This is a genomic window from Cellulomonas denverensis (assembly GCF_012396125.1).
Taxonomy (GTDB): Bacteria; Actinomycetota; Actinomycetes; order Actinomycetales; family Cellulomonadaceae; genus Cellulomonas; species Cellulomonas denverensis.
Genome location: NZ_JAAXOX010000001.1, coordinates 1 through 56873, shown reverse-complemented (window position 1 = coordinate 56873; position 56873 = coordinate 1). Strand labels below are relative to the sequence as shown.

General features: G+C 73.3%; 51 protein-coding genes (1 of these 51 running past the window's edge). 18 read left to right on the top strand and 33 right to left on the bottom strand.

Annotation, left to right across the window (positions count from 1 at the left end):
- The 5 genes in view from HGA03_RS00255 to pdxA are tightly spaced (at most 10 nt apart) and all read left to right on the top strand, a layout consistent with a single transcriptional unit that may run on beyond the window.
- On the top strand, window positions 1-464 hold the 3' portion of the coding sequence (locus HGA03_RS00255) for an RpiB/LacA/LacB family sugar-phosphate isomerase (RefSeq protein ID WP_168628226.1). It extends 4 nt beyond the left edge of the window; the window shows 464 of its 468 coding nt (coding positions 5-468); its start codon lies beyond the left edge, outside the window; the stop codon is at window positions 462-464.
- A complete protein-coding gene (locus HGA03_RS00250) occupies window positions 461-1222 on the top strand; it encodes a triose-phosphate isomerase family protein (protein WP_168628225.1) in 762 nt (253 codons plus the stop codon). Before HGA03_RS00255 ends, HGA03_RS00250 begins: the two co-directional genes overlap by 4 nt.
- Window positions 1223-1232: 10 nt before the next feature.
- Window positions 1233-2585, top strand: coding sequence for an MFS transporter (locus HGA03_RS00245; RefSeq protein ID WP_168628224.1), 1353 nt, complete (start codon window positions 1233-1235; stop codon window positions 2583-2585).
- A 2-nt stretch (window positions 2586-2587) separates the two neighbouring features.
- Window positions 2588-3961, top strand: a complete 1374-nt coding sequence (locus tag HGA03_RS19495) for a four-carbon acid sugar kinase family protein (RefSeq protein WP_168628223.1) — start codon at window positions 2588-2590, stop codon at window positions 3959-3961.
- The gene (gene pdxA, locus HGA03_RS00235; RefSeq protein ID WP_168628222.1) at window positions 3942-5045 is read left to right on the top strand and encodes a 4-hydroxythreonine-4-phosphate dehydrogenase PdxA; all 1104 of its coding nucleotides are present in this window, start codon (window positions 3942-3944) and stop codon (window positions 5043-5045) included. The genes HGA03_RS19495 and pdxA overlap by 20 nt, the downstream gene beginning before the upstream one ends.
- Here the strand turns inward: pdxA and HGA03_RS00230 are convergent.
- From HGA03_RS00230 to HGA03_RS00215, 4 genes are all read right to left on the bottom strand, one after another.
- Entirely contained in the window at window positions 5009-6943 is a 1935-nt protein-coding gene (locus tag HGA03_RS00230; protein ID WP_168628221.1) for an endonuclease/exonuclease/phosphatase family protein, read from the bottom strand. The genes pdxA and HGA03_RS00230 overlap by 37 nt on opposite strands.
- 21 nt (window positions 6944-6964) lie before the next feature.
- Window positions 6965-7444, bottom strand: coding sequence for an NUDIX domain-containing protein (locus HGA03_RS00225; RefSeq protein ID WP_168628220.1), 480 nt, complete (start codon window positions 7442-7444; stop codon window positions 6965-6967).
- Window positions 7441-9231 carry an acetyl/propionyl/methylcrotonyl-CoA carboxylase subunit alpha gene (locus tag HGA03_RS00220; protein ID WP_168628219.1) on the bottom strand — a complete coding sequence of 597 codons (1791 nt, stop codon included), beginning with the start codon at window positions 9229-9231 and terminating at the stop codon, window positions 7441-7443. Before HGA03_RS00220 ends, HGA03_RS00225 begins: the two co-directional genes overlap by 4 nt.
- Window positions 9232-9338: 107 nt before the next feature.
- Window positions 9339-9938: a Maf family protein gene (locus tag HGA03_RS00215; RefSeq protein ID WP_168628218.1), complete on the bottom strand. Its 600-nt coding sequence runs from the start codon at window positions 9936-9938 to the stop codon at window positions 9339-9341.
- A gap of 64 nt (window positions 9939-10002) precedes the next feature.
- On the opposite strand from HGA03_RS00215, the gene HGA03_RS00210 reads away from it, so the two are divergent.
- Window positions 10003-10653, top strand: coding sequence for a vitamin K epoxide reductase family protein (locus HGA03_RS00210; protein ID WP_239073633.1), 651 nt, complete (start codon window positions 10003-10005; stop codon window positions 10651-10653).
- A gap of 101 nt (window positions 10654-10754) precedes the next feature.
- Here the strand turns inward: HGA03_RS00210 and HGA03_RS00205 are convergent, their stop codons facing one another.
- From HGA03_RS00205 to HGA03_RS00190, 4 genes are read right to left on the bottom strand one after another with little or no spacing between them, the layout of a single operon-like run.
- The gene (locus tag HGA03_RS00205; protein WP_168628216.1) at window positions 10755-12437 is read right to left on the bottom strand and encodes a DUF885 domain-containing protein; all 1683 of its coding nucleotides are present in this window, start codon (window positions 12435-12437) and stop codon (window positions 10755-10757) included.
- Window positions 12438-12447: 10 nt separating this feature from the next.
- The gene (locus tag HGA03_RS00200) at window positions 12448-12663 is read right to left on the bottom strand and encodes an acyl-CoA carboxylase epsilon subunit (RefSeq protein WP_308439767.1); all 216 of its coding nucleotides are present in this window, start codon (window positions 12661-12663) and stop codon (window positions 12448-12450) included.
- Entirely contained in the window at window positions 12660-13196 is a 537-nt protein-coding gene (locus HGA03_RS00195; protein WP_239073632.1) for a hypothetical protein, read from the bottom strand. Before HGA03_RS00195 ends, HGA03_RS00200 begins: the two co-directional genes overlap by 4 nt.
- Window positions 13193-14851 (bottom strand): acyl-CoA carboxylase subunit beta, encoded by a 1659-nt coding sequence (locus tag HGA03_RS00190; protein ID WP_373307699.1) that lies wholly within the window; start codon window positions 14849-14851, stop codon window positions 13193-13195. Before HGA03_RS00190 ends, HGA03_RS00195 begins: the two co-directional genes overlap by 4 nt.
- Before the next feature lie 101 nt (window positions 14852-14952).
- Here HGA03_RS00190 and HGA03_RS00185 point away from each other — a divergent pair, with 101 nt between their 5' ends.
- From HGA03_RS00185 to HGA03_RS00175, 3 genes are all read left to right on the top strand, one after another.
- Entirely contained in the window at window positions 14953-15774 is an 822-nt protein-coding gene (locus HGA03_RS00185; RefSeq protein WP_168628215.1) for a biotin--[acetyl-CoA-carboxylase] ligase, read from the top strand.
- On the top strand, window positions 15771-16847 hold the full coding sequence (locus HGA03_RS00180) for an adenylate/guanylate cyclase domain-containing protein (RefSeq protein WP_168628214.1): 1077 nt from the start codon (window positions 15771-15773) through the stop codon (window positions 16845-16847). Before HGA03_RS00185 ends, HGA03_RS00180 begins: the two co-directional genes overlap by 4 nt.
- A gap of 96 nt (window positions 16848-16943) precedes the next feature.
- Window positions 16944-18179, top strand: a complete 1236-nt coding sequence (locus tag HGA03_RS00175) for a multidrug effflux MFS transporter (protein ID WP_239073631.1) — start codon at window positions 16944-16946, stop codon at window positions 18177-18179.
- 21 nt (window positions 18180-18200) lie between these two features.
- On the opposite strand, the gene HGA03_RS00170 is transcribed toward HGA03_RS00175, so the two are convergent.
- The 5 genes from HGA03_RS00170 to adhE all read right to left on the bottom strand — a co-directional run bounded on the left by HGA03_RS00170 (window position 18201) and on the right by adhE (window position 23315).
- Window positions 18201-18629, bottom strand: a complete 429-nt coding sequence (locus HGA03_RS00170; RefSeq protein WP_168628212.1) for a GNAT family N-acetyltransferase — start codon at window positions 18627-18629, stop codon at window positions 18201-18203.
- Window positions 18626-19867: a pyridoxal phosphate-dependent aminotransferase gene (locus HGA03_RS00165; RefSeq protein ID WP_168628211.1), complete on the bottom strand. Its 1242-nt coding sequence runs from the start codon at window positions 19865-19867 to the stop codon at window positions 18626-18628. Before HGA03_RS00165 ends, HGA03_RS00170 begins: the two co-directional genes overlap by 4 nt.
- Before the next feature lie 19 nt (window positions 19868-19886).
- Window positions 19887-20006 (bottom strand): molybdopterin oxidoreductase, encoded by a 120-nt coding sequence (locus tag HGA03_RS00160; RefSeq protein WP_168628210.1) that lies wholly within the window; start codon window positions 20004-20006, stop codon window positions 19887-19889.
- Window positions 20007-20060: 54 nt separating this feature from the next.
- A complete protein-coding gene (locus tag HGA03_RS00155; protein ID WP_168628209.1) occupies window positions 20061-20543 on the bottom strand; it encodes an HlyD family secretion protein in 483 nt (160 codons plus the stop codon).
- Between the two features lie 87 nt (window positions 20544-20630).
- Window positions 20631-23315, bottom strand: coding sequence for a bifunctional acetaldehyde-CoA/alcohol dehydrogenase (gene adhE / locus HGA03_RS00150; protein ID WP_168628208.1), 2685 nt, complete (start codon window positions 23313-23315; stop codon window positions 20631-20633).
- A gap of 328 nt (window positions 23316-23643) precedes the next feature.
- On the opposite strand from adhE, the gene HGA03_RS00145 reads away from it, so the two are divergent.
- From HGA03_RS00145 to HGA03_RS00130, 4 genes are all read left to right on the top strand, one after another.
- Complete coding sequence (locus HGA03_RS00145; RefSeq protein ID WP_168628207.1) at window positions 23644-23937, top strand: hypothetical protein; 294 nt, start codon at window positions 23644-23646, stop codon at window positions 23935-23937.
- Window positions 23934-25925: an alpha/beta hydrolase gene (locus HGA03_RS00140; RefSeq protein WP_168628206.1), complete on the top strand. Its 1992-nt coding sequence runs from the start codon at window positions 23934-23936 to the stop codon at window positions 25923-25925. The genes HGA03_RS00145 and HGA03_RS00140 overlap by 4 nt, the downstream gene beginning before the upstream one ends.
- Window positions 25926-26017: 92 nt before the next feature.
- Window positions 26018-26512, top strand: a complete 495-nt coding sequence (locus tag HGA03_RS00135; RefSeq protein ID WP_168628205.1) for a hypothetical protein — start codon at window positions 26018-26020, stop codon at window positions 26510-26512.
- A 90-nt stretch (window positions 26513-26602) separates the two neighbouring features.
- Window positions 26603-27187, top strand: a complete 585-nt coding sequence (locus HGA03_RS00130) for a hypothetical protein (RefSeq protein ID WP_168628204.1) — start codon at window positions 26603-26605, stop codon at window positions 27185-27187.
- 4 nt (window positions 27188-27191) lie between these two features.
- Here the strand turns inward: HGA03_RS00130 and HGA03_RS00125 are convergent, their stop codons facing one another.
- The 3 genes from HGA03_RS00125 to HGA03_RS00115 all read right to left on the bottom strand — a co-directional run bounded on the left by HGA03_RS00125 (window position 27192) and on the right by HGA03_RS00115 (window position 32161).
- Window positions 27192-28835 (bottom strand): Na+/H+ antiporter, encoded by a 1644-nt coding sequence (locus tag HGA03_RS00125; RefSeq protein WP_203767522.1) that lies wholly within the window; start codon window positions 28833-28835, stop codon window positions 27192-27194.
- 84 nt (window positions 28836-28919) lie between these two features.
- On the bottom strand, window positions 28920-31427 hold the full coding sequence (locus tag HGA03_RS00120) for a glycoside hydrolase family 65 protein (protein WP_168628203.1): 2508 nt from the start codon (window positions 31425-31427) through the stop codon (window positions 28920-28922).
- On the bottom strand, window positions 31424-32161 hold the full coding sequence (locus HGA03_RS00115) for an HAD family hydrolase (RefSeq protein ID WP_168628202.1): 738 nt from the start codon (window positions 32159-32161) through the stop codon (window positions 31424-31426). The genes HGA03_RS00120 and HGA03_RS00115 overlap by 4 nt, the downstream gene beginning before the upstream one ends.
- Before the next feature lie 277 nt (window positions 32162-32438).
- Here HGA03_RS00115 and HGA03_RS00110 point away from each other — a divergent pair, with 277 nt between their 5' ends.
- Together HGA03_RS00110 and HGA03_RS00105 are read left to right on the top strand one after the other, a co-directional pair.
- Window positions 32439-33668: an AGE family epimerase/isomerase gene (locus HGA03_RS00110; RefSeq protein WP_168628201.1), complete on the top strand. Its 1230-nt coding sequence runs from the start codon at window positions 32439-32441 to the stop codon at window positions 33666-33668.
- 43 nt (window positions 33669-33711) lie between these two features.
- On the top strand, window positions 33712-34887 hold the full coding sequence (locus tag HGA03_RS00105) for an SLC13 family permease (protein ID WP_239073630.1): 1176 nt from the start codon (window positions 33712-33714) through the stop codon (window positions 34885-34887).
- Window positions 34888-34890: 3 nt separating this feature from the next.
- Here HGA03_RS00105 and HGA03_RS00100 read toward each other — a convergent pair whose 3' ends face one another.
- Entirely contained in the window at window positions 34891-35523 is a 633-nt protein-coding gene (locus tag HGA03_RS00100) for a helix-turn-helix domain-containing protein (RefSeq protein WP_168628200.1), read from the bottom strand.
- A gap of 103 nt (window positions 35524-35626) precedes the next feature.
- Between HGA03_RS00100 and HGA03_RS00095 the strand changes: the two genes are divergently transcribed.
- Complete coding sequence (locus HGA03_RS00095) at window positions 35627-37267, top strand: methyltransferase domain-containing protein (RefSeq protein WP_168628199.1); 1641 nt, start codon at window positions 35627-35629, stop codon at window positions 37265-37267.
- 38 nt (window positions 37268-37305) lie between these two features.
- Here HGA03_RS00095 and HGA03_RS00090 read toward each other — a convergent pair whose 3' ends face one another.
- On the bottom strand, window positions 37306-39903 hold the full coding sequence (locus tag HGA03_RS00090; protein WP_239073629.1) for a sodium-translocating pyrophosphatase: 2598 nt from the start codon (window positions 39901-39903) through the stop codon (window positions 37306-37308).
- A gap of 144 nt (window positions 39904-40047) precedes the next feature.
- Here HGA03_RS00090 and HGA03_RS00085 point away from each other — a divergent pair, with 144 nt between their 5' ends.
- Together HGA03_RS00085 and HGA03_RS00080 are read left to right on the top strand one after the other, a co-directional pair.
- Complete coding sequence (locus HGA03_RS00085; RefSeq protein ID WP_168628198.1) at window positions 40048-40521, top strand: heme-degrading domain-containing protein; 474 nt, start codon at window positions 40048-40050, stop codon at window positions 40519-40521.
- A 92-nt stretch (window positions 40522-40613) separates the two neighbouring features.
- Window positions 40614-40883, top strand: coding sequence for a DUF7218 family protein (locus tag HGA03_RS00080; RefSeq protein WP_168628197.1), 270 nt, complete (start codon window positions 40614-40616; stop codon window positions 40881-40883).
- A gap of 64 nt (window positions 40884-40947) precedes the next feature.
- Here the strand turns inward: HGA03_RS00080 and aztD are convergent, their stop codons facing one another.
- The 15 genes from aztD to HGA03_RS00005 all read right to left on the bottom strand — a co-directional run bounded on the left by aztD (window position 40948) and on the right by HGA03_RS00005 (window position 56447).
- Window positions 40948-42288, bottom strand: coding sequence for a zinc metallochaperone AztD (gene aztD / locus HGA03_RS00075; protein ID WP_168628196.1), 1341 nt, complete (start codon window positions 42286-42288; stop codon window positions 40948-40950).
- Between the two features lie 189 nt (window positions 42289-42477).
- Window positions 42478-43029, bottom strand: a complete 552-nt coding sequence (locus tag HGA03_RS00070; protein WP_168628195.1) for a flavin reductase family protein — start codon at window positions 43027-43029, stop codon at window positions 42478-42480.
- Window positions 43026-43568, bottom strand: coding sequence for an NADPH-dependent FMN reductase (locus tag HGA03_RS00065; RefSeq protein WP_168628194.1), 543 nt, complete (start codon window positions 43566-43568; stop codon window positions 43026-43028). Before HGA03_RS00065 ends, HGA03_RS00070 begins: the two co-directional genes overlap by 4 nt.
- Before the next feature lie 13 nt (window positions 43569-43581).
- Window positions 43582-44922: an FAD-binding oxidoreductase gene (locus HGA03_RS00060; RefSeq protein WP_168628193.1), complete on the bottom strand. Its 1341-nt coding sequence runs from the start codon at window positions 44920-44922 to the stop codon at window positions 43582-43584.
- A complete protein-coding gene (locus tag HGA03_RS00055; RefSeq protein ID WP_168628192.1) occupies window positions 44919-45593 on the bottom strand; it encodes an alpha/beta fold hydrolase in 675 nt (224 codons plus the stop codon). Before HGA03_RS00055 ends, HGA03_RS00060 begins: the two co-directional genes overlap by 4 nt.
- Window positions 45590-46450 (bottom strand): sulfurtransferase, encoded by an 861-nt coding sequence (locus HGA03_RS00050; protein WP_168628191.1) that lies wholly within the window; start codon window positions 46448-46450, stop codon window positions 45590-45592. Before HGA03_RS00050 ends, HGA03_RS00055 begins: the two co-directional genes overlap by 4 nt.
- Window positions 46437-47309 carry a LysR family transcriptional regulator gene (locus tag HGA03_RS00045; protein ID WP_168628190.1) on the bottom strand — a complete coding sequence of 291 codons (873 nt, stop codon included), beginning with the start codon at window positions 47307-47309 and terminating at the stop codon, window positions 46437-46439. The genes HGA03_RS00050 and HGA03_RS00045 overlap by 14 nt, the downstream gene beginning before the upstream one ends.
- Window positions 47306-48892: a dipeptide ABC transporter ATP-binding protein gene (locus HGA03_RS00040; RefSeq protein ID WP_168628189.1), complete on the bottom strand. Its 1587-nt coding sequence runs from the start codon at window positions 48890-48892 to the stop codon at window positions 47306-47308. The genes HGA03_RS00045 and HGA03_RS00040 overlap by 4 nt, the downstream gene beginning before the upstream one ends.
- Complete coding sequence (locus tag HGA03_RS00035) at window positions 48889-49788, bottom strand: ABC transporter permease (protein ID WP_168628188.1); 900 nt, start codon at window positions 49786-49788, stop codon at window positions 48889-48891. The genes HGA03_RS00040 and HGA03_RS00035 overlap by 4 nt, the downstream gene beginning before the upstream one ends.
- Window positions 49785-50780 carry an ABC transporter permease gene (locus tag HGA03_RS00030; protein ID WP_239073628.1) on the bottom strand — a complete coding sequence of 332 codons (996 nt, stop codon included), beginning with the start codon at window positions 50778-50780 and terminating at the stop codon, window positions 49785-49787. The genes HGA03_RS00035 and HGA03_RS00030 overlap by 4 nt, the downstream gene beginning before the upstream one ends.
- Complete coding sequence (locus HGA03_RS00025; RefSeq protein WP_168628187.1) at window positions 50777-52426, bottom strand: ABC transporter substrate-binding protein; 1650 nt, start codon at window positions 52424-52426, stop codon at window positions 50777-50779. The genes HGA03_RS00030 and HGA03_RS00025 overlap by 4 nt, the downstream gene beginning before the upstream one ends.
- A 10-nt stretch (window positions 52427-52436) precedes the next feature.
- Window positions 52437-53603, bottom strand: coding sequence for an acyl-CoA dehydrogenase family protein (locus tag HGA03_RS00020; protein WP_168628186.1), 1167 nt, complete (start codon window positions 53601-53603; stop codon window positions 52437-52439).
- A complete protein-coding gene (locus HGA03_RS00015) occupies window positions 53600-54781 on the bottom strand; it encodes an LLM class flavin-dependent oxidoreductase (RefSeq protein WP_168628185.1) in 1182 nt (393 codons plus the stop codon). The genes HGA03_RS00020 and HGA03_RS00015 overlap by 4 nt, the downstream gene beginning before the upstream one ends.
- Window positions 54782-55149: 368 nt before the next feature.
- Entirely contained in the window at window positions 55150-55809 is a 660-nt protein-coding gene (locus HGA03_RS00010; RefSeq protein WP_239073627.1) for a DUF305 domain-containing protein, read from the bottom strand.
- On the bottom strand, window positions 55806-56447 hold the full coding sequence (locus tag HGA03_RS00005) for a thioredoxin-like domain-containing protein (protein ID WP_168628183.1): 642 nt from the start codon (window positions 56445-56447) through the stop codon (window positions 55806-55808). Before HGA03_RS00005 ends, HGA03_RS00010 begins: the two co-directional genes overlap by 4 nt.
- Between the last annotated feature and the right edge of the window lie 426 nt (window positions 56448-56873).

The following is a 56873-nucleotide window of genomic DNA, read 5'->3' as shown; positions in this document are numbered from 1 at the left end:
CGGCTCCTGAGGCCCTGCGTCTGGTGATCGGGGCGGACGATGCCGCCCTCGAGTACAAGGACGCCACTCGGGAGCACCTGGCGGGCGACCCCCGGGTGGCCTCGGTGACCGATGTCAGCGCGGTGCCGGGGGCCTACCCGGACGTGGCTGCGGCCGCCGCGCGGCGGGTGGCCGCCGGGGAGGCGGACCGAGCACTGCTGTTCTGCGGCACGGGACTGGGCGTGGCCATCTCGGCGAACAAGGTTCCTGGCATCCGCGCGGTCACGGCGCACGATCTGTTCTCGGTCGAGAGGTCGGTGCTGTCGAACGACGCCCAGGTGCTCTGCATGGGCCAGCGGGTGATCGGCCTGCCCGCCGCCCTGCGCCTGGTGGACGTCTGGCTCGGTCTGCGGTTCGACCCGCACTCCGCCTCTGCCCCGAAGGTCGCGGCGATCACCGCGCTCGAGTCGGGCCCGGTGCGATGACCGGGCCGGTGGTCGCGGTCAGCACCAAGGCCTATCTCGGGTTCGACGAGACCCGGGACTGGGTGCGGGCGGTCGCCCGGTACGCCGATGAGGTGGCCGCGCTCGGGGTGGAGGTCGTGGTGCTGCCCACCTTCCCGGCGCTGGAGTCCACGGCGGACCTCCTGGCCGGGACCGGCATCGCCTGGGGCGCGCAGGACGTCGCGCCCTCGGCGGACGGGGCGCAGACCGGAGAGGTCACCGCCGCAGTCCTCGCCGAACTCGGCTGCCGCTACGTCGAGGTCGGCCACGCCGAGCGCCGGCGATTGTTCGGTGACAACCCGGAGACGGTCCGGGCCAAGATGACCGAGGTGGTGACGGCCGGGATGATCCCGCTGCTGTGCGTGGGGGAAGTCGACCGGACCGATCCCGGCACCGCCGCCGCGCTGTGCGCCGACCAGGCCCGGGACGCGCTGACGGGGCTGCCGGAGGCCGACGTCCTGCTCGGCTACGAACCGCAGTGGGCGATCGGTGCCCCCACACCCGCCCCGGCGGCGCACGTGCTCGCGGTGCTGGCCGGCCTGCGGGCCGCGCTGGCCTCCCACCCGGGCCGGCTCCGGATCGTCTACGGCGGCGCCGCCGGCCCCGGGCTCGCGACCGACCTCGGACCGGGTGTCGACGGGCTGTTCCTCGGTCGCTTCGCCCACGACCCCCGGCAGCTGCACGCCGTGATCCGGGAGATCGCGGCCCTCCACTTCTCACCCCCTGACCCGCACGCCTAGGAGACTGACGATGACGTCACTGTCGACCAGCTTGAGTCCCGGCCTCACGCAGCAGAAACCGACCCGCTACCGCTGGGTCGTCCTCTCGCTCGTCTTCCTCGCCTACGTGGTGTGCATGGCGGACCGATCGAACATCGGCGCCGTGCTCCCGTTCATCAAGGACGAGTTCACGATCTCCAACTTCCAGGTCGGTGCGATCTCGAGCTTCTTCTTCCTGGGTTATGCGCTGTCCCAGATCCCGGCCGGGTTGCTGATGGGCCGGGTCGGGACCCGCCGGGTGGTCACCGTGGCCATCATCGCGTTCTCCCTGGTGACCTTCGCGATGGGCTTCACCACCACCGCGATCGGACTGTTGCTGCTCCGGTTCGTTCTCGGTGTGGCGGAGGGCCCGTCGCCGGTCGGGATGACCTCCACTATCAACGCCTGGTTCCCCGCCCGGGAGAAGGGCACCGCCACCGGGGTCTACATCGCCTCGACCCAGTTCGCCCCGATCATCGTGCCGCCGCTGGCGGCCGCGATCGCGCTCGCGGCCGGCTGGCGCAGCGTGTTCATCTGGTTCGCCATTCCCGGCTTGGTGGTGGCGGTGATCTGGTGGCTGCTGGTCCGCTCGCACCCGGCGGACAGCCCACGGGTGAACCCGGCCGAGCTGGCGCACATCCAGCAGTCCACCGCGGAGCGTGCCCGTGAGCAGCGCTCGCTGGGCTGGGTGGACCGGGTGATCCGCTACCGCGACGTCCCGGTGCTGGACACCAACCGCAAGGTGCTGCGGTCCTGGAACGTCTGGGGTAACACGCTGGCCTACTTCTTCATGAACAACGTGCTGTACGGGATGTTGACCTGGATTCCGTCCTACTTGGTGGCCGAGCGCGGGTACAGCTTCATCTCGATGGGCTTCGTGGCCTCCGCCCCCGCGATCGGCGGGCTGGTCGGTGCACTGTGCGGCGGGGTGGTCTCCGACCGGGTGTTCCACGGCCGCCGTAAGCCCACGATGTTCCTGACCGCCGGCTGCACCGCGATCATGATGGTGGTCGTGCTGACCGTGCCGCAGAACACCGCGCTGGTGGTGGGCAGCCTGGTGCTGACCGGGTTCTTCCTCAACGTCGGTTGGCCGATGTTCACCGCCTACGCGATGGGCCTGGGCACCACGAAGACTTACCCGTTCACGATCTCGATCATCAACTCCGGCGGGAACCTGGGCGGGTTCTTCGCCCCGATGATCGTCGGTGGGCTGCTCGACGCGACCGGCAGCTACACCGTGGCGTTCAGCTACTTCGTCGTGGTGCTGGTTGCCGCGTTCCTGCTGCTGCTGTCCCTGATCGAACCGAAGCCGCGGCCAGTGGTCGCGCCAGCCACGGGGGAGTGAGCGTGGGACCACAGATCGGGATCGTCGCCGACGACCTCACCGGCGGCACCACCGTCGGTGCGCTGCTGGCCCGCCGCGGAGTGCCCACCACCGTGCTGTTCAGCCGGGAGTCGGTGACCCGGGACGCCCAGGGCGCCGAGGGGGCGGTGGTGGTCAGCACCGACTCGCGGGCGATGCCACCGGAGGTCGCCTTCGGCCGGGTCCGTGCCGCCACCCTCGCGCTGGCCGCCGCCGGTGCCCGGCAGTTCGCCAAGCGGATCGACACCACCTGTCGCGGGGGCATCGGCGCGGAGGTGGAGGGGATGCTCGCCGCACTGGACCCGGGACATGTCGCGGTGATCGTCCCGGCCATGCCGCAGTCCCGGCGGATCGTGGTGGACGGGTACTCGGTGATCGACTCGGTGCTGTTGGCCCGGACCGGCGTGGCCCAGGACGTGCGCACCCCGGTCACCGAGTCGCATCTGCCCACCCTGCTGGCCGAGCAGTTCTCGGTCCCGATCGGCCACGTCGGGATCGGAGCCGTGCTGGCCGGGCCACAGGTGCTGCACCGGGAGCTGGCCCGGGTCCGGACGAACGGTGCCCGGGCGATCCTGGTGGACGCCGCGTCGCTGGAGGACGTCACGGCGATCGCGGCGGCCACGGTCGCGCTCGGCTGGAGCGTGATCGCGGTCGACCCCGGGCCGTTCACCACTGCGCTGGCCGCTGCCCAGGGCATCGCCGCTCCGGCCGACCGGGCGGATCACCCGCTCCGGGACGAGCCGTCCGCCGAGGACCGCGGCACGGTGGTCGTGGTGGCGGGCAGCGCGACCGCGGTGACCCACCGGCAGATCGCCCGGGTACGGGCGGCCGCCGGCACCGAGACCATCGCGGTCGATCCCGCCGCCCTGCTGGACGAGGCCGGAGCAAGCCAGGTCGCGGACGAGGTCGCCACCCGTGCCCGGGCCTGGCATCGGGACGGCCACCCCCGGGTCGCGGTGCTCGCTTTCGACACCGTGGTCGACGGGCGACCGCCGGACCCGGAACGGCTGTCCCGGCTCAGCGGTTTGTCCGGTCACCAGGTCGCCATCCGGCTGTCCGACCAACTCGGCGGCCTGGCCCGGGTGCTGGCCGACCAGGTGGCCCCACACTGCGCCGGCTTCTACCTGACCGGCGGCGACGTGATGGTCCGGTCGGTCGCCGCGCTCGGCGCCCAGGGCATCACGTTGCGCGACTTCGTCATCCCGCAGGTCGACCACGGTGTCCTGCGCGGTGGTCCGTACGACGGCTTGCCGGTCGTCTGCAAGGGCGGGCTGACCGGCGACGACCGCACCGCCCTGCACTCCGTCAACCGTCTCTTCGACGAAAGGTCCCGCACCGATGCCCACAGCCCCGCGTAAGCCCGTCACCGCCATCACCCTCGGCGATCCGGCGGGCATCGGCCCGGAGATCGTCCTGGAGACGATCCTGGACGGCGACCTGCACGACGTGTGCGCGCCGTTCGTGATCGGCAACCGGACTGCACTGGAACGGGCGGCGGCGATCCAGGGCCGCCCCGCGCCGCGACTCCATCCGATCGACGGGCCGGAACAGGCAGAGTTCCGGCCCGGGACGATCGATCTGCTGGACACCGGGGTGGACCCGGAGGCCGAGATCGACTTCGGCCGGATCCAGGTGACCGCCGCTCGTCAGGCTTACTCCTACATCGAGCGCTCGATCGGCCTTGGGCTCGCAGGCCGGATCGACGCGGTGTCCACCTCGCCGATCAACAAGGCCGCACTGGCGGCGGCCGGCATCGAACACATCGGGCACACCGAGATCTACCAACACCTGACCGGGGCGCCGTACGCGCTGACCATGTTCAACGTGCACAAGCTGCGGGTGTTCTTCGCGACCCGGCACGTCGCGCTCCGGGAGGCGTGCGACCTGATCACCCGGGACCGGATCCGGGCCCACCTGGTGGACATCGACTACGAGCTCCGCCGGCTCGGCATTCCCAGCCCGCGGATCGCGGTGGCGGCGCTGAACCCGCACGTCGGGGAGAACGGGATGTTCGGCACCGAGGAGATCGAGCACCTCGCACCGGCGGTGGCCGACGCCCGGGAGTGGGGGATCGATGCCGTCGGCCCGTTGTCCGCCGACGCGATCTTCGCCTTCGCCCTGGACGGTCGCTACGACGCGATTCTGTCGCTCTACCACGACCAGGGGCACATCGCCTGCAAGACGCACGACTTCCACAAGGCGGTGACGATCACCCACGGACTGCCGTTCATGCGCAGCTCGGTGGATCACGGCACCGCCTTCGACATCGCGGGCACCGGGGTGGCGACCGGGGAGAGCATGATCGAGGCCACCCGGGTGTGCGCCCGGTACGCCACGATGGCGATGCGGGCCCGGGCCGAGCGGGAGGCGGACGGGCAGCAGGTGCGGCGGCGCGGGAGCGGGGCTCAGCCCACCTGCACGTCCACCACCAGCGCCCGGTGATCGGAGGAGTCGTCGTCCAGCACGATCGCGGACGTGAACGTCACCCCGCGGCCGAACACCCAGTCGATCCGGACCTCCGGGTCGACGCTGGGGAAGGTCAGGTCCGCCGGGTCGCCGGCGCTGTCCACCGCGCTGGTCCAGCCCTCGGCGAGCAGCTGCTCCGGTTCCGGCCAGCCGGGTTCGGCGTTGAAGTCGCCGGCCAGCACCGCCGGGCCGTCGTCGGGCAGCGCGGCGGCCAGGGCGTCCAGCTGGGCCAGCCGGGTCGCGGTGTTCTCGTCCCGGTGCTGCAGGTGCACGCTGGTCACCCGGACCCAGCTGCCGTCCTCGGCCTGCACCCGGGCGGTGACCGCCGAGCGCTGTTGCGGGCCCTCACCGTAGGGCAGTTCGATCACCTGGACGTCGGTCATCGGGGTGCGGGACAGCAGCAGGTTGCCGAACTGCCGGTCCGCGGCGGGGGCGTAGGCGACGTGCATGTCCAGCCGCTCGGCCAGCCAGGTCGCCATGTCCGCGCCACCGCCGAGCACCCAGCCCCGGGACACCTCCTGCAGCGCCACCACGTCGGGCTGCTGGTCCTCGATGGTCCGGGCGATCTGCTCCAGGTCGACCCGGGTGTCCGGCGCGACGCCGTAGTGCAGGTTCCAGCTCAGGACGCTCAGCCCGTCGTCGTGCGTGACCCGGACCAGGTGCCCCCACGGGTGCCACCAGCCGACCAGGAGCAGCAGCACCGACGGCAGCACCAGCAGGCGCAGCGCGTTGGCGCGCAGCGGGGGAGCGACCGGGCCCTCACCGGTGCGGGGGTCGACACCGGGGGTGGTGCGCCGCAGGCCGGACAGCGCGAGCAGCACCGCCCCGGCCACCACCACCCAGGCATTGTCCACGCCGAGCGGCACGTCGTAGTCGAGCAGGTAGACCAGCAGGACCAGCACCAGGATGCCGCCGACACCGCCGGTCGCGACCGCGGTCCGGGCGATGCCGGGCGGGGCCGGGCGGCGGGTGCTCAGCGACCCGGCCAGCACGATGCCGGTGGTGACCTGGGCCAACCCGGCGGCGATCAGGGCCGGCACCCCGGGCAGCAGGAAGGCCAGCGCGATCAGCACCGGCAGCGCGACCGCGCACACCACCCGCAGCGCCGGGGTCAGCACGTCGGGCACCAGCAGCACCCACACCGTCGCGGCGGCGGCCAGCAGCAGCACCGCGGCGGCGGTCACCAGGCCGAGGCCGGACTGCGCGGCGACGAAGGCCGGGTTTGCCAGCACCATCACCAGCAGTGCCAGCGCCGGGCCGAGTGACCAGGTGCGGCGCGGGCGGCCCTCGGCGGGGTCGTGCCGGGTCAGCGCGGCCAGGGCGACACCGGCGGCGACCAGGAGCAGCGCCCAGACGATCCCGGTGGCCCCGCCGCGCCACAGCGGGTCCCAGGTGCGCAGCACGGTCTGCACGCCGATCGACACCCCGGTGCCGAGCATGATCCCGATCGCGGCCTGCCGTCCTCCGGCGGTGCGGCCCGCCGCGCGGCAGACCGTCAGCACCAGGGCGGTGACGGCCAGGGCGGCGGTGAGCAGACCGGCGACCACCCGGGCCTGGTCGGCGACCAGTTGGGTCGCCAGCCGGGACACCCCGAGCGCGGCCACCGCCAGCAGGACGGTGCTGCCGCCGGGCATCCCGGTCCGGCGGCCGGTGACCAGCAGCGCGAGCGCGGCCAGCAGCGCCGGGGCGATCAGGTAGGTGCCCACCGCGGCCGCCGCCACCTGCGGGGTGCCCACGGTGAAGATCCGGTCCAGCACCGGGCCGGAGGCGCGCACGGCGTCCACGGCCAGCAGGGTGACGAGGCCGACCAGGGCGACCCGGGTGGCGATCCCGGCGTCGGGCGGCTGGGTGGAACGCGGTGCGGGTGTGCTCACGCGGAGCAACCTACCGAACGCTCAGCTCAGCGCGTTCTCGATCCGCGGGCGCAGCACCGGCCAAGCCTCGGCGAACGCGGTCAGCAGCGGGCGCCGATCCACCTCGTCCAGCGGGACCCAGGCGATCTCCGCGCTCTCGGCGTCGGTGGGCCGGACCTCGGCGTCCGGGACGGTGAGCACCGCCAGGACGGTGGTGTAGCTCCAGTCGACGTGGTCCAGCACCTGCTCGCCGATCACCCGAACCAGGGCCGGATCGACCCCCGCCTCCTCGGCCGCCTCGCGCAGGGCGGCCTGGACGGCGGTCTCGTGCGGCTCGCGCGCCCCGCCGGGGATGCCCCAGGTACCGCCCTGGTGGGTCCACTCCGCGCGGTGCTGCAGCACCACTGCCGGTGCCGGGTCCGGGCCGGGGCGGGCCAGCAGGAGCCCGGCGGCGCCGTGCAGGCCCCAGTGCCGGTGGCCGCAGCGGCAGTCCACCCAGCCGTCGCCGGGCCGCGGGCTCATGCGATGTCGCAGATCACCGCGCCGGCGCCGACGGTGGCCCCGACCGTGGCGCTCAGCCCGGTGACGGTGCCGGACCGGTGCGCGACCAGCTGCTGCTCCATCTTCATCGCCTCCAGGACGACGATCAGGTCGCCCTCGGTCACCTCGGCGCCGTCCTCGACCGCGACCTTGACGATCGTGCCCTGCATCGGGGAGGTCAGTCCGGCGGCCGACGCACCGGAACCGGTGGTGGCCCGGGCACCGGAGCGCCGCGGGGCCGGGCGCTTGGGGGCGGCACGGCGGCCGGCGCGGGCGGCCAGGGCGGCGGGCAGCACGACCTCCAGCCGCTTGCCGCCGACCTCCACCACCACCCGCTCCAGCTCGGTGGGCTCCGGCTCGTCCTCCGCCGGGGCGGTGCTGGCCGGGGCGCCGGTCAGGCCGGGCAGCCGATCGGCGAACTCGGTCTCGATCCAGCGGGTGTGCACCGCGAACGGCGTCGCCTCGTCCGCCGGGACGAACGCCTCGGACTCCATCACCGCCCGGTGGAACGGCAGCACGGTGGGGATGCCGGCCACCTCCATCTCGGCCAGGGCGCGGCGGGCACGCTGGGCGGCCTGGGTGCGGGTGGCGCCGGTGACGATCAGCTTGCCGATCATCGAGTCGAAGGCGCCGGAGACCGAGTCGCCCTCGGCCACCCCGAAGTCGGCGCGCACGCCCGGGCCGGTGGGCAGGCGCAGGGTGCTGATCCGGCCGGGGGAGGGCAGGAACCCGGCGGCCGGGTCCTCGCCGTTGATCCGGAACTCGAAGGAGTGCCCGCGGGTCTCGACGTGGTCGTAGCCCAGCGGCTCGCCGTCCGCGATCCGGAACTGCTCCCGGACCAGGTCGATGCCGCTGATCTCCTCGGTGACCGGGTGCTCGACCTGCAACCGGGTGTTCACCTCCAGGAAGGAGATGGTGCCGTCCACCGCCACCAGGAACTCACAGGTCCCGGCGCCGACGTAGCCGGCCTCGCGCAGGATCGCCTGCGAGGCGGACACCAGGCGGGCGCGCTGGTCGTCGGTCAGGTAGGGGGCCGGGGCCTCCTCCACCAGCTTCTGGTGCCGGCGCTGCAGGGAGCAGTCCCGGGTGGAGACCACCACCACGGTGCCGTGCTCGTCGGCCAGGCACTGCGTCTCCACGTGCCGCGGCCGGTCCAGGTACCGCTCGACGAAGCACTCGCCCCGGCCGAAGGCGGCGGTCGCCTCGCGCACCGCGGAGTCGTACAGCTCGTCGATCTCGTCCTCGGTGCGGGCGACCTTGAGCCCGCGGCCACCACCGCCGAAGGCCGCCTTGATCGCCACCGGCAGGCCGTGCTCGGCGACGAAGGCGTGCACCTCCGCCGCGCCGGAGACCGGGTCCGGGGTGCCGGCCACCAGCGGGGCACCGGCGCGCTGGGCGATATGCCGGGCGCTGACCTTGTCGCCGAGCGAGGTGATCGCGGCGGGCGGCGGGCCGATCCAGGTCAGCCCGGCGTCGATCACCGCCTGGGCGAACTCCGCGTTCTCGGACAGGAAGCCGTAGCCGGGGTGCACGGCGTCGGCACCGGAGCGGCGGGCCACGTCCAGCAGCTTGGCGATGTCCAGGTAGGTCTCGGCCGCGCGGGCACCGTCCAGGGCGTAGGCCTCGTCGGCCAGGCGGACGTGCGGGGCCTCACGGTCGGAGTCGGCGTAGACGGCGACGGAGCCGAGGCCGGCATCGCGGCAGGCACGGGCGACACGGACGGCGATCTCGCCACGGTTGGCGATCAGCACCTTGGAGATACGGGGCACGGCTCACCGTAACGCGCACCCACCCCGCGGCGGCGACCCGGCGGGGCCCTGCGCACGAACTCTGGCAGAACCGTCCAAGCCGCCCCGGAGCGGCATTGTCGGAATCCTCAGCGGCCCCGGTTCCACAGGTCGGTGATCGACAGCCCGGCCTGCCCGAGCAGGTCGCGCAGCAGCGGCAGGCTCAGCCCGACCACCCCGTGGTGATCGCCCTCGATCCCGGTGATGAACGGTCCGCCCAGACCGTCGATGGTGAACGCCCCGGCCACGTGCAGCGGCTCCCCGGTGGCGACGTAGGCGGCGATCTCCGGGTCGGTGACCTGGGCGAAGTGCACCGTGGTCGAGCTGGTCGCGCCCCGCTCGCCGCCGGCCGAGATCAGCCAGTGCCCGGTGTGCAGCACCGCCGTGCGGCCGCGCATCTGGCGCCACCGGGCCACCGCGTCCGCGGCATCGGCCGGCTTGCCCAGCACCTGCCCGTCCAGCTCCAGCATCGAGTCGCAGCCCAGCACCAGCGCCCCGGGTCGCCCGGCGGCCACGTCGCGTGCCTTGGCCCGGGCCAGCACCAGCACCGCCTCGGCCGGGGACACCGGACCGGCGGCTGCCAGCACCGCGGGTTCGTCCACCGCGGAGACCACGACCTCGGGTTCGATCCCCGCCGCGCGCAGGGTGGACAGCCGGGCGGGGGAGGCGGAGGCGAGCAGCAGCGTCACCCGTGGAGCGTAACCGGGACGATTGTCAGCATTTTCCGAGTCTGTGATGCCACCATGGTCCGCTGTGAGCGATGACGACCTGAGCGACGACCGGCCCGGTGCCCTGATCGTCGACGACGACCCCGGTTCGGAGGCCCGCTACCGCTGGCGCCGGCGGAACGCGACGGAGATGGCCATCTCCGGGGTGCTCGGCCTGTTCACCTCCTTCGTGCTGTCGATCGAGGCATGGCGGATCGCGGCCGATCCGGATCTGGAGCTCGGCTGCGACATCAACGCGGTGATCTCCTGCGGCACGGTCGCGCGGACCTGGCAGGCGAACCTGCTCGGCTTCCCGAACGCCTTCCTCGGGATCGCGTTCGAGGTCGTGGTCATCACGATCTCGATCGCCGCGATCGGCCGGGTGCGCTTCCCGCGCTGGTTCATGCTCGGCACCCAGGCGCTCTACACGATCGCGCTGTTCTTCGCGTACTGGCTGTTCCTGCAGGCTTACTTCGACATCGGCGTGCTGTGCCCCTGGTGCCTGCTGATCACGATCACCACCACGCTGGTCTTCGCCGGGCTCACCCGGTGGAACATCCGCGACGGGAACCTCAACGTCGGCCGATGGGCCCGCGAACTGGTCGCCTCCGGCACCGACTGGTACTTCACCATCGCCTGGCTGGTGCTGTTCGCCGCGATGGTGCTGTTCAAGTACGGGCCGTCGCTGCTGGCCTGAACCGCCCGCCACGCGACTAAGCCCCCCGCCGGAACCGTCCGGCGGGGGGCTTCGTCGTTGCTCAGGTCAGATCAGGCCAGATCAGGCCAGATCAGGCCAGATCAGGCCAGGGTGTCGCGCAGCACGTCCAGCGGCAGGGCGCCCAGGTTCAGCGCGCGCTGGTGGAAGCTCCGCAGATCGAACCCGGCCCCCTCGCGGGCGGCGACCGCGTCCCGGGTCTGCTCCCAGATCCGCTGGCCGATCTTGTAGGACGGCGCCTGACCCGGCCAGCCCAGGTACCGGTTCAGCTCGAACCGGACGAAGCCCTCGTCCATGTTGACGTTGGCGCGCAGGAACTCCCACGCCTTGTCCGCGTCCCAGGTGCCGCCACCCCACTCGGCCGGGGCGGGCAGGCCCAGGTGCACGCCCAGGTCCAGCACGACGCGGGCGGCACGCATCCGCTGGCCGTCCAGCATCCCGAGCCGGTCGCCGGCGTCGTCCAGGAACCCGAGGTCGGCCATCAGCCGCTCGGCGTAGAGCGCCCAGCCCTCACCGTGCCCGGAGACCCAGCAGGCCAGCCGGCGCCAGGAGTTGAGCTGCTCGCGCTGGTGCACCGCCTGGGCGATCTGCAGGTGATGACCCGGCACGCCCTCGTGGTAGACGGTGGTCTTCTCCCGCCAGGTGTTGAAGGTGGTCACGCCCGGCGGCACCGACCACCACATCCGGCCCGGCCGGCTGAAGTCGTCGCTCGGGCCGGTGTAGTAGATCCCGCCGTTCTGGGTCGGGGCGATCATGCACTCCAGGGCGTGCAGCGGCGCGGCGATGGTGAAGTGCGTGCCGTCCAGGGCGGCGATCGCCTCGTCGGCGGTGCGCTGCATCCACTCCTGCAGGGCCGCGGTGCCCTCCAGGCGGCGAGCCGGGTCGGCATCCAGGGCGGCGACCGCCTGCTCGACCGTGGCGCCCGGCCCGGAGATCTGGGCGGCGACCTCCTCCTGCTCGGCGACCACCCGGGCCAGCTCCTCCAGGCCCCACTGGTAGGTCTCCTCCAGGTCCACGGTGGCGCCGAGGAAGTAGCGCGACCACAGCGCGTACCGGTCCCGGCCAACCGCATCCTGCTCCGGGGCCCGCGGGGCGAGCTCCTCGGTCAGGAAGCCGGCCAGTTCGGCGTAGGCGGCCCGGGCGGCCTCGGCACCCTGCTGCAGGGCACCGGCCAGCGCCGGGTCCTGGGCCGCGGCGGCAGCGGCCTGCTCACCGGCGACGTACTGCACGAAGAACGAGGTCGACGGGTCGGCCAGCTCCTCGGCCTGGGTGATCGCCTCCCGGACCTGGCGGATTGCCGGCACCCGGCCCGCGGCGGCCGACTCGCGCAGCGACTCGACGTAGCCGGCCGCGGCCTGCGGGACGGCGGACAGCCGGCGGGCGATGGTCTGCCAGTCCTGGACGCCGTCGGTGGGCATCAGGTCGAAGACGTCGCGCATGCCCTGCACCGGGGAGGCGATGTTGTTCAGCTCGCGCTGCAGCTCGCCGGCCTCGTGCAACTCGACCTCCAGGCCGAGCCGCTCGCGCATGGCGGCCAGGGTCACCCGGTCGGTGTCGTCCACCGGGGTGGCGGCATCCAGCTCGCGCAGGGTGTGCCGGGCTGCCTCGGCCCGCGCATCGTGGCCGGCCGGGGAGTGGTCGGTCATCCGGTCGTCGTGGCCGGGGATGCCGAGGGCGGTGGCGCTCTCCGGGTCGAGGGCGGCGTAGGTCTGGACGTAGGCGTCGGCGATCCGGTCGATCGCGGACTCGGGGCGGGACGTGTTCACCCGCCCGACCTTAACGGGCGCTCCACCGCCAGGTGTCGGGACCCGGACGCCAGCTCGCCCGCGCGCCGGGCAACCGCCGGCCGCGATCGGACCAGGCGGCGGGCCGCTCCGGTTCGGCGGGGTCGTCGCCGGCGGCGGTGGCCGCGACCAGGCCGGCGACCAGGGCGGCCAGCTCCATGTCGTCCGGGGTGCCGCGGACCACCCGGACGTGGGTCAGGTCGCTCACCGGTCGTCCCCGTCCGGGTCCTCGTCGTCGAAGCCCACCGGTGCCCCGCGGGAGCTGCCCCACTCCTGCACCGAGAACCCGGCGGCGATCAGGCGCTCCACCAGATCGGCACCGCCGTTGTCGATCAGGCCCAGAGCGGCCTCGGCGGTCTGGTCGGTCGGCTCGGCGGGCAGCCCGATCACGAAGCCGAGGTGGAACTCGTCGACCGTGGCGCGCTCGTCCTCCTCCGGATGCCCGGGCTCCTCGCCCTCCCAGATCATCCCGGTCAGTTCCGGGTGCATGCCGAGTTCGCCGTGCAGCAGGTCGTACAGCCGGGCGTTCAGCGTGCCGACCCGGTTCTCCAGCGCGAGCAGCCGCGGGTCCTCGTCGGCCTCGGTGGACCCGAACTCGGCGCGCACCCCGACCGCGGTGTCGACATAGGAGTGCAGGGCGGCGGTCAGTTCGTCCACCAGCCGGTGGAACGGTGCGGCGTCCACCCCGGACATCGGCTGCGGGTTGTGGGCGGCGGTCGGGTCCTCGTCGGCGGCGCTCACAGCGGGATGTTCCCGTGCTTCTTGGCGGGCAGCTCGGCGCGCTTGGTCCGCAGCAGGCGCAGCGCCCGCACGATCTGGGACCGGGTCTGGGCGGGTGCGATCACCGCATCCACGTAGCCACGGTCGGCGGCGTCCCACGGGTTCACGATGGCCTCCTCGTACTCGCTGGTGAGGCGGGCCCGCTCGGCGTCGACGTCGCCGCCTGCCTCGGCCACGGCCTTGAGGGTGCCGCGCTGCAGGATGTTCACCGCGCCGCCCGCCCCCATGACGGCGATCTGCGCGGTGGGCCAGGCCAGGTTGACGTCCGCGCCGAGCTGCTTGGACCCCATCACGATGTACGCGCCACCGTACGCCTTCCGGGTGATCACCGTGACCAGGGGGACGGTCGCCTCGGCGTAGGCGTAGATCAGCTTCGCCCCGCGCCGGATGATCCCGTTCCACTCCTGGTCGGTGCCGGGCAGGAACCCGGGCACGTCCACGAAGGTCAGCACCGGGATGTTGAAGGCGTCACAGGTCCGCACGAAGCGGGCGGCCTTCTCCGCGGCATCGATGTCCAGGGTGCCGGCCGAGACCAGCGGCTGGTTGGCGACGATGCCGACCGAGTGGCCCTCGACCCGGCCGAAGCCGATCAGCACATTCCGGGCGAACAGCGGCTGCACCTCCAGCAGCTCGCCGTCGTCCAGCACGTGCTCGACCACGGTGCGCATGTCGTAGGGCTGGTTGTCCGAGTCCGGGACCAGGGTGTCCAGCTCTAGGTCCAGGTCGCCGACCTCGGTCGGGTCGCCGGTGTCCTCCACCGGCCAGACCGGGGCGTCGGACAGGTTGTTCTGCGGCAGGTAGCCGATCAACTGGCGGACGTAGTCCAGCGCGTCCTCCTCGTCGGAGGCCAGGTAGTGCGCCACCCCGGAGCGGGTGTTGTGCGTGGTCGCCCCGCCCAGCTCCTCGAAGCCGACGTCCTCGCCGGTGACCGCGCGGATCACGTCCGGGCCGGTGATGAACATGTTGGAGGTGCCGTCCGCCATCACGATGAAGTCGGTTAGGGCGGGGGAGTACACCGCGCCACCGGCGGACGGGCCGAGGATCAGGCTGATCTGCGGGATCACGCCGGAGGCGGCGACGTTGCGGCGGAAGATCTCCGCGAATTGGGTCAGGCCGGCCACGCCCTCCTGGATCCGGGCGCCACCGCCGTCGGAGATGCCGATCAGCGGGACGCCGGTGCGCAGCGCCAGGTCCATCACCTTGGTGATCTTCTGGCCGTGCACCTCGCCCAGGCTGCCGCCGAAGACCGTGAAGTCCTGGGAGTAGACCGCCACCGGGCGGCCGTCCACGGTGCCGTGGCCCACCACCACCCCGTCGCCGGGGATCCGCTTGGCGTCCAGGCCGAAGTTGGTCGAGCGGTGCCGGACGAAGGCGTCGATCTCGGTGAAGGACCCCGGGTCGAGCAACTGGTCGATCCGCTCGCGGGCGGTGCGCTTGCCGCGGGCGTGCTGCTTGGCGGCGGCGGCCTCCTCCGCCTCGGTCACCGCCCGGCGGTGGCGGTCGGCCAGGTCGGCCAGCTTGGCGGCGGTGCCGGGGGCCGGGGTGGCCGGGGTGGCCTGGTCGGGCTCGGTGGCCTCGGGCGCGGCTGCCGCGGTGGGCGTGGTGGGCTCGGTCACCCGGCCGAGCGTAGTTCGCATGGCCGCCCAGGTCAGTGCGGGGAGTGCGCAGCGTCCGGCGCCGGGCGGTGTGGGGATGCCACAACTGCACAATGGCCACCATGACCCGTCGCCCGATCCGGACCGACCAGCTCACCGGCGCACTCGCCCCGCTGCTGCCCGGCGGCGTCGTGCTGCTGGACGAGGCCGGCTCCACCAACACGGTGCTGCGTGAGCGGCTGGGCGAGCGGGACTGGGCCGGGCCGGTGCTGGTGGTCGCCGAACACCAGCGGGCGGGCCGTGGGCGGGCCGGTCACGGCTGGTCGACCCCGCGCGGCGCCGCCCTCACCCTGTCGCTGGCCTTCCGACCGGAGCGCGATCGTGCGTCCTGGGGCTGGCTCCCGCTGCTCACCGGTCTGGCGGTCATCCGCGCCGTGGAGCAGGTCACCGGTCTGGCCCCGGCGCTCAAGTGGCCGAACGACGTGCTGCTGCCCGACCCGGAGCCGGTGCCCGGGTGGGGCCGGTATCGCAAGGCGGTGGGCATCCTGGTCGAGGGCGCCGGGGAGGCGGTGATCGCCGGGATCGGGATCAATGTCGACCAGGACACCGTCGAGCTGCCGGTGCCGCACGCCGGGTCGCTGCGCACCGCCGGGGTGACCGGCACCGATCGCACCGCACTGGCGATCGCGGTGGTCCGGCAGGTGCTGGCGCTGGTGGCGGGGCCGGCGGACCCGGCGGCGGAGCAGAAGGTCCGGGACCGCTGCGCCACCGTCGGCGCCGAGATCGTGGCGGACCTGCCGGACGGCGGGCAGCTGACCGGTCTCGCGGAGGGGATCGGCCCCGACGGCGCACTGCTGGTGCGCACCGAGCAGGGTGTTCGCCCGCTGCACGCCGGTGATCTGCGTCACGTCCGTGCACGGCGTGAACTAGGCTCCGGAGCGTGACCGGACAGGGAATCGACGGGGCGACGGCCGCCACCTCCACGCCGCGGGCCGCGCGCCTGGACGCCGCACTGCTCGGCGGTCCGCGCACCCTCACCCTGCGTGACCTGGCCGAACGCTCCGGCGTCGAGCTGGATCTGGTCCGGCTGTACTGGCGCACGCTGGGCCTGCCGCACCCGGACGCCGACGACGTGGCGTTCACCGAGGCGGACGCCGAGGCGGTCGAGCGCACGATGGCGCTGCTGCGGGACGGCAAGGTCGACCAGCACACGATGATCTCCCTGACCCGGGCGCTCGGGCACACCGGCGACCGGCTGGCGCTCTGGCAGGTCGAGGCGCTGGTGGAGGACATGGCCACCCGGCGCGGCCTGGACGACCCGGCGGCCCGGCGTGCGGTGCTGGACGAACTGGACGAGCTGGCCCCGGTGCTGGTCGACCAGTTGGTGCACTCCTACCGGCGGCAGCTCGCGGCGATCGCCGGGCGGTACGCGGTGGAGTTCGCCGACGACGGGGGCGAGGAGACCGACCCCGCCGCACTGCCGCTGGCCCGGGCGGTGGGCTTCGCCGACATGGTCTCCTTCACCCGGCGCACCGCCGGACTGGGGTCCACCGACCTGTCCGACTTCGTGCAGCGGTTCGAGACGGTGGTCCGGGACGTGGTGACCGCCACCGGCGGCCGGGTGGTCAAGACCATCGGCGACGCGGTGTTGTTCGTCGCCGACGACATCGGCACCGGCGCCCGGGTGGCGACCGAGCTGGCCCGGGTGCTCGGCGGGGACCTGGACGTGGAACGCGAGCGGGCGGTCGGCGGTCTGGCCGAGGGCGCCCGCGGGGTGACGCCGGTCCGGGTGAGCGTGGTCTGGGGCCGGGTGCTGTCCCGGTTCGGCGACGTCTTCGGCCCGTCGGTGAACGTGGCCGCCCGGCTGACCGACATCGCCGAGCCGTCCACTGTGCTGACCGACCCCGCCACCGCGCGGCTGCTGGCCGGCGACCCCGGGGTCCGGCTGACCGAGCTGCCGGAGCGCGAGCTGGAGGGCATCGGCCGGATGGCGCCGGTCCGCGTCGACCGGATCTGACCGCCGAATCCGACCGCAGATTCTGACCGCGGAATCTGACCGCGGATCGAAACGATTCGGCGCCCGTCGTCGCGGCGTGGGACCATGGCGGACGAGATGAACTCCCACACCCCCGTCAGCCGGAACACCGCCAAGTACGTCCTGATGCTCGGTGTGATGACCGCCCTGCCGGCGATCTCCACCGACATCTACCTGCCGTCGCTGCCCGATGTGGCCGCCGACCTGCACACCAGCGGGACGATGGCGCAGCTGACCATCACCTGCATGATGATCGGCGGCGCGGTCGGCCAGCTGGTGGTCGGGCCGCTGTCCGACCGCTTCGGCCGCCGCCTGCCGGTGCTGATCGGCGTCGCCCTGCACGTGGTCACCTCGGTGCTGTGCGCGATCTCGCCGGCGATCGTGCCGCTGATCGTGCTGCGCGCGGCTCAGGGCTTCTTCAACGCCTCGGCCACCGTGGTCGCGATGGCGGTGATCCGGGACCGGTTCGTCGGGCCGGACGCCTCCCGGCTGCTGTCCCGGCTGATGCTGGTGATCGGGGTGGCGCCGCTGTTCGCCCCGTCGATCGGTGGGCTGATCGCCGGGCAGTGGGGCTGGCGGGCGGTGTTCCTCGCGCTGGCGGTGTACGGCGTGGTGCTGTGGTTCGTCGTGCTGCTCCGGCTGCCGGAGACCCTGCCCGCGGAGCGCCGGATCGGATCGGTGGCCGGGGCGTGGCGCGGGTACCGGGTGCTGGTGCGCGACCGGCACTTCGTGGCGCTCGCGGTGATGCCGGGCCTGGGCCAGGCGGTGCTGATGAGCTACGTGGTCGGCTCGCCGTTCGTGCTCCGGGAGGGCTTCGACCTGTCGCCGAACGAGTTCGCGCTGATCTTCGCGGTGAACGGCCTCGGCCTAGTCGCCGGGGCGCAGGTGAACGCGTCCATCGTCCGGCGGGTGGCACCGATCCGGATCATCCGCACCGCGCTGCCGGTCTGCGTGGCGCTGACCGGGGTGCTGCTCGCCCTGGTGCTGACCGGGGCCGGCGGCCTGCTGGGCCTGCTGATCGTGCTGTTCCTGCTGCTGTCGATCCTCAACTTCATCCCGCCGAACGCCTCGGCGATCGCGCTGTCCCGGCACGGGGAGCGGGCCGGCACCGCGGCGGCCTTCATCGGCGCCTGCCAGGCGGGGGTGGCCGGGCTGGTCAGCCCGCTGGTCGGCGTGCTCGGTGAGGACGCCCCGGCGATGGGCACCGTGATGTTCGGCGCCGCGGTGCTGGCGCTCGCGGTGCTGGCGCTGGCGACCCCGGCCTACCGGCGTGGCGGCTGGTCGCACACCGAGCAGCCGGCGGTGGCCGGTTAGGAGCGTTCGCCGCCAGGCAGGTCAGTCCAGCGACTTGGTGAAGTGGTGCGAGCTGATGTGCATCCGCTCGCGCAGGTAGAACCGGTGGGCGTCGTACCGCTGCACCCCCGAGTCCAGGTCGATCACCCGGCAGCCGAGGTCCCGGGCGCGGTGGGTCAGTTCGCCCAGCAGCGCAGAGCCGTAGCCGTGCGACCGGTGGGCGGCGGCGGTGCTGAGATCGTCCACGAACAGCTTGCGCAGCGCGTGGGTGTTGGCGATCACCCGCCAGCCCGCCACCGCCCGGACGAGGCCGCCGTCCACCGCGGCGGTGAACCGCAGGCCCTGCGGGGTGCCCTCGGCGAGCACGGCGTCCAACTGCTCGGCGGTCAGCTCGGGGCGCAGCTCCTGCAGCACCGGCAGCGCCTGGGCCCACAGCGGGTGGCCGGCGGGCAGGTCGACGAACTCGGTCATGGCCGCAGTCCTTCCAGTCGGGTGACGGCCTCGCGCAGCACCGTCTCCTGTTTGACGTAGGTGAAGCGGACCGCCGACCGCAGTTCGGTGGCGGCGGTGGAGCCGGGGTGGGTGAACGCGGTCACCGGGACGCCGACCACCCCGGCCCGGCCGGGCAGCTCGCGGCAGAACAGCTGGGCGTCGGCGACCCCGAGCCCGGCGGCGTCGGCGATCACGAAGTAGGTGCCGCGGGCCGGGGTGACGCCGAAGCCGGCCGCGGTCAGCCCGGCGCTGAGCAGGTCCCGGCGGGCGGCGAGCGAGGACGCCAGGGCGCCGACCCAGCCGGAGTCCGGGTCGCTCAGGGTCTCCAGCGCCAGGGCATGCGCGATCGCCGGCTGGAACGGGGCGCCGGTGGTGAAGGTGAGGAACTGCTTGACCGTGCGCACCGCGTCGACCAGCGGCGCAGGTCCGGTCAGCCAGCCGATCTTCCAGCCGGTGAAGGAGAAGGTCTTGCCGGCCGAGGACACCGTGAGCGTGCGCTGGGCGGCGCCGGGCAGGGTGGCCACCGGGATGTGCCGCAGGCCGTCGTAGACCAGGTGCTCGTAGACCTCGTCGGTGAGGATCAGCGCGTCGTGCCGGTGGGCGGCGGTGACCACCTCGGCGAGTTCGGTCGCGCTGAGCACCGCGCCGGTGGGGTTGTGCGGGGTGTTGAGCAGGATGATCCGGGTCCGGTCGGTGACCGCGGCGTGCAGCTCGTCCAGGTCCAGCCGGAAGCCGTCCGGGGCGGGGCGCAGCGCGACGGTGGTGTGCCGGGCGCCGGCCAGGGCGATCACCGCGGCGTAGGAGTCGTAGAACGGCTCCAGGGTGAGCACCTCGTCCCCGGGACCGGCCAGCGCGAGGATGCTCGCCGCCAGGGCCTCGGTGGCGCCGGTGGTGATCAGCACCTCGCGGTCGGGGTCGATGGCCAGGCCGTAGTGCCGGTGCTGGTGGGCGGCGACCGCGGTGCGCAGCTCCGGGATGCCGGGCCCCGGCGGGTACTGGTTCGCGCCGGCGGCGATCGCCTCGGCGGCGGCACTCTTGACCGAGTCCGGGCCGTCGACGTCCGGGAAGCCCTGGCCGAGGTTGAGCGCCCCGGTGCGGGCGGCGAGGGCGGACATCTCGGCGAAGATCGTCGCCCGCGGGCGCCCGTCGTCGCCGAGCAGGCCGGTGGCGTGGGCGACCTCGCGCCAGCGCCCGGTGGGCAGATCGTCGGTGCTCATCCCGGCCGAGAGTAGCCGGTCACACCCCCGCGGCGGCGAGCAGTCCGACCAGCACCAGGATCGCCAGTGAGGACCAGGCGCACACCACCCACCAGGCGGCGTGGTGCCGCTTGCGCAGGTGCGTGCGGGGCGCGGTCATACCCACCGGATCGGCAGCCCGGGGCCCGCGGACAAGGATTCCGGCGGGGGAATCTCAGCCCTGGGCCGACTCGACGTCGGTGGAGACCTTCTCCAGCTGGTCGGCCAGGGCCCGGAGCGCGTCGGCGGTGGTCTGGTCGACCCCGGCGGCGGCCGAGTCCAGGGCGCTGCGGGCGGCGTCCAGGTCGGTGCGCGCCTGGGAGAGCTGGTCCTGGGCGGCCTGCGAGCCGCTCTCGGTGGCCGCGTCGACCGCGGCATTCGCCTCGTCCAGGGCGGTGGAGGCTTGGTCCACCGCGTCCTGGGCGGCGGAGGTGGTGCCGGTGACCTGTTCCTTGGCGCGGTTCAGCGTGTCGCCGGCGTTGTCGATCGCCGCGGCCGCCTGGTCGGCGAGCTCACCGAGCCGGTCCACGGTGGCACCGGCCGACTCGACCGCGGACTGCGCCTGGTCGACCGCGTCCCGGGCCTCGGCGCAGCCCACCAGCAGCAGGCCGGCCAACGGGAGGACGGACAGGAGGAGGGCGGCAGGGGTGCGTCGCATCGGGTCAGTGTGACACCCGGGACTGAGTGCTCCGGACATGACGGTGCCCCGTCCGCTGCCGCAGCGGACGGGGCACCTGTCCGGGTGTCAGGAGGCCGGGGTCTCCTCGACGGTGGCGGCCTTGCGGGCCTTCACCTCGGCGACCGAGGTGCCGTAGTACGCGGCGGTCATGATCTCCTTCATGTCCTCGCGCATCGGCATCCGCGGGTTGGCCGGGGCGCACTGGTCCTCGTAGGCGCCCATCGCCACCTCGTCCAGGCGGGAGATGAAGTCCTGCTCGTCCACGCCCTGGGCCTGGAACGAGTTCGGGATGCCGACCTTGGCGCGCAGCGCCTCGATCGCCACCGCGTAGGACTCCACGCCCTGCTCCGGGGTCTCGGCCGGCAGACCCAGCATCTGGGCGATCTGCTGGAACCGCTCCGGGGCGACGTAGTGCTCGTACTTCGGCCAGCTGGTGAGCTTGGTCGGGATCTGGCCGTTGTACCGGATCACGTGCGGCAGCAGGGTCGCGTTGGTCCGGCCGTGCACCAGGTGGAAGGTCGAGCCGATCACGTGGGCCATCGCGTGCACGATCCCCAGGAACGCGTTCCCGAAGGCCATGCCGGCGATGGTGCCCGCGTTGTGCATCTTCTCCCGGGCGTCCTTGGTCGCCGGGTCGGCCGGGTCGCCGTTCACCGACTGGGCCAGGTTGTCGAAGATCAGCCGGATCGCCTGCAGGGCCATGCCGTCGGTGAAGTCGTTGGCGTAGACCGCCACGAACGCCTCGGTGGCGTGGGTCAGGGCGTCGAAGCCGGAGTCCGCAGCCAGGCTGGCCGGCATCTTGGAGGTCAGCACCGGGTCGATGATCGCCACGGTCGGGGTCAGCGCGTAGTCGGCCAGCGGGTACTTCTTGCCGGCCTCCGGGTCGGAGATCACCGCGAACGGGGTGACCTCGGCGCCGGTGCCCGAGGTGGTCGGGATGCAGACCAGCTTGGCCAGGTCACCCAGCACCGGGAACTTGAACGCCCGCTTGCGCACGTCGAAGAACTTCTGCTTCAGGTCGCTGAAGACGATCTCCGGGTGCTCGTACAGCAGCCACATCACCTTGGCGGCGTCCATCGGCGAGCCACCGCCCAGCGCGATGATGGTGTCCGGGCGGAAGTGCCGCATCTGGGCCGCACCGGCCTGCACGGTCTGCACCGAGGGCTCCGGCTCGACCTGGTCGATGATCTGCACCGACACCTTGTTGGGGCGGCGGTTCAGCACCTCCAGGACCCGGTCGACGAAGCCGAGGGTGGTCATCGTGGCGTCGGTCACGATGGTGACCCGCTCCACGTCGGCCATGTCGGACAGGTACCGGATCGCGTTCGGCTCGAAGTACGTCTTGGCCGGCACCTTGAACCACTGCAAGTTGTTGTTCCTCCGGCCCACGCGCTTGATGTTCACCAGGTTGATCGCCGACACGTTGTTGGACACCGAGTTGTGGCCATAGGAGCCGCAGCCCAGGGTCAGCGACGGGATGAAGGCGTTGTAGATGTCGCCGATGCCGCCCAGCGAGGACGGGGCGTTGCAGATCACCCGGATCGCCTTGACCCGGCGGCCGTACTCGACGGTCAGCGCCTCGTCCTGGGTGTGGATCGCGGCCGAGTGACCCAGGCCGTCGAACTCCACCATCTGCTCGGCGAGCTGGAAGCCGTGCTCGGTGCTGGTCGCACGCAGGACCGCGAGCACCGGGCACAGCTTCTCCCGGGTCAGCGGCTCGTGCGGGCCGACGCCGCTGACCTCGGCCAGGATGATCGAGGTCTGCTCGGGCACGGAGAACCCGGCCTGCTCGGCGATCCACTGCGGCGACTTGCCGACCACGGTGGGGTTCAGCTTCGCGTCGGCGCAGTTCTTGCCCTTGGCCTCGACGCCGAAGATGAACTTCTCCAGCAGCGCCTTCTCCTTCTTGCTCGCCTTGTAGGCGTGCAGGACGGCGAACTCGGCCAGCGCGGCGTCGTAGATCTCGTCGTCCAGGATGACGGCCTGCTCGGAGGCGCAGATCATGCCGTTGTCGAAGGACTTGCTCAGCACCACGTCGTTGACCGCGCGCTTGAGCTTGGCCGACTTCTCGATGTAGGCCGGGACGTTGCCGGCGCCGACGCCCAGGGCCGGCTTGCCGCAGGAGTAGGCCGACTTCACCATCGCGTTGCCACCGGTCGCCAGGATCGTGGAGACCCCGGGGTGGTTCATCAGGGTGCTGGTGGCCTCCATCGACGGAGTCTCGACCCACTGGATGCAGTACTCCGGCGCCCCGGCGGCGACCGCCGCGTCCCGGACGATCTTCGCGGCGGCCACCGAGGACTGCTGCGCGTTCGGGTGGAAGGCGAAGATGATCGGGTTGCGGGTCTTCAGCGCGATCAGCGCCTTGAAGATCGCGGTGGAGGTGGGGTTGGTCACCGGGGTCATGGCGCAGATCACGCCGACCGGCTCGGCGATCTCGGTGATGCCGTTGATCTCGTCCTCGTGGATGACACCGACCGTCTTGAGCGAGGACATCGAGTTGGTGACGTGCTCGCAGGCGAAGATGTTCTTGACGGCCTTGTCCTCGAAGACGCCGCGGCCGGTCTCGTTGACGGCGAGCTCGGCCAGGTGACCGTGCTGGTCCAGCGCGGCGACGGCGGCCTTCTTCACCAGGCGGTCGACGTCCTCCTGGGTGAAACGTGCGTACTCCGCCAGGGCCTTGGTGGCGCCTGCGACCAGCTGGTCGATCGCAGCGGCGACGCCCGTGTCGGTGCTCGTGGTGGTGGTCACGCGGGTCTCCCGAGTGTTCGGATGGGGGTGGGCTGAGGGCGACGGTGACCTCGTGACAACGAGACTACGTGACTGTGTTCACAAAGTCTGGGGCACAGGTCCTACGACTTTGGGCCCGGGTGCTCCGCCGCGGTGCGGGCTAGTTCCGCGGGAGCGGGGCGCGCGGTACGTCCGCACCGGCCCTCCTAGCGGGGAGCTCCGGGTACTCAGCGGGTGTCGCTGACCACCTCATCGCACCGTCACGCCACGCAATGCCCTGGAAGTCGGGCCGCGAGTCGGCGTCCTGCTGCCAGCCTCCCGTCGTATCGACGGCGGACGGGGCGGCAGGGTGGCGGATCTCACGGTGGACCTCGCGGCGGCGCAGCAGGCGCGCTCGCGGCTGCACTCGCTGTCGGCCGATGTCGGCTGGGACCTGGGGCACGTCCGGGTCGACCCGGGCTCCACCCGGGTCGGCGAGGCGATCGAGGCGTGGCTGGTGCATCAGTCGCAGCACACCGGCGCGCTGGCCGCCCGGGTCTGGGCCGGCGGTGACGCGGTGGCCGAGGCCGCCGGGATCCTGGCCGACACCGACCGGGAGATCGCGGTGCGCGGTCACGGACTCGGCACGATGGTGGCGCGATGACCACCTGGGACCGGGACGACCCCGGTGCCGGCGACCTGGACACGCTGGACGAGATCGTCGATCGAGCAGCCCGCCACCTGAGCTCGCTGCCGGGCACCGCGGGGGAGATCACCGCCCTGGTGCAGGACACCCGCACGCGGTGGACCGGGGCGGCGGCGGAGTCGTGGGAGCGGTCGATGCTCGACCGCGCGGCCCAGGTCGACGCCGCCGCCGACGGACTCCGCCGCGGGGCGGAGACGGTGAACGCCTACGCCGGGGCGGTCCGGGACCTCCGAGTCCGCGCCCGCACGGCCGGCGAGGACTTCGATCAGTCCCGGCACGACCTGGCCCGCACGAACCTCACGCTGACCACCCTGCAGCGACAACCGGACCCGGACCCGTGGGAGCTGCGCCTGGCGGTGCGAGCGGTCCAGAACGCCGACCAGCTGCTGCTGGACCACCAGGCGGCGCTGGACCGGCTGGTGACCGAGCGGCAGCAGCTCGACGACGATCTGGTCGCCGCGCTGTCCGCCGAGGTCCCGCCGGTGTGGTCCCAGGCCGGCGGGGCGGGTCGGGCGGTCTCCACCGACGTCCTCGCGCAGGGGCCGGCCGGGATGGCCCGTTGGGTGCTGGACCTGCCGGACGGGCCGACCGGTGACGCGCTGGCCCGCTGGCTGGTGTCCATGCTGACCCCGGAGGAGTTCGACGCCCTGCTCACTGCCTGCCCGCAGCTGGCGGTCCGCCTGATGGGCGACGATGCCGGCGCGTTCGGCGCGCAGTATCCGGAGCTGGCCGCCGCCTTGAAGGTGTCCGACCCGCAGCGCCGGATCGACGCGGTCCTGGCGGCGTGCCAGCACCTGGGTGCGGACGAGCTCGCATTGCTGGCGCGGATGTACCCCGGCATGGTGCACAACCTGGACGGCGTGCCGTTGACCACCCGGATCGCGGCGAACCGGGTGGCGATCACCGCGGCGCTGGCCGAGGCGGACGCGCAGATCACCCGGACGCTCGCCGAGATCGAGCGGGAGGACGACGCCGGCCGGCTGCTGGCCCTGCGTGTGGAGCTCGCACAGCTGCGCCGGGACCGGGACTGGTACGACCAGCTGCTGACCGAGCAGATCAAGACCATCGATGCCGACGGCGCGGAGGTCCCCCGGGTCGGGCACCAGGTGGTGCTCTTCGATCCGGCCGCCGGACGGTTCGGCGAGCTGGTCGGCTACGCCGGGGCGCCGAACGTCGCCGTCCTGGTCGGCGGGACCGGGACGAACCTGGGGAACATGGACGGCCAGTTCGAGCGGGCCTGGGAGTTCGTCGACGAGGGGAGTCCCGACCTGGCGGTGATCACCTATCTCGGCGGCCCAATGCCACAGAGCGTGCTGGTCCGCGACCAGTCGGTGCCCGACCAGCGCAGCTTCGAGGCCTTCGACTCGGCGTATGCGCTGTCCATCGCACCCCATCTGGCGTCCTTCGCCAACGGCGTCAAGGCGGTCACCGGCGCCACGATCACGGTGGCCGGACATTCCTACGGCGGGTCGGTGGTCGGCCGGGCCGAGGTGGCGGGCATGGTGGTCGACCGGGTGCTGCACATCGAGTCGGCCGGCGCGGGCCCCGGCGTCGGCACGACCCAGGACTACGCGGCGCCGGACACGCCCCGGTACTCGATGACCGCCCCGGGCGACCCGATCACGCTCGCCCAGGGCACCGGCATCGGTACCGTGCTCGGGCACGGCCTGGACCCGGACGAGCTGCCCGGCGTGACCCAGCTGGAGACCGGGCGCGTTGACCGCAACGACCCGTACAGCGGAGTGCTGTCCGGGCCGGCCTCGCACAGCGGGGTGTTCGAATCACGATCCGACGCCTGGGCGAACATCCTCGCGGTGATGATCGGCGGGGAGGTCACCGTGTGGACCGACCCCACCGTGTTCATCGGCTCCGGGGTGACGGACGAGCACTACACCTACCCGATGCAGGACCCGGGGTTCGTGCCGCCGACCGAGGCAGTGCGGTGAGCGGGCGGGCTCGGCGGGTCGGTGCCATGTCGGCGGTCGTGGTGGCGGTCGCGCTGTCCGGGTGTGCGTCGGGCCCGAGCCAGGACGTGCGAATGACGGATGCGCGCGCGACGTACGAGGTCGCCGTGGAGCTGGCCGACGAGGTGCTGGCGCACGCCCGGGAGGTGTTCCCCGAGTTGACCTTCGAGCTGAACACCTACCCGGGCTGGGGCGACGACTGGTCGGCGTGTTCGGACGAGCCCTACGGGGGTGAGACTCCGCCTCGGTCGTTCAAGTGGCACCCGACCCGACACACGGAGGTGCTGCCGGCCGATCCGCCGGGGACGGTGCAGCTGATCATGCCGATCGCGCAGGCGTACCTCGATGGCGGCTGGGAGATCGGCCGGGACAACCTCGACCAGGACCACCCGACGCTGACCATTCACCACGACGGCTTCGCGATCCGGTTCATCGCCCGGAACCGGAACGCGGCACCGAACATTGTCAACCGCCTGGACTTCTTCATCTCCGGCCCGTGTCAGTACTCCCCGGACGACCTGATGGACTTCGACCCCGCGCATCCCGGGGACTACTTCGATGACCGGTGAGGACAGGGCGGCCATGCCGGTGGAGCGGGTGAGTCCAGAGCAGGTCCAGCCGCACCGGGCTCGAGCCACCGGCCGAAGGGAGGCGGCGCGGTGAGCGGGCTGGCGCGCCGGGTCGGCGCAGTGTTGGCGGTCGTGGTGTCGGTCGGGTTGTCGGGGTGTGCGTCGGGTCCGAGCCAGGAGGTGCGGGCGACGGATGCGCGCGCGACGTATGAGGTCGCGGTGGAGTTGGCCGATGAGGTGCTGGCGCACGCCCGGGAGGTGTTCCCGGAGTTGACCTTCGAGCTGAACACCTACCCGGGCTGGGGCGATGACTGGTCGGCGTGTTCCGACGAGCCCTACGGGGGTGAGACCCCGCCGCGGTCGTTCACATGGCACCCGACCCGGAACACGGAGGTGCTGCCGGCCGACCCGCCGGGAACCGCGCACCTGATCATGCCGATCGCGCAGGCGTACCTCGACGACGGCTGGGTGATCGGCCGGGACAACCTCGACCAGGACCACCCGGTGTTGACGATCCGCAAGGACGGCTTCGTGATCCGGTTCATCGCTCGCGACGTCGGCGTGGAGATGTACAACCGCCTGGACTTCTTCATCTCAGGTCCGTGCCAGTACTCCCCGGACGACCTGATGGACTTCGACCCCGCGGATCCCGACGCCTACTTCGACCGGGCATGACCGGCTAGATCCGGTTGATCGGCGCGGCGTCCAGCGACTCGTCCTCCAGGTCCAGCTCGCGCAGCACCTGGCGCATCACCACCTCGTCCACGTGCCCGGCGTCCCGCTCGGCCATCAGGGTGGCGCGCTGGGCGGCGACCACGTCCCGCCGGAGGTCCTGCAGTGCGCGGGTGCGGCTGGTGCTGACCTTCGCCAGGTCGTCGTCGGAGGCGATCGAGGGGTCGAGCATGACCACGGTGGCCCGTTCCCGGCGGGCGATGCCCTCGGCCAGGCCGTTGGTCAGCAGCCCGGCGCGCTGTTCGCCCAGGGTGGGCGCCCACTGCCGGCGGCGCTGCTCGATCACCTCCTGGGCGGCGCGGGCGGTGGCCATCCGCAGCCGCGCCTCCTGGGCCCGGTCGCGCAGGTCGTCGTCGTCCGAGCGCACCCCGAGCCGGCGGATCAGCCAGGGCAGCGACAGGCCCTGGATCAGCAGGGTGCCGATCGCCACCGCGTAGGCCACCAGCTGCAGGGTGGCCCGGTCCGGGAACTCGGCGCTGCCGGCCATCGCCGGGATACCGGCCGCGGCGGCGAGGGTGACCACCCCGCGCATCCCGGCCCAGCTCACCACCGCCGACTCCCGGGCGGACAGCGCGTCGGACAGGTCGCGGTGCGAGCCGGGCAGCCGGAGGTGGTCGAACCAGGCGGTGGCGAAGACGTACAGCGGCCGGATCAGGATGGACGTGCCGAGCACCGCCGTCGCCAGCACCACTGCGGTGGTCAGCCCCTCGTGCGAGGCCCGGACGTCCGCGATCAGCCAGGGCAGTTGCACGCCGATCAGTGCGAAGGTGAAGGACTCCAGCAGCAGGTCCAGGGTCTCCCAGATCGGGTCCTGCACCAGACGGGTGGCGTAGCCGGCGCTCGGGGCGGTGTGGCCCAGGTACAGCCCCGCGCTGACCACCGCCAGCACGCCGGAACCGGTCAGGTGCTCGGCACCCCAGTAGCAGGCGAACGGGGTCAGCAGCGCGATGGTCGAGGACACCACCGGGTCGTCGAACCGCAGTCGCAACCGGTGCACCACCCAGCCGATCACCAGCCCGGACGACACCCCGACCAGCACCGCCAGGGCGAAGGTGGTCAGGCCCTCCGACCAGGCCCAGGCCCCGGAGGCGGCACCGGCCAGCGCGACCTTGTACAGCGTGAGGGAGGTGGCGTCGTTGATCAGGGACTCGCCGGAGATCACGGTCATCACCCGGCGGGGCAGGCCGAGTTTGCGGCCCACCGCGGCGGCGGCGACCGCATCCGGCGGGGCGACCACCGCGCCCAGCACCAGCGCCGCCGCGAACGGCAGCTCCGGCACCAGCGCCCAGGCGACCAGCGCCACCGCCAGGGCCGAGACCAGCACCAGGCCCACGCCCAGCCGCACGATCGAGTTCAGCGACCGGCGCATGTCCTGGTAGGAGGCCGACCGGGCCGCGGAGAACAGCAGCGGCGGGAGCACGAACTCCAGGATCAGCTGGGGGTCGATGTCGTACTCCGGCACCCCGGGCAGGTACGAGACCACCAGCCCCGCGGCCACCAGCACCAGTGGGGCCGGCCAGCCGCGGCGTCGGCAGATCGCGGTGATCACCACCGCCCCGGCGATCAGGGCGAAGATCTGGGCGCGGTCCACGGGCGGCTCCTCGACGTCGGCTGGTTCCGACGATAAGCCGCCGCCCGGACCCCCGATGTGAATCCGGTGGGTCCGGGCGGTGGATCAGGCTCCGGTGGGCGGCACGCCCAGCGCCGGGTGGTCCGGGACGCTGGCAGTGATCACGGTGCCGTCGGCGCGGCGGCTGCCCTCGATGTCGCGGACGGTCGGGGTGCCGATCAGGCGCGGGGCCGGGGCCAGCGGCACGGTGACCGGGTCGCCGGACCGGACGGTGACCGACTCGCCACGGACCAGGAGGCTGGCCTGGTCGCCGTCCTCCACGGTCAGCCGCAGCTCGGTGTGCCGGACGTCGACCCGGACCCGGGTGCCGTGCAGCGCGATCCGGAAGGTCAGGCCGTCCCAGACCTCCGGCAGCCGCGGGTCGAGGGAAATGACGCCCTCGTGGTCGCGCATCCCGCCGAAGCCGCAGGCCAGGGCGCTCCACACCCCGCCGAGCGAGGCCACGTGCACCCCGTCGGAGGTGTTGTGGTGCAGGTCGGCCAGGTCGACGTAGGCCGCCGAGGTGAAGTACCGCAGCGCGAGCTCCTGGTACCCGACCTCGGAGGCGATGATCGACTGCACCACCGCGGACAGGGTGGAGTCGCCGGTGGTCAGCGGGTCGTAGTAGTCGAAGTCGGCCAGCTTCTCCTCGGCGGTGAACTGGTCGCCCTGCAGGAACAGCGCCAGCACCACGTCCGCCTGCTTGAGCACCTGGAACCGGTAGATCACCAGCGGGTGGTAGTAGAGCAGCAGCGGGCGCTTGCTCGGGTCGGTGTTGGCCAGGTCCCACAGCTCCTTCTCCAGGAACTGCGCGTCCTGCGGGTGGATGCCCAGCCGCTCGTCGAACGGGATCGCCATCCGCTCGGCGGCCCGGGCGAACTCGTCCAGCTCGTCCTGGGTCAGGCGCAGGCGCTCCAGCAGTGCGGCGTGCGCGCCGGGGTCCTCCTGGGCCAGCCGGTCCACCGCGTCCACCGCGCCGCGCAGGTTGGCCCGGGCCATCACGTTGGTGAACAGGTTGTCGTTCACCACGGTGGTGTACTCGTCGGGGCCGGTCACGCCGTGGATGTGGAAGGTGGCGTCCCCGTTCTGCCCGCGCCAGAAGCCCAGGTCGGCCCACATCCGGGCGGTCTCGACCAGGATGTCCACCGCCTCGCGGGCGAGGAAGCCCAGGTCGCCGGTGGCCGCCACGTACTGCTTGACGGCGTGGGCGATGTCCGCGTCGATGTGGTACTGCGCGGTGCCGGCGGCGTAGTACGCGCTGGCCTCCTCGCCGTTGATGGTCCGCCACGGGAACAGCGCACCGTTCTGGTTCAGCTCGGCCGCCCGCTCCCGGGCGCTGTCCAGCATCGTGTACCGGAACCGCAGCGCGTTCCGGGCGATCCGCGGCGAGGTGTAGGTCAGGAAGGGCAGGACGTAGATCTCGGTGTCCCAGAAGTAGTGCCCGGAGTAGCCCGAGCCGGTCAGGCCCTTGGCCGGGATGCCGTTGCCCTCGGCGCGGGCGGTGGCCTGAGCGATCTGGAACAGGTTCCAGCGGATCGCCTGCTGCAGCTCCGGCTGGCCGGGCACCTCGACGTCGCTGCGGGCCCAGAAGGCGTCCAGCCACTGCCGCTGCTCGGTGAACTGGTACTCGACGCCCTCGCCGGCCACCCGGTCCAGGGTGCGGCGGCAGCGGTCGACCAGTTCCTTGGCCGGCACGCCGCGGGAGGAGTGGTAGGCGACCACCTTGGTGATGGTGATCGACTTCCCCTGCTTGGCGTCGATCCGGTAGACGTGCTTGGCCAGATCCTCCTCGACCAGCGTGCGCTCCTCGAAGGAGTTCTCGGTCTCGATGGTGTGGTCGGCGGCCACCGCCAGGGTCATCCCGGAGTCGGCCACCCGGTAGCCGAGCACGTACCGGCCGCCGGCCGCCCAGTGCAGACTCGGCACCAGCACCCGGTTCTTCAGCGTCTCCGCCTTGCGCGGGTCGAAGCCCTCGCCCATCGCGGCGGCGCGCACGTGGTACTCGTCCTGGCCGTCCTGCCGGTTCAGCATCTGGCTGGACAGCACGATCGGGGCGTCCGCGTCCAGCAGGGTGACCTCGTAGGTCATCACCGCCAGGTGCCGCTCGGTGAAGGACACCATCCGGCGGCTGCGCACCCGGACGGTCTTGCCGGACGGGGTCTGCCAGATCAGGTCCCGGCGCAGCACGCCGTCCCGGAAGTCCAGGGTGCGCTCGTACTGGTGCAGGTCGGCCACGGTGAGCAGCAGCGGCTCGTCGTCCACGTACAGCCGGATGATCTTGCTGTCCGGCACGTTGACGATGGTCTGGCCGACCCGGGCGAAGCCGTAGGCCTCCTCGGCGTGCCGGATCGGCCAGGTCTCGTGGAAGCCGTTGATGAACGTGCCGTGGGCGAAGGAGTCCCGGCCCTCCTCGACGTTGCCGCGCATCCCCAGGTAGCCGTTGGCCACCGCGAACAGCGTCTCGGTGCGCCCCAGGTCGGAGGCGTCGTAGCGGGTCTCCCGCAGACCCCAGGCGTCCGGCGGGAACCGGTGCCGGTCGATCGGGTCCGGGGTGAACAGTGAGGAGGGGTTCACAGGGGGGTGCTTCCGTGCTCGGGGGTCTCGGGGGTGACGTCGGAGAGGAGTTCGGCCAGGTCCTGCACGACCAGGTCGGCGCCGTTCGCGATCAGGGCGTCGGCACCGGCGCCGCGGTCCACGCCCACGACCAGGCCGAAGTCGCCGGCCCGGCCGGAGGCGACCCCGGACTCGGCGTCCTCGACCACGACGGCGCGGGCGGCGGGCACGCCGAGCTGGGCGGCGGCGTCCAGGTAGGTGTCCGGGGCGGGCTTGCCCGGCAGGCCACGCTCGGCGGCGACCAGGCCGTCCACCACCACCGGGAACCGGTCGGTCAGGCCCGCGGCGGCGAGCACCGGCACCGCGTTGCGCGAGGAGGACACCACGGCCACCCCGACCCCCTGCGCGATCAGCGCGTCGACCAGGGCCACCGACCCGGGGTAGGGGGTGACGCCCTCGGTCCGCAGCACCTCGGTGAACACCGCGTTCTTCCGGTTGCCCAGCCCGCAGACCGTCTCGGCCTCCGGGCCGTCCGACGGGTCGCCCCAGGGCAGCGCGATCCCGCGGCCGGCCAGCAGGCTGTGCACGCCGTCGTAGCGCGGCTTGCCGTCGATGAACGCGAAGTAGTCGGCATCGGTGTAGGGCGCGACGCCGTGGGCGGCGAGCACCGGGGTGAACAACCGGGCCCAGGCGTGCATGTGCACCACGGCGGTGGGGGTCAGCACGCCGTCCAGGTCGAACAGGACGGCGGACATGCCGTCCAGGACGCCGTTCAAGCGGGGACCGGGAGTGGGGGACACGATGCTCCAGGGCGGGTCGCGGGCACAGGAAGGGACCTCCGGGAGGCCCGGCGGCAGACCAAGTCTGACTGGTGCTCGGGTGGTGTCAACGTGGCGAATGGCCGACTCGGGTGTCCGGACGGCCCGGTCGAGGGGCCGCAGGCCCGTGGTTGGGTGCCACGGCGGCTGCGACCGTGGACCGGGCCGTGGGCGGGATCACACCCGGGGCCCGCCTGCCACTAGGGTGAACGGCATGACGTGGCTGACGACGCCCGCGCATCATCGCTGGCTGGAGTCCGAGACCGACCGGTTGCTCGCCTTCGGGCATGCCGCCGCCGACCCCGCCGGAGGTTTCACCCGGCTCGACGACGACGGGCACCCGGTCGACGGGCCGTGGGAACTGTGGATCACCTGCCGGATGACCCACGTCTACGCCCTCGGCGCCCTGCTCGGCCGGCCGGGCTGTGCGCCGCTGGCCGACCACGGGCTGCGCGCGATCACCGGCGTGTTCCAGGACTCCGAGCACGGCGGCTGGTTCACCGAGGCCGGGCCGCAGGGCGCGGTGGACGACACCAAGGGGGCCTACCCGCACGCCTTCGTGGTGCTGGCCGCCGCCTCGGCCACCGCCGCCGGCCGGCCGGGCGCCGCCGATCTGCTGCGCCGGGCGCTGGAGGTCTCCGAGCAGCGGTTCTGGGACGAGGAAGCCGGGATGGTGGTGGAGTCCTGGGACCGGGGCTTCGGCACGCTGGACCCGTACCGCGGCGTGAACGCGACCATGCACACCGTCGAGGCGTACCTGACCGCCGCCGACGTCACCGGCGAGCGGATCTGGCTGGACCGCGCGGTGCGGATGATCACCCGGGTGGTGCACGGCTTCGCCCGGGGCAACGACTGGCGGATCCCCGAGCACTTCGACTCCGGGTGGAACGCCGACCTGGAGTACAACGCCGACAGCCCCGCCCACCCGTTCCGCCCCTACGGCGCCACGATCGGGCACTGGCTGGAGTGGGGCCGGCTCACCCTGCACGCCCGGGCCGCGATCACCGCCGCCGGTGACGTCGCCCCGGCCTGGATGCTGGACGACGCGATCGCCCTGTTCGACGCCGCGGTGCGCGAAGGCTGGGCGGTGGACGGCGCACCGGGCTTCGTCTACACCGTCGACTGGTCCGGCCGGCCGGTGGTCCGCGAGCGGATGCACTGGGTGGTCGCCGAGGGCATCGCGGTCGCCGCCGCCCTGCACGCCGCCACCGGTGACGAGCGCTTCGACCACTGGTACGCCACCTGGTGGGACTACGCCGAGGAGTTCCTGATCGACCGCGACGGCGGGTCCTGGTGGCACGAGCTGGGCACCGACAACCGGCTGTCCCGGACGGTCTGGGCGGGCAAGGCGGACCTCTACCACGCGGTGCAGGCCACCCTGATCCCGCGGCTGCCGCTTACCCCGGTGCTCGCCCCGGCCCTCGCCCGGGGGCTGCTGGACTGAGCCCGGCGGGCCGCCCGGTCGCCGCGGCCCTACAGTCCTGCCCGTGCTGAGCGTGCTGCGTCGGGTCCCGTGGTGGGCGGTGGGTGCCGTCGTCGCGACGGTGGCGGTGGTCACCGGGGCGCTGCCCGCGCCCGAGGCCCGGGAGCTGGCGGGCCGGGTGCTGCCGGTGCTGGGCTTCGTGGCGGCGCTGACCGTGGTGGCCGAGTGCTGCGCGGTGGCCGGGGTGTTCGACGCGGCGACCGACGGGGCGGCCCGGCTGGCACGGGGCCGGCGCTGGGCGCTGTGGCTGCTGCTGGTGCTGGTGGCGATCGCCTCGACCGTGGTGCTGTCACTGGACACGACGGCGGTGCTGCTCACCCCACTGGCGATCCGGGCCGGGCGCCGGGTGGGCGGTGGCGACGACCGGACCGCGGTGTTCTACGCCCTGACCGTGGTGGCGCTGGCCAACACCGCGTCGCTGCTGCTGCCGGTGTCGAACCTGACCAACCTGCTGGCCGACCACCGGTTCGCGACGGCCGGGGTGGGCTACGTCGGCGTGATGTGGCGGCCCGCGCTGGTGGCGATCGCGGTGACGGTGGCGGTGCTGGCGGTGCGGGGGCGGCATCGGCTGACCGGCGCCTTCGAGCCGGGGGAGCGGTACCGGCCGCCGGACCGCACGCTGTTGGTGGCGACCGCGGCGGTGGTCGGGGCGATGGCGGTCGGCTTCGTCAGCGGGGCGCCGGTGTGGCTGGTCGCCGGGGTGGCGGCGGTGCTGCTGCTCGGGCTGGGCGGCTGGCGGCGTGGCCGCTGGCCGGCACCGGTGGGGCAGTTGGTGCCGTGGCGGATGCTGCTGGTGGTCGGCGCGCTGTTCGTGCTGGTGGAGACGGCGCAGGTACGCGGGCTGGGCGACTGGGTGGCGGGGTTGGCCCCGGCGGGCACCTCGACCGGGCCGCTGCTGGCACTGGCCGGGCTGGCCACCGGGGCGGCGAACCTGCTGAACAACCTGCCGGGCTACCTGGTGGTGGAGCCGGCGGCCGGCGGCGACCCGACCCGGTTGGCGGCGGTGCTGATCGGGGTGGGCGCGGGGCCGCTGCTGACCCCGTGGGCCTCGCTGGCGACGGTGCTCTGGCTGGAACGATGCCGCCGGATGCTGACCCATGTGCCGGTGCGCGGTCTGCTGGTGCAAGGGCTGTGGCTGGCGCCGCTGTGCGTGCTGGCCGGGGTGCTGGCGCTCGGCTGACGGTCAGCCCTGCTTGGGCCGGGCGCGCACGTGCATCCGCTCGCCCTGCGGGCCGTAGAGGGCGAGCACCTCGGTGGGCCGGTCCTGGGCGTTGCCGATCCAGTGCGGGGTGCGGGTGTCGAACTCGGCGACCTCGCCGGGGCCGAGCACCAGGTCGTGGTCGCCGAGCCGGAGCCGGAGCGCGCCGGACAGCACGTACAACCACTCGTAGCCCTCGTGCACCCGCAGGTCGGCGGCCGGCGCGTCCGGGTCGGCGGGCGGCAGGATCTGTTTGTACGCCTGCAGTCCGCCGGGCCTGCGGGTCAGGGGCAGGTAGGTCACCCCGTGCCGGACGGTGGGCCGGGGGTGCACCCGCGGGTCGGCGGTCGAGGCGTCCGGGACCAGATCGTCCAGCGGCACCTGGTGCGCACGGGCCAGCGGTAGCAGCAGCTCCAGGGTGGGCCGCCGCCGCCCGGACTCCAGCCGGGACAGCGTGCTGACCGAGATGCCGGTGGTGGCGGACAGGTCGGCGAGGGTCGCACCGGCCGCCTGGCGCAACTCCCGCAGCCGGGGACCGACCCCGTCCAGCACCACGGCGTCGTCGCCGGGTGGCGGGGTGTCCTCGAAGACCGGCGGTCCGGGGCGGCGGGAGCTCATCGGACCAGTTTGCTGAACCGGCAACAGGAATTGTCAAGACCGCCGCGTCTGCCGACGCTGGGGACCTGCGGGCCACCGGGCCCGCCCGGAGCGAGGGGTCGACATGGGCGAGGAACGGGTGGACGTGCTGGTGATCGGGGGCGGCGCCGCGGGGCTCAGCGGTGCGCTGACCCTGGGCCGGGCGCGGCGGCGGGTGCTGGTGGTGGATGCGGGCGAGCCGCGCAACGCCCCGGCCGCCCACATGCACGCCTACCTCGGACACGACGGGCTGCCGGCGGCCGAGCTGCTGGCTCGCGGGCGCGCGGAGGTGGCTCGCTACGGGGTGCGGGTCGTCACCGGGCGGGTCGCCGCGATCCGCCGGGAGGGCGCCGACTTCCTGGCCGAGGTCGTCGGACCCGGGACGGCTGGGGATGCGGCGGTGGGGACCAGGCCTGCCGGGGATGCCGCGACCGGGGCCGGACCCGGCGTCGGGCCGGTGCTGGTCCGGGCCCGCCGGGTGCTGGTCGCCACCGGACTGGTGGACGAACTGCCCGAGGTCGACGGCCTGCGAGCCCGCTGGGGGCGCGACGTGGTGCACTGCCCGTACTGCCACGGCTGGGAGGTCGCCGATCGGCGGATCGTGCTGCTCGGCTCGGTGCACCAGGCACTGCTATGGCGGAACTGGACCGCGGAGCTGACCCTGGTCGCCGAGGCCCCGTTGCCGGACGAGGACCTGGCGAAGCTCGCCGCCCGGGGGATCGCGGTGCGGCCGGGCCGGGCCGCCGGGCTGCTGGTCGACGACGACGCGATCACCGGGGTGCGGCTGGCCGACGGGACGGTGCTGCCGGCCGAGGTGGTGGCGGTCGGCGCGGCGATGCGGCCCCGGCTGGACGGGTTGGACGGACTGGGCCTGGTCGCCGAGGAGGGACCGTTCCCCGGGTCGGCCTTCCTGCCCACCGGCGACCGCGGGCAGACCGTGGTGCCCGGGGTCCGCGCGGCCGGCAACGTCACGGATCTGAGCGCCCAGGTGCTGGTCGCCGCCGCCCAGGGCCAGGCCGCCGCCGCGATGCTCAACCAGGAGCTGGTCGAGGAGGACACCGACGCGGCGCTGCGGTCCGCCCAGCACGAGCGGTTCGCGGCGGCCACGCACGGGCAGCCGCCCACCGGACGGGAGTTCTGGGAGGAGCGCTACCGGACCGCGCCCCGGATCTGGTCCGGCCGGCCGAACCGGGTGCTGGAGACCGAGGTCGCCGGTCTGGTCCCCGGCACGGCGGTGGACATCGGTGCCGGCGAGGGTGGCGATTCGGTCTGGCTGGCCCGCCAGGGCTGGGACGTCACTGCGGTCGACATCGCGCAGGGGGCGCTGGACCGGGTGGCGGCGCTCGCGGCCGAGCACGGGGTGCGGGTGCGCACCGAGCAGGCGGATGCCGGGCAGTGGGATGCCGCGGGCCGGCGCTACGACCTGGTCACCAGCCACTTCCTGCACCCGGAGCCGGGCGGCCGGGACGCCCTGTTCCGCCGGATGGCTGCCGCGGTCGCACCGGGGGGGACCCTGCTGATCGTGGGCCACCACCCGCACGACAAGCACCTACGGGACGGGCTCGGCGCGTTGGACGACTGGTTCGTCACCGCCGAGCAGATCGCCGGGCTGCTGGATCCGGCGCAGTGGGAGATCGAGGTCGCCGAGGCCCGGGCGCGGGTCGAGCGGCACGGCGAGCGGGAGCACGACGTGCAGGACGCGGTGCTGCGGGCCCGGCGGCGCTGATCGGCCGCCGGGCCCGCACGGCCCGGTGCAACTCCGGGCTACCTGCCCTGCCCGGTCCCGGCCAGGTCGTCCGACTCCCGCCGCACCTGCTGCGGGAGGTCGGTGCCCTCGGCCGGGATCGGCTCGACGGCGTCGTCCGGCCCGCCGGAGCGGATCCGCATGCCGTAGAAGGACCGGTGCACGAAGTACGCCGACACCACGAAGAACACCACGGCCAGCACCGTGACCAGCGTGCCGCGGCCCTGGTCGCGCAGCAGGACACCGAGTTCGACCGCCAGCAGCCCGAACAGGGTGGTGAACTTGATCACCGGGTTCAGGGCCACCGAGGAGGTGTCCTTGTACGGGTCGCCGACGGTGTCGCCGACGATCGTGGCGTCGTGCAGTGCGGTGCCCTTGGCCTGCAGGTCGACCTCGACCACCTTCTTGGCGTTGTCCCACGCGCCCCCGGCATTCGCCATGAAGATCGCCTGGTACAGCCCGAAAATGGCGATCGACATCAGGTAGCCGATGAAGAAATACGGCTCGATGAAGGCGAAGGACAGCGTGGCGAAGAAGATCGCCAGGAACATCACCAGCATCCCCTGCTGGGCGTACTGGGTGCAGATGTCCACCACCCGCCGGGAGTCCCGGTCACTGGCCCGGACGGCGTCGTCGTCGAGGGTGATCGACGTCCGGATGAACTCCACCGCCCGGTAGGCGCCGGTGGTGACCGCCTGGATCGAGGCGCCGGTGAACCAGTAGATGACCGCACCACCGGCAACCAGGCCGAGCAGGAACGGCGGGTGCAGCAGCGACAGGTTCTCCAGCCCGGTGGTCAGGCCGTTGGTCAGGCCGACGATGATCGAGAAGATCATCGTGGTGGCGCCGACCACCGCGGTGCCGATCAGCACCGGCTTGGCGGTCGCCTTGAAGGTGTTGCCGGCCCCGTCGTTCTCCTCCAGCATCCGCTTGGCGGTGTCCCACTGCGGGGTGAAGCCGTGCTCGGCCTCGATCTGCTCGGTCGCGCCGGGCTCCTCCTCGATCAGGGACAGCTCGTACACGCTCTGGGCGTTGTCGGTCACCGGGCCGTAGGAGTCCACCGCGATGGTGACCGGGCCCATGCCGAGGAACCCGAAGGCGACCAGGCCGAAGGCGAACACCGCCGGGGCGATCATCACCGCGTCCATGCCCTGCTCGCTGATCAGGTACCCGGCGCCCATCAGGCCGATGATCGCCGCGCCCAGCCAGTAGGCGGAGAAGTTGCCCGCGACCAGGCCGGACAGGATGTTCAGCGACGGTCCGCCCTCGCGGGAGCTGGTCACCACCTCCCGCACGTGCTTGGACGAGGTGGAGGTGAACACCTTGACCAGCTCCGGGATCAGCGCCCCGGCCAGCGTGCCGCAGGAGACGATCGTGGCGGCCTTCCACCACAGCCCGGAGGCGTCGCCGCCCAGGTCGCCGAGCATGGCCCAGGTGACCAGGAAGGTCAGGGCGATCGACACCACCGAGGTGACCCAGACCAGGGTGCTGAGCGGCTTCTCGAAGTCGAGGGCGCGGTCGTCGGAGTAACGCCGCCGGGTCCACCAGTCGTTCAGGGCGTAGGACAGCCCGGAGGCGACCACCATCACCGCGCGGATCACGAACAGCCAGACCAGCAGGGTCGCCTGCAGCGCCGGGTCGGGCACCGCGAGCAGCACGAAGGTGACCAGCGCGACGCCGGTGACGCCGTAGGTCTCGAAGCCGTCCGCGGACGGGCCGACCGAGTCGCCGGCGTTGTCCCCGGTGCAGTCGGCGATCACGCCGGGGTTGCGGGCGTCGTCCTCCTTGATCTTGAACACGATCTTCATCAGGTCGGCGCCGATGTCCGCGATCTTGGTGAAGATGCCGCCGGCGATCCGCAGTGCCGAGGCGCCCAGCGACTCACCGACCGCGAAGCCGATGAAGCAGGCGCCGGCCACGTCCCGGGGCAGGAACAGCAGGATGACCAGCATCATCAGCAGTTCGACGCTGATCAGCACCATGCCGATGCCCATCCCGGAGCGCAGCGGGATCCGGTGCACCGCCAGCGGCCGGCCGCGCAGGGCGGCGAAGGCGGTCCGGGAGTTGGCGAAGGTGTTCACCCGGATGCCGAACCAGGCGATCGCGTAGGACCCGGCCATGCCGAGCAGCGAGAACGCGATGATGGTGAGCGTCCGGCCCCAGCCGAAGCCGACCAGCACCCGGTAGTAGACCAGGATCACCGCGGCGATGAAGATCCACAGCACCATCAGGAACCGGCCCTGGCGCACCAGGTAGGTCCGGCAGGTGGAGTAGATCAGCTCGGAGACCTCGCGCATCGAGGCGTGCACCGGCAACTGCTTGAGCCGCACCGACGTGACCAGGCCGAAGGCCAGCCCGCCGACACAGACCAGCAGGCCGATCATCAGCAGCAGCCGGCCGCTGACGCCCATCACCTGCACCGAGCCGAGGTCCGGCAGCGCGAGGCTGGCCTCGCCGCCGTGTGCGGAGCCCTCGCCGGTGCTCGCGCCCGCGCTGCCGCAGCCGGCCAGGAAGAGCAGCGGAATCGCGGCGAGAACCGCACGCGGTGATCGTCGCGCCGGTGGGGCGCCGGACGACTGCGAAGAAAATGTCGGATGGTCGGACAGGTGTCTACCCACGATGCACTTCCGGTTGAGAGCGTCATTGCTGTTCCACCACGACGCTAGGACCTGCCGAAGTCGTCCGGATGTGACGTTCGGCCCGGCCCGTCCGAGTGACCCGTTCCGCTGTCGGCCCGGCCGGGTGGTGCCATCCTGGCGGGTATGAGCGACGATCTGACCCGCCTGGTGGCGGAGGTGGCACAGCAGGAGCGTGAGCTGCGGTTCGCGACCTTCAGCAATGACGACGCGTGGGAGCTGGGCACCCTGCTGGTGGAACTCGCGATGGAGCGCGACCTGGCGGTGACCGTCGATATCCGGCGTGGCCGCCAGCAGCTGTTCCACGCCGCCCGGCCCGGCACCAGCCCGGACAACGACAGCTGGATCGAGCGCAAGGCCCGGGTGGTGGAGCGCTTCGGCACCTCGTCGTACCTGCAGGGCCTGCGGCACCGGGCGGCCGGGACGACCTTCGCGGACAAGCAGCAGTTGTCGGTGCAGCGCTACGCCGCGCACGGCGGGGCGTTCCCGGTGCACGTCGAGGGGGTCGGGATCGTCGGGGTGGTGACCGTCTCCGGGCTGGCGCAGGCCGACGACCATGCGCTGGTGGTCGAGGCGGTGCGGCGGTTCCTGGACGGGTGAGCTGACGGGTGAGCCGCCGGGTGAGCTGACGGCTGAGATGCGGACCGGCCCGGCCCGGCGCACAGTCGGAGGAACGCCGAAGGAGGTCCACCATGCCGGAACGTGATCCCGGTCCCAGCGTCAAGGACAAGGAGCTGTACGAGGAGCTCCGGGACGAGGGCAACAGCAAGGAGAAGTCCGCGCGGATCGCCAATGCCGCCGCCGCCCGGGGCCGCAGCAGCGTGGGCAGGAAGGGCGGCGAGTCGGGGTCCTACGACGACTGGACGGTCGACGACCTGCGCAAGCGTGCCGCCGAACTCGACATCGACGGCCGGTCCAGCATGACCAAGGACCAGCTGATCGACGCCCTGCGGTCGCACTGACCACGACCACGGCCCGGCCCCGCGGATGTCGTCGCGGGGCCGGGCCGTGGCGTGTCAGGACGGGTCAGTGGTCCTCGTGCTCGTCGTGGTCGTGGTCGTCGTGCTCGTCGGCGTGGTCCTCGTGCTCGTCCGCGTGCTCGTCGTGCGCCTCGTGGCTCGCGGCCTCGCCGGTGGCCACGGTCAGCTCGTTCGGGGTGACCGTGAGGTCGGCGGTGTTCCAGACCTCGCCGGTCAGGACGTCCACCGCCAGCAGCCGGTCGTGCGCCGGGTCGGCGATGTAGGCGGTGCCCTCGTGCACCTGGATCGCCGGGCGCGGCTGCTGCCAGTCCTCCGGCTCCTCCCAGGCGTCCAGCACCGGCATCGAGCGGACCAGGGTGCCGGTCTCCGGGTCGATCACGTGCAGGTTGCCGTCGGTGCCGAGCACCAGAGCCTCCCCGTCATCGCCGCGCGCCAGCGACCGGAAGGTGTAGGAGGACGGCAGGTCCACCAGGGTCAGCTCGGCGGTCCGGGTGTCGATCAGGCTGACCCGGGTCGGGCGCTCCAGGTCGGCGTCCGGGTCGGACTTGTAGTCGCCGAGCACGATCGGGGAGTCCTCGGAGCCGGCCTGGTTGCCGATCCGGCCGTAGGCGTCCGGAGACGTGACCTTGGTGATCTGGCCGCCGGCGACGATCAGGGCGCCGTCCTCGCAGCCGATCACCACCGTCTCGTCGGCCGCCACCGCCTCGCCGTGCACGCCGGGGCACTGGTCGTCGGCCGCGGTCTGTGCGCCGTCGGCGGCCAGTAGCCGGATGCCGGTGCGGGTGTCCTCGTCGCCCTCTGAGACCACCACGCTGCCGTCGGAGAGTTCCACCGCGACGCCGTGGTGCGCCTGCGGGGTGGTGAACGCGCGGCGCTCGGTGTCCGGGTCGGCGATGTCCGCGGAGTCGACGATCGTGACCTGGCCGGTGCCGTCGTCGAACAACGCGGTGCGGCCCTCGTGCACCACGACGTGGCCCGGCGTCTCAGCGTCGTAGACCAGGTCGGTCAGCCGGGGCTCGGCGACGAAGTAGTGCGCGTGGTCGCCGTGCGCCTGCTCCCAGGTCCCGGCGTCGAGCACCTGGAATCCGCCGGCGGTGGACACCATCACGTGCCGCCCGTCGCCGGCCGGGTTGACCCGGTTGAAGCCGTCCAGCTCCAGGTCGGCGACCGGCTCCAGGGTGGTGGCGTCCAGGACCTGGATCCCGCCGTCGTAGGTCAGCACCAGCCGCGGCTTGAGGCTGGCGGACTCGGCGGAGGTCGCGGCGGGCTCCGGGGTGGTCGAGGCGGCCGGGGTGGCGGCGTCCTCGGACTGACCGCAGGCGGCCAGCAGCAGGGCGGCGGTCAGGCCGGCGCCGAGCGTGGCGAGGGGTCGGGTGCGGGTGTTCATGGTGGCGAGGCGCGGACGGGCCGCGCCGACTCCTTCCGGGGAGGGGGTGACGTGTCGCCGCCGAACCTAACACATAATGAGAATCGTTCTGATTAGCCGTCCAGGGTGGTGAGGTCGGTGCTCCGGCGCCGAGTGCGGGAGCGGCGCTGCCGAGGTCGGAGCAGGGGTGACGCACTCGCGCCGGTGGGGCTACCGGTTGGCGGCGGATGTCCCGTCCACGGCGGCGAGGGCGTAGTACCGGCGGTCGCGGTACACCAGTGGCTCGGCGTCCTCCCGGGTGCCGTGGTCCAGGGCGCGCACGCTGACCAGATAGCTGGTGCCGACCGGCGTGCGCTGCACCACCCGGCCGCGGACCCAGGACTGCGCCCCGTCCAGCACCGGCTCGCCGGTGGGCAGCGTGGACCAGCCACCGGCGGCGAACCGGTCCTCGCCCCGGGCGGCGAACCGGGTGGACAGGTCGGCCTGGTCGTGCGCCAGGAAGCTGACCACCAGGGTGCGGGTCCGGGCCAGCGCGGGCCAGGACGAGGAGCCGGAGTCGATCGAGAACGCCAGCAGCGGCGGTGCGGCGGAGACCGAGATCACCGAGGTGGCGGTGAAGCCGACCGGCCCCCGGTCGCCGAGCAGGGTCACCACCGCGACCCCGGCGGCGTGCCGGCGGAACACCGACTTGTACTGGTCGGGGGTGAGCTGCGGCTCGTCCTGCTCGATCAGGTCGGCCTCCAGGCGGCTCAGGGTGCTCATCGGGTCACCTCCACGGTCACGGCGCGGCGCAGGGCGGGGCCCTCGGTGGACCACCAGGTGTCCAGGTGGTCGTCGAGGTCGGGCAGGGCGCCGGCGGTGACCACCAGCGACCGGGTCGGCAGCACGGCACCGAGCTCGACCAGCACCGGCCGCAGGTGCAGGTCGCCGACCAGGCTGTGACCGGGGTCGCCCGGCACCACCAGCGGCACGGCCACCACCCCGGCCAGGCCGCGCGGTCCGTACAGGTCGAGGAAGGACTTCAGCAGCCCGGTGAAGCTGGCCTTGTGCACCGGGGTGGCGACCACCAGCAGCGCGGCGTCGGCGGCGGTGCGCAGGGCGATGTCGGCCCGCGGGTGGTCGGCGGCGAGCAGTTCCGGGCCGATCACGGCCAGGTCCAGGGCGGTCACCGCGCCGTCCCAGCCGAGTTCACGGGCCAGGTGGGCGGCGGTGGTCTCCGCCGCGGCGGCGGTGCGCGAGCCGGTACGGGGGTTGCCGGTGAGGGCGACGACACGCGGGCCGCCGGTGAGCAGGGTGGTCATGGTTCGGGTCCTCTCAGATCGCCTTGCCGGGGTTGAGCACACCGGCCGGGTCGAGGGCGGCCTTGATCCGGTGCAGGGTGGTGCGGGCCACCGGGTCGAGCTCGTCCGGCAGCCAGTGCCGCTTGAGCGCGCCGATGCCGTGTTCGCCGGTGAGGGTGCCGCCCAGGCGCAGGGCCAGGGCGACGATCGCGTCGACCGTCTCGCGCACCCGCGGGGTGATTTCGCCGTCGTCGGTGAGCACCAGGGGATGGATCACCCCGGCCCCGGCGTGGGCGAAGGTGAACACCCGGACGCCGGTGCGGTCGGCGATGGCCTCGATCCCGGTGATCGCCTCGGCCAGTGCGGCGGGTGGCACCGACACGTCCTCGATCAGCACCCGGCCGTGCCGCTGCACTGCGGGCAGCGCGTCCCGGCGGGTGGCGAGCAGCCGCTCGGCCCGGACCGGGTCGTCGGTGACGTCCACCTCTAGCGCGGTGCCGCGCAGCAGCCCGGCCAGGGCGGTGGCCTCCGCCAGGGCCGGTGCCCCCTCGGTCTGCACCAGCAGGAAGGCACCGCCGCGGTCGGCCAGCGCGGGATCGACGGCGGCCAGGGTGGCGTGGTCGAGCAGTTCCAGAGTGGGCGGCACCGGACCGGCGGCGAGCACCGTGGCGACCGCGTGGGCGGCGGTGGCCACGTCCGGGAACAGCGCGGTCACCGTGGCGGTGGCCACCGGCAGCGGTTGCAGCCGGACGGTCGCCCGGACCACGACGCCGAGCGTGCCCTCGGAGCCGACGAACAGCGAGGTCAGGTCGTAGCCGGTCACGCTGCGGGCGCCGGAGGTGCCGGTGCGCAGCAGGCTGCCGTCGGCCAGCACCACGTCCAGCCCGGCGACCGCCTCCCGGGTGCCGCCGTGCCGGGCGCAGCGCAGCCCGCCGGCGTTGGTGGCGATGGTGCCGCCGATGCTGGCGATCGCCACGCTGCCCGGGTCGGGCACGTAGCGCAGGCCGTGGGCGGCGGCGGCCCGGTCCAGGTCGGCCAGGATCACCCCGGGCTGGACCACCGCGGTGCGGGCGCCCGGGTCCAGGGACTCGATCGCGTCCAGGCCGGACAGATCGAGCACCACCTGGCCGGGGGCCGCGGCGGCGCCACCGGTCAGCCCGGTGCCCGCACCCCGGGGGACCAGCGGCACTCGGTGCGCGGCGGCCCAGCGGACCACCTGCTGCACCTGGTCGACGCTGTCCGGCCGCACCACCGCGTCCGGCAGCCCGTCGGGCGACCAGCCGGAGCGGTCGGACCGGGCCCGCTCCCGGCCCTCGGCGGACCGATCGGTGGGTGCCAGGGCGTCCAGCCCGGCGACCGTGGTGACCGCGGTCATGCCGGCCGCACCAGGTCCGCGCCGGCGCGCAGCCGCTCCAGGAACAGGATCACCGTGGCGGCCACCGAGCGGTGCTGGACGTCGTTGAGCACGTCGTGCAGGCCGTCGGCGACCAGGTGCACCTGCGCGCCGAGCTCCCGCAGGGCGGGCACCGCCTCCTCGGCCGGGCTGATCGGGTCGGCGGCGCCGTGCACGGCCAGCACCGGGACGCCCAGCTCACCGGGGGAGACCCGGACGATCGGCGGGGCGGTGCGCAGGGCCTCGGCGATGCCGCCCCGGGCGCTGCGGGCCAGCACCGCCCGGTGGTTCGGGCAGGCGGTGCGCGCGGCGATCTCGGTCTCCCAGCTGCCACCCCACGCCCGGCCCAGCGGCCCCGGCCGGACCGGCAGGCCGGCCAGCAGCACCGCGTCCGGGCGTGCCCCGGCCAGCACCCGCGGCCCGGGCAGTCCGGGGTCCGCGAGCAGGGCGGCGGCGGTGGCCGCGGCGGCCGGGTCGTCGTCGACGGCGATCACCCGGTAGGCGTCGGCGGCGATCCGGCTGCCGAAGCGCTGGTACACCTCCGGGGTCTCACCCCGTCCGGCCAGCAGCACGACGGTGCCGCGGGGCGCCAGGTGCTCGGGCTCGGACCAGGTACGGGTGGCGGCGGTGGTGGCCGGGTCGGTGATGGTCATCGCGGTGCCTCCTCGGCGAGGACGGGATCCGGCTGCCCGAGGGCGGCCGGGCGGGTGGGGTCGGCGGACCAGGCGGACCAGGAGCCGGGGTAGAGCACCGGGTCGAAGCCGGCGACGGTGAGCGCCAGCGCCTGATGGGCCGCAGTGACGCCGGAACCGCAGTACACGCCCACCGGCCGGCCGGGCCGGGCGCCCAGGGCGGTGAACCGGGCGGTCAGCGCGGCGGTGGGGTGGAAGCGGCCACCGGCGTCGACGTTCTGGGCGGTGGGCGCGCTGAGCGCCCCCGGGATGTGGCCGGGCCGTGGGTCGATCGGTTCGACCTCGCCCCGGTAGCGTTCGCCCGCCCGGGCGTCCAGCAGCAGCTCGGCCCGTGCGGCGCCGTCGGCGTCCAGGGTGGGCAGGTGCCCGGCGGACAGCGTGACGTCGCCGGGCTCGGGCTCCGGCTCGGCGGTGGACAGCGGCAGACCCGCCCCGGCCCAGGCGGCCAGCCCGCCGTCCAGCAGCCGGACGTCGGTCAGGCCCGCCCAGCGCAGCAGCCACCAGGCCCGGGCTGCGGACTGGCCGGCGTTGTCGTCGTAGACCACCACCGCCTCGCCGGTGCGCAGCCCCCAGCGGCGGGCCGCGGCCTGCAACGCGCCGAGCTCGGGCAGCGGGTGCCGTCCGCCCGGACCGGGTGGGGCGGCCAGCTCGGTGTCCAGGTCGACGTAGACCGCCCCGGGCAGGTGTCCGGCGCGGTAGGCCGGACGGCCGTCCGGGACCGCCAGGGTCCAGCGCACGTCCAGCAGCCGGACCGGCGTGCCGGTGTGCAGCAGCCGGTCCAGTTCCGGCGGGTCGATCAGGTGCTCAGTGCGGGTCATCGGCGGTCTCCGGTGCGGTGAGGGTGGCGAAGAAGGTCTCCAGGGCGCCCAGGGCGGCCGACTCCAGGTCGACGTCCAGCCCGCGGCGCACGGCCAGGTGGATGGCGGCGACGCCGAGCGGGGGCAGATCGGTGCGTTCGACCAGGCCGTCCGGGGCGGCGCCCGCACTGGGCAGCACGGCCACCCCGATCCCGGCCCGTGCGGCGGCGATCACGCCCTCCAGGCTGGTGGACTCGGCGGCCAGCTCGACCACCCGGCCCGCCTCGCCCAGTTCGGACAGCGCACGGCGGCGCATCCCGCACGGCTCGGAGTAGGCGACCAGCGGCACGGTCCCGCCCAGATCGAGCCCGGGGCGGGCGAACCAGCGCAGCGGCAGGGTGCCCACCGGCCGGCCCGGGGTCTGCGGGCCGAGCGCGAGCAGCACAGCCACGTCGATCGACCCGCGCTCGATCGCCTCGGTCATCTGGGTCGAGCGATCGATGCTGAACTGCACCGGCCGGCCGGGATAGGCGCCGCGCAGCGCGGTGAGCAGCCCGGGCAGCACCTGCTCGGCGGCGGTCTCGGTGGAGCCGACCACCACGGTGCGCCGGCCGGCCGCGTCCAGCCGGGCCAGGGCGTCGTCGTGCACCGCCAGGATCCGGCGGGCCTCGGCCAGCAGCCGCTCCCCGGCCGGGGTGAACCGGGTGCCCCGGCCGTGCCGCTCCACCAGGGTCTGGCGCAGCCCCCGTTCCAGGCTGCGCACGTGCTGGCTGACCGTCGGCTGGCTCAGGTGCAGGGCGACCGCCGCCCGGCCGAAGCCACCGCAGTCCGCGATCGCGACGAAGGACCGCAGCTGCACCAGGTCCAGCGCCCCGGTCACCGGGTCACCCCCTGGGCGGTGCGGCGGCCGGGCACCGCGTCCAGCAGTTCCCGGGTCCGGGCGTGCTCCGGGGAACCGAACACCCGGGCGGTCGGGCCGGACTCGACCAGGATGCCGCGGTGCAGCACCGCCACCCGGTGTGCCACCTGCGCCACCACGGCCAGGTCGTGCGAGACCAGCAGGTAGGACACGCCGAGGTCGCGTTGCAGGTCGGCCAGCAGGTCCAGGATCTGCGCCTGCACCGACACGTCCAGCGCGGAGACCGGCTCGTCCAGCAGCAGCAGTTCCGGCGACAGGGCCAGCGCCCGGGCGATCGCCACCCGCTGGCGCTGCCCGCCGGACAGTTCGGCCGGCAGCCGGGACAGGGCGTCCGAGGGCAGTCCCACCCGGTCCACCAGCTCGGCCGCCCGGGCCAGCCGCGAGCGCCGGTCGCCGATCCGGTAGGACACCAGCGGTTCGGCCACCGACTCGGCCACGGTGAACCGCGGATCCAGCGCGGCGAACGGGTTCTGGTGCACCAGCTGGACCCGGCGGCGCAGCGGTCGCCACTGCCGCCAGCCGGCGCCGGTGACGTCCTGGCCGTCGAGTTCGACCCGGCCGGCGGTGAGGCGTTGCAGGCCGAGCGCGACCCGCAGCGCGGTGGTCTTGCCGGAGCCGGACTCGCCGACCACCGCCAGGGTGCCGCCCCGGGGGACCGCCAGGTCGACGCCGTCCAGCGCCCGCCCGGTGCCGGGGAAGTCCACCGTGGCGCCGGTCAGCCGGAGCACGGTGTCCGCCCCGGGCAGGTCGTCGGTCCGCGGGCGCAGGCCGCGCAGCCCGGGGGCGGCGGCGATCAGCCGACGGGTGTACGGCTCGCTCGGCCGGTCGATCACCGCCGCGGCCGTGCCCTGCTCCACCACCCGGCCGTCCTGCATCACCACCAGCCGGTCGGCCCGGTCGGCGGCCATCGCCAGGTCGTGCGTGATGATCAGCAGGGCGGTGCCGGACTCGCGGACCTGGCCGACCAGGTGGTCGAGGATCCGGCGCTGCACGGTGACGTCCAGGGCGGAGGTCGGCTCGTCGGCCACCACCAATCGCGGGCGCCCGGCCAGTGCCAGGGCGATCAGCACCCGCTGGCGCAGGCCGCCGGACAGTTCGTGCGGGTACTGGCGGGCGCGCAGCTCCGGGTCGTCGACACCGGCCTCTTGCAGCAGCCGGTGCACCTCGGCCCCGGCGGCCCGGCGGGGCACGTCGCGCAGCCGGACCGCCTCGGCGAGCTGGGATCCCACCCGCCGGGTGGGGTCGAGCCCGACCATCGGGTCCTGCGGGACCAGGCCGATCACCCGGCCGCGCAGTCCGCGCCGGACCCGCTCGCCGGCGTGGGTGACGTCCAGGCCGTCGACCTCGATCCGGCCGCCGGTGATCCGCCCGGCCGCGGGCAGCAGTCCGAGCAGCGCCGAGGCGGTGGTGGTCTTGCCGGAGCCGGACTCGCCGACCACCGCCAGCACCTCCCCGGGGGCGATGCCGAGCGAGACGCCGCGGACCGCCGGGGCGTGCCGGCCGTAGGTGACCTGCAGGTCGGTCAGGGCGGCGACGGCGGTCATCGGCCGACCTCCTCGACCGTGCGGGCCAGGTGGTTCAGCGCCAGCACCAGCAGCCCGACGAACAGGCCGGGCAGCAGGCTGAGCCACGGGCTGGTGACCAGGTAGTTGCGCCCGGAGGAGATCAGCGTGCCCCACTCCGCGGCCGGTGGCTGGGCGCCGAAGCCGAGGAAGGACAGGGCGGCCACGGCGATGATCGCGGCACCGAAGTCGAGCACCGCCAGCACCGCCACCGGCCCCCAGGAGTTCGGCAGCACGTGTCGCAGCAGCACCCGGCCCCAGGAGCCGCCACCGGTGCGGGCGGCCTCCACGTAGGGCAGGGTCTTGATCCGGAGCACCTCGGCCCGGGTGGTGCGGGCGAAGCCGGGGATGATCCCGATGCCGACTGCGACCGCCACCGGCACGGTGCCGAAGCCCACCGCGGTGACGATCGCCAGGGCGAGCAGCAGGCCGGGGATGGCGAGCAGCACGTCGACCACCCGCATCACCGCCGCGTCCACCCACCCGCCGACGAACCCGCTCAGCACGCCGAGCCCGAGCCCGCCGACCAGCGCGATGCCGATCGCCAGGGCGGTGGCCTGGATGGTCAGTGCCCCGCCGTGCAGCACCCGGGAGAACAGGTCCCGGCCGAGCTCGTCGGTGCCGAACAGGTGCGCCGCGCTGGGCGGCAGCAGCTTGTCGGCCGGGGCGGTGGCGTACGGGTCGGCGGAGGTGAACCAGCCCGGGGCCAGGGCGGACAGGATCACGAAGCCGGTGAAGGCGAGCGCGATCAGGAAGCCGGGTCGTCGCAGCAGGGCCCGGGCGGTGGCGCGGCGGCGGGCTGCCCGGCCGGAGACGGTCCGGGCGGGGGTGGCCGTGGCGGGAGCGGTGACTAGCCGGGGCTGGGTGAGTGTCGTCATCGTGACCTCGCGATCCGGGGGTCGAGCAACGGGTAGAGCAGGTCGACCAGCAGGTTCACCAGCACGAAGGCGGCGGCGGCCAGCACCACCACGGCCTGCACCACCGGCACGTCCTGGTTGAGCACCGACTCCTGGGCCAGGGTGCCGACGCCCTGCCGGGCGAAGACCGTCTCGGTGACGATCGCGCCGGTCACGGTGCCGCCGACCAGCAGGCCGAGGATGGTCAGGGTCGGCAGGGCGGCATTGCGCAGGGCGTGCCGGCCGATCACCGCGGCCCGGGACAGCCCGGTGGCGGTGGCGGTGGTGATGTACGGCTCGGCGAGCGTGTCGGTCAGGCTGCGGGTGAGCACCTGGGCGAAGGCAGCGCCGGTCGGGATCGCCATCGTGATCGCGGGCAGGATCAACGCCTGCGGCCCGGCCTGCCCGGTGGACGGCAACCAGCCGAGGCTGAAGGCGAACACCTGGATCAGCAGCAGACCGATCCAGAACGACGGGAAGGCCACCCCGGCGGACGGCAGCCGGGTCAGCAGCAGCCGCAGCGGGGACCACCGGACGTAGGCGGCGAGCCAGGCGACCAGCACCCCGCCGCCGAGCGCCAGCACGATCGCCAAGCCGGACAGCTGCAGGGTGCCGGGCAGCCGCTCGGCGATCAGCTGGGTGACCGGGACGCCCTTGGTGGTGGAGGTGCCCAGGTCGCCGTGCAGGGCGCCGGTCAGCATCTGCCAGTACTGGGCCAGGACGGGCTGGTCCAGTCCGTAGCGGGCCTGGGCGGCGGCGAGCTCGGCCGGGGACAGCGAGTCCAGCTCCACGTTGTTGGCGGACAGCACCAGGGCCAGCGGGTCGCTGGGCAGCAGCCAGAGGATGACGAAGGTGACCGTGTAGGCCGCCCACAGCACCCCGGCCGCCTGCAACACCCGGCCCGCGACGTACACCCAGGTCCCGGACGGCCGGCGCAGCTGCACCCAGGGTGCGGCCGGCACCACCGCGGTCACGGTGTGATCCAGGTGCCGGCGAAGTCACCGAAGGACTCCGAGGTGAACCGGAAGCCGTGCACCGCGGCGGACACCCCGGCGGTCTGCACCCGCTCGAAGGTGGGGAAGGCCAGCGCGTGATCCAGGTAGTAGTCCTGCAGCTCGGCGTAGACCTCGGCGCGGGCGGTGGGGTCCAGGGTGGTGGTGCCACGGTCCAGCAGCCCCTGCACCTCGGTGGTCTGCTCGGCGGTCAGCGCGTTCACCGCCTGGGCCTGCGACCCGGCGTAACGGGCGTCCACGATCCACTGGATCACGCCCGGGTCGGCGCGGGTGTAGTAGGTGCTGATCAGGTCGTAGTCACCGGCGGCCAGCACCTCGGAGCGCTGGGCCTGGGTGATCACGTTCAGCTCCAGGTCGATGCCGACCGCCTTGAGCTGGTCCTGGATGAGCTGGTCGCCGGCGGAGAACTGGGCGATCACCGGGGTGGACAGCGTGAGCTTGCGGCCGTCGGAGTAGCGGTAGCCGTCGTCGCCCAGCGTCCAGCCGGCCTCGTCCAGCAGCTCGGCCGCGCCGTCCGGGTCATAGGCCAGGTCCTCGGAGTGGTCCTGGTAGGCCGGGGTGGTGGTGTCGTAGATGCTGGTCACCGACGGGTACTCGGCGCCGAAGATGGTGGTGGCGTAGCTGTCCCGGTCGATCGACTTCTGCACCGCCAGCCGGACCCGCTCGTCGGACAGGATCTTCCCGTCGGCGAGGTTCGGGTAGTAGTTGTTCGCCGGCCCGGGCAGCGAGCGGCTGACCACGGAGTCACCGGCGGACTGGATCAGCGCGGTGTCGTTCTCGCTGATCGGGTTGCGCGGCCAGGCGATGTCGATCGCGTCCGAGGTGAGCTGCCCCACCCGCACGCTGTCCTCCGCGACATAGGTGAAGGTGATGCCGTCCAGGTACGCCTCGCCGGTGTTCTCCCGCAGCTCCGAGCCCCAGTCGTAGCCCTCGCGCTTGGTCAGCACGGTCTTCTCGCCCGGGGAGTACTCGTCCAGCACGAACGGGCCGGAGCCGACCACGTTCCCGAGGCAGCGCTCCTCCGGGGTGGCCTGGTAGCTGGACGCGGCCAGGATCGCCAGGTTCGTGGTGGAGGTGCCCTGCAGGAAGGCCGAGTTCGGCGTGCTGAAGTGCACGATCACGGTGTCGTCGTCCACCACCTCGGTGGAGTCGTAGCCGGCCAGGTACACCGCGCCGTAGGCGGTCGGCAGCTCGGCCAGGGTGGCGGCGCCGGAGTCGAAGGCCAGCTGCACCGACTCGGCGGTGAACGCGGTGCCGTCGGAGAACGTCACGTCGTCGCGCAGGTCGAAGGTGTAGGCCAGGCCGTCGTCGGAGACCTGCCAGTCGGTCGCCAGCCACGGCACCAGCTCCCCGGTCTCCGGGTCCTGGTCGGTCAGCGAGTCGGCGAAGTTCCGGATCACCGTGCGGTGCTCGATCCAGTAGGTCTGGAACGGGTCGACGCAGGCGAAGGCGGCGTTGTCCGGGAAGAACGCGACATCCAGGGTGCCCCCGGAAACCGGGTCGCCGGCGGTGTCGGTCGGGTCGGCGCCGGTCGCGCCCGCCGCCGAGCAGGCGGACAGCAGGGCGAGCAGGGCGACGGCGGGCAGGGCGGTGCGGCTGCGGGTCATCGGGAAGTCCTCAGGGGGTGTCGGTGGAGAGCAGGCGGCGGCCGGTGGCGAGCAGGGCGGCGTCCTCCTGGGGCGGGTGCACCCGCGAGGCGAGGACGTCGCGCAGGTGCCGTTCGAGCGGGTGGTGCCGGGTGAGGGCCGGGTTGCCCAGGGCGGCGACCGTGGTCTGGACGGCTTCGATCGCGTTCCGGGTGGCGAGCACCTTGGCCAGGCCGAACCGGGCGGGCGCCCCCGGATCACCGGCGTCGGCCCGGGCGGCCAGGCCGAGCAGCAGCTCCTCGGCCTGGACCAGCAGCGCCTCGACCTGGCCGGCGGTCTGCTGGATGTGCTCGGTGGTGGCGATCGGGCGGCCCAGCGAGGTCGGCACCCGGTCGCGGGCGAAGCGGTGCAGGAACGCCTGCGCCGCCCGGCCGACCCCCACATAGAGCGCGGGCAGCCCGAGGGCGATCGCCCCGGGGAAGTCCTGGCGGGACAGCCGGGACTGCGGCACCCCGCGGAAGTGGTCGGCCGGCAGGTGCACGTCGGTGTAGTGCACGTCGTGGGTGCTGGTGGCCCGCTGGCCCAGGTGGTCCCAGGTCCGTTCCACCCGGACGCCCGGGTGGTCGCCGGGCACGATGGCGTGGGCCAGCTCCGGTTCGCCGGACGGACCGTCGTGGTGCACCGCCCAGACCAGGTGGTAGGCCAGTCCTTCGGAGCCGGTGGCGAAGCCCTTGTGCCCGTTCAGCACCCAGCCGTCGCCGTCGCGGCGCACCGTGGTGGCCGGCAGTCCGCCGCGGGCCGGGGCGCCCCACTCGGGCTCGGCCCGCACCGCGTTCAGCAGCACCGGTGCGTCGGCGGAGCGGTCCACCACCTGCCGGTACAGCTCCTCCGGCCACCACGGGTTGCGGTCCTGCGCCACGTGCTGGCCCAGGGTCATCGCCACGATCAGCGCCACCGCCGGGTCGCCCGCCCCCAGCGCGGTCAGCACCCGCACCGCGTCGACGGCGGTCAGCCCGGGTCCGCCGTAGCGGGGGCCGATGCCCAGGCCGAGCAGCCCGGCGTCATGCACGGTGTGGATGCCGGCCCAGGGGAACTCGGCGGTGCGGTCGTGCTGCTCGGCGGTGACGGCCAGGGCGGCGGTCACCCGGGCCAGTGCCGCGTCGGACAGATCCGGCCGGGCCGGGGCCTGGATCGTCACGCGGTCACCGCCGACAGCTCCTGGTCCAGCGGCGGCTGGGCGACGACCTCGCCGCGCACGCCGGTGGCCTCCCGGTGCGCCAGCTCCTCGCGGACCAGCGGGATCAGGTAGCGGCCGTAGTCGATCGCGTCGTTCAGGTTGTCGTAGCCCCGGATCGAGATCAGGTCCGCGCCGAGGTCGACGTAGTCCAGGATCGCGGCGGCGACCGTCTCGGGGGTGCCGACCAGGGCGGTGGAGGCCCCGCGGGCCCCGGTGGCGCTCGCGGTCGGCGTCCACAGCGCGCGGTCGTGCCGGTCACCACGGGCGGCGATCTCCAGCAGCCGCTGGGAGCCGACGTTCGCCGGGCCGGTGGCGCCGGGGGTCTGCACCCACAGCCCGCCGCGGTGCCCGCTGGGCTGCCCGGCGCCCGGTGCCCCGGACCGGCTCTGCAGGATGGCCAGGATCCGCTCGGCCTTCTCCCAGGCGAGTTCCTCGGTGGGGGCGATGATCGGCCGGAAGGTCACCCAGGTCCGCGGAGTGTCGGTGCGGCCGGCGGCCCGGGCAGCCTCGGCGACCCGGTCGATCTGCTGCCGGGTGTCCTTCAGCGGCTCGCCCCACAGCCCGAAGATGTCGGCCAGCGCGCCGCCCTGGGCGTAGGCCTCGGCGGAGGAGCCGCCCACCGACACCGGGATGGTGCCGTGCACCGGTCGCACCCGGCTGACGAAGTCCTCGAAGGAGTAGTAGGTCCCCGCGTGGTCGAAGGGCTCGGTCTCGGACCAGACCCGGCGCAGGATCCGGATGTACTCCTCCTGGCGGGCGTAGCGCTCGGCCTTGGTCAGCCGGTCGCCCTCCCGGGCCTGCTCGTGGTCGTCGCCGCCGGCGATGAAGTGCACCACCGCCCGGCCGCCGGAGAGCTGGTCCAGGGTGGCCAGCGCCTTGGCGGCGACCGTGGGGTAGATCGTGTTCGGCCGCAGCGCGACGATCGGCCGCAGCCGCTCGGTGACCTGGGTGAAGGCGGCGGAGATGGTGAACGGGTCGTGGCCGGCCGACCCGTAGGGCACCAGCGAGTAGTCGAAGCCGCCCTCCTCCAGGATCCGGGCGTAGCGGCGCAGGTAGTCGACGTCGATGGCGCTGTCGCGGCGGCCGTTGACCTCGTTGGCAGGGTTGACGTTGATGGCGGAGATGAACTCGACGGGCATGGCGGAGCCTTCCGGGAAAAGGGGTGTGCGGAGGCGCCCGGGCACCACCTGCAGCGCAGGACGGGGCCGGGTCGGCAATACGGGGGGTGGGCACGCGGCGGTTCAGGTCCGCGGCGGCCGGACGGTCAGCAGCGACGCGTCAGCGACAACAACAGGCGCACACACATGCGCCGGGCGCCCCGGAGATCGGGGCGACGGGACGACCGGTGACGGCGGGCCGGCTGCTGTGCAGCGCCCGCTGTCCGAGGGGTCGATTCCGCGTCATGCCGGACACGCTAAGCGCGCCATCGCGCAGGCGTCCAACAGTGTTCTGCCATCTGGACCGATCGGCATTCTTGATCGGTGGGACGGAAGCGTCCGTCAGGCGGTCATTCCACCGGTCCGCCGCGGGCGTCCAGCATGTCGTGCAGCACCGTCAGTTCCTTCTCCTGGAAGGTCACGATGCCGTTCGCCAGGTCCACCACCTGGGGCATCCGGGCGTGCGCGGCGGCGTACTCGGCCATCTCCACCCCGCCCTCGTGGTGCGGGATCATCAGCTGCAGGAACAGCCGGTCGGCCTCGGCGCCCTCGGCGGCGGTCAGCCGGGCCAGGTCGGCGCTGGACACCCAGCCGGGCATGTCGGCGTAGGAGCCGGTGGCGGTGGCGTCGTGGGCGTGCTCGCCGTCGGACATCCAGGCCATCGGGGCCGCGCTGCTCGCCGCGGGCAGGCCCCAGGTGGTCAGCCAGCCGGCCATCTGGCCGATCTGGTTCTGCTGGGTGAGCAGGATGTCCAGCGCGACGGTCCGGACCTCCTCGTCGGTGGACCGGTCGCGGACCAGGACGGCCAGTTGCACGGCCTGCGCATGGTGCGCCTGCATGTCGCGGGCGAAGCCGGCGTCCACCGACCCCTCGGCGGGCACGGCCAGCGCGGGTTGCCGGGCCAGCAGGGCGCCGATCAGCGCGCCGACCGCCAGCACGGCCACGAGCAACACGGCGACGACCGGCCGGGGCAGCCCCCGCGGCCGGTCGTCGACGGGTGCCTCGGTCACGCAGGCACGCCCACGCCGTTGGAGCACGGGGCGCCGACCTCGGACAGCTCCGGGTTCAGCAGGTACTTCTGCACGAAGGTGGGCAGCCGCGGGTCGTCGGCGTCGTCCACCTTGAGCTGGTAGCCCCAGGCGCTGATCGCGATCGGGGAGTCCATGTCCTCGTACGGGGTGACCAGCACATAGGACTGGCCCTCGGCCATCGCCTGCAGGGTGGCGACCTGGTCGGCGGGCAGATCGGGGGAGTAGGTGATCCACACCGCGCCGTGCTCCAGGGCGTGCACCGCGTTCTCGTTCGGCACCGGCTCGGTGTAGACGCCACAGTTCAGCCAGGCGGCGTTGTGGTCGCCACCGGCCGGCGGGGTCTGGGCGTAGTCGACCGTGGTGGAGACGTGGTTGAACGTCAGGCCGTCGATCACCTCGACACCCTCGATGTCCCCATCGGCGGCGGCCTCCAGGGCGGCCTGCTCCCGGCCGGCGTCCCAGATCACCGCGATGCTGACCCCGATCAGGCCCAGGACCAGCACGCCGGCGATGGAGCCGAGCAGCCAGGTGCGGCGGGTCTTGGCACGCTGCTGTTCGGCGCGGATGGCGGCCAGGCGGGCCTGGCGCTCGGCCGTCGTGGTGCGGCGGTCGGGCATGACGTCTCCTTGAGTGGGGGACCAACGTCCTAGGAGACTACGCGACAAGTTGACGGTTCAACAGTCCCGTGGGTCTGGGGCTTGCTCTGCTGTCCTGCGCTCCTGTCTCCCGCGCCCCTGTCTCCTTCCCTTGCCTCTTGCCCCTGGCTCTTGCTCCCTGCGCTCCTGCCCCTGCCCCTGCCCCTGCGCCCTGCGCCTTGCCCCTGCGCCCGGCCTCTGCGCCTGGCCCCTGCGCCCGGCCCTTGCGCCTTGCCCCTGCGCCCGGCCCTTGCGTCTTGCCCCTGCGCTGCGGCCCTGTGACTGCGCCGAGAGTGCACGAATGCACGCCTCCCGGCTCAGGAAGCGTGCATTTGCGCACTCTCGGTGAGGAGGGGTGGGGTGGGGCGGGTGTGAGCCCGGATGGTGCGCGGCGGCGCAGACGAGGCG

What these genes read in the sequence shown, in the direction of transcription:
- HGA03_RS00110 (WP_168628201.1), top strand. Translation starts at nt 32,439, where the DNA reads ATGACGTGGCTGACGACGCCCGCGCATCATCGCTGGCTGGAGTCCGAG.
- HGA03_RS00060 (WP_168628193.1), bottom strand. Translation starts at nt 44,922, where the DNA reads ATGACCGCGGTCACCACGGTCGCCGGGCTGGACGCCCTGGCACCCACC.
- HGA03_RS00100 (WP_168628200.1), bottom strand. Translation starts at nt 35,523, where the DNA reads ATGAGCTCCCGCCGCCCCGGACCGCCGGTCTTCGAGGACACCCCGCCA.
- HGA03_RS00040 (WP_168628189.1), bottom strand. Translation starts at nt 48,892, where the DNA reads ATGACCGCCGTCGCCGCCCTGACCGACCTGCAGGTCACCTACGGCCGG.
- HGA03_RS00250 (WP_168628225.1), top strand. Translation starts at nt 461, where the DNA reads ATGACCGGGCCGGTGGTCGCGGTCAGCACCAAGGCCTATCTCGGGTTC.
- HGA03_RS00080 (WP_168628197.1), top strand. Translation starts at nt 40,614, where the DNA reads ATGCCGGAACGTGATCCCGGTCCCAGCGTCAAGGACAAGGAGCTGTAC.
- HGA03_RS00005 (WP_168628183.1), bottom strand. Translation starts at nt 56,447, where the DNA reads ATGCCCGACCGCCGCACCACGACGGCCGAGCGCCAGGCCCGCCTGGCC.
- HGA03_RS00245 (WP_168628224.1), top strand. Translation starts at nt 1,233, where the DNA reads ATGACGTCACTGTCGACCAGCTTGAGTCCCGGCCTCACGCAGCAGAAA.
- HGA03_RS00170 (WP_168628212.1), bottom strand. Translation starts at nt 18,629, where the DNA reads ATGACCGAGTTCGTCGACCTGCCCGCCGGCCACCCGCTGTGGGCCCAG.
- HGA03_RS00070 (WP_168628195.1), bottom strand. Translation starts at nt 43,029, where the DNA reads ATGAGCACCCTGAGCCGCCTGGAGGCCGACCTGATCGAGCAGGACGAG.
- HGA03_RS00115 (WP_168628202.1), bottom strand. Translation starts at nt 32,161, where the DNA reads ATGTCCGCCGTCCTGTTCGACCTGGACGGCGTGCTGACCCCCACCGCC.
- HGA03_RS00225 (WP_168628220.1), bottom strand. Translation starts at nt 7,444, where the DNA reads ATGAGCCCGCGGCCCGGCGACGGCTGGGTGGACTGCCGCTGCGGCCAC.
- HGA03_RS00185 (WP_168628215.1), top strand. Translation starts at nt 14,953, where the DNA reads ATGACCCGTCGCCCGATCCGGACCGACCAGCTCACCGGCGCACTCGCC.
- HGA03_RS00035 (WP_168628188.1), bottom strand. Translation starts at nt 49,788, where the DNA reads ATGACGACACTCACCCAGCCCCGGCTAGTCACCGCTCCCGCCACGGCC.
- HGA03_RS00140 (WP_168628206.1), top strand. Translation starts at nt 23,934, where the DNA reads ATGACCACCTGGGACCGGGACGACCCCGGTGCCGGCGACCTGGACACG.
- HGA03_RS00165 (WP_168628211.1), bottom strand. Translation starts at nt 19,867, where the DNA reads ATGAGCACCGACGATCTGCCCACCGGGCGCTGGCGCGAGGTCGCCCAC.
- HGA03_RS00085 (WP_168628198.1), top strand. Translation starts at nt 40,048, where the DNA reads ATGAGCGACGATCTGACCCGCCTGGTGGCGGAGGTGGCACAGCAGGAG.
- HGA03_RS00095 (WP_168628199.1), top strand. Translation starts at nt 35,627, where the DNA reads ATGGGCGAGGAACGGGTGGACGTGCTGGTGATCGGGGGCGGCGCCGCG.
- HGA03_RS00175 (WP_239073631.1), top strand. Translation starts at nt 16,944, where the DNA reads ATGAACTCCCACACCCCCGTCAGCCGGAACACCGCCAAGTACGTCCTG.
- HGA03_RS00015 (WP_168628185.1), bottom strand. Translation starts at nt 54,781, where the DNA reads ATGCCCGTCGAGTTCATCTCCGCCATCAACGTCAACCCTGCCAACGAG.
- HGA03_RS00025 (WP_168628187.1), bottom strand. Translation starts at nt 52,426, where the DNA reads ATGACCCGCAGCCGCACCGCCCTGCCCGCCGTCGCCCTGCTCGCCCTG.
- HGA03_RS00160 (WP_168628210.1), bottom strand. Translation starts at nt 20,006, where the DNA reads ATGACCGCGCCCCGCACGCACCTGCGCAAGCGGCACCACGCCGCCTGG.
- HGA03_RS00055 (WP_168628192.1), bottom strand. Translation starts at nt 45,593, where the DNA reads ATGACCATCACCGACCCGGCCACCACCGCCGCCACCCGTACCTGGTCC.
- pdxA (WP_168628222.1), top strand. Translation starts at nt 3,942, where the DNA reads ATGCCCACAGCCCCGCGTAAGCCCGTCACCGCCATCACCCTCGGCGAT.
- HGA03_RS00065 (WP_168628194.1), bottom strand. Translation starts at nt 43,568, where the DNA reads ATGACCACCCTGCTCACCGGCGGCCCGCGTGTCGTCGCCCTCACCGGC.
- aztD (WP_168628196.1), bottom strand. Translation starts at nt 42,288, where the DNA reads ATGAACACCCGCACCCGACCCCTCGCCACGCTCGGCGCCGGCCTGACC.
- HGA03_RS00050 (WP_168628191.1), bottom strand. Translation starts at nt 46,450, where the DNA reads ATGACCCGCACTGAGCACCTGATCGACCCGCCGGAACTGGACCGGCTG.
- HGA03_RS00155 (WP_168628209.1), bottom strand. Translation starts at nt 20,543, where the DNA reads ATGCGACGCACCCCTGCCGCCCTCCTCCTGTCCGTCCTCCCGTTGGCC.
- HGA03_RS00135 (WP_168628205.1), top strand. Translation starts at nt 26,018, where the DNA reads ATGACGGATGCGCGCGCGACGTACGAGGTCGCCGTGGAGCTGGCCGAC.